This window comes from uncultured Desulfovibrio sp. (assembly GCF_944324505.1).
In the GTDB taxonomy this organism is placed as follows: Bacteria; Desulfobacterota; Desulfovibrionia; order Desulfovibrionales; family Desulfovibrionaceae; genus Desulfovibrio.
The window spans coordinates 281,915-338,238 of record NZ_CALUWO010000002.1 but is presented as its reverse complement, the minus strand read 5'-3'; the positions used below and the strand labels follow the sequence as shown (position 1 = coordinate 338,238).

Below are 56,324 nucleotides of genomic sequence, written 5' to 3'. Positions count from 1 at the left end.
TCGTGCAGGCCGGTCCGCTGCTGCCAGATGGCTTCCAGGGCCTTCCAGCCCGTGAGGGCTTCGATGCGGCGAATGCCCGCAGCCACGCCGCTTTCGCTCATGATGAGGAAGGGGCCGATGACCCCGGTGCGGGTCACATGGCTGCCGCCGCACAATTCGCAGGAAAGGGGCTGCGCCGTATCACCCATGCGCACCACGCGCACGGTATGGCCGTACTTTTCGCCAAACAGGGCCATGGCGCCCAGCTTTTCGGCATCTTCGCGCGCCATTTCGTCAATATGCACCGGCGCATCGGCCATGATGGACGCACTGACCTCCCGTTCCACGGCCGCCAGTTCCTCCGGCGTCAGGGCCGACAGATGGCAGAAGTCAAAGCGCAGGCGTTCGTCCGTCACCAGCGAGCCGGCCTGCTTCACATGCTTGCCAAGCACCTTGCGCAGGGCCGCATGCAGCAGATGGGTGGCGCTGTGGTTGCGGGTCACGGCTTCACGGCGGGTGGCATCCACGATCAGGCGGACGGCGTCTTCCGCGTGCAGGGCGCCGGCAGTCACTTCCACCTCGTGCACCATGAGGCTCGCCGCGGGTTTCAGCGTGGCAAGGACGCGGGCCTGTGCCCCGTTCTGTCCGTTCAGGCTGCCCGTATCGCCGACCTGTCCGCCGGATTCCCCGTAGAAGGGGGTCTGCGCCGTGGCCACATAGCCCCGTTCTCCCTGGTTCAGGCTGGGGGCCGGCTGCCCCTGGGCATCCAGCAGGGCCGTGATGCGTGAATCCGCCTCCAGCGTGGTGTCGCCCACATAGGTGCTGGTCAGGCCGGCATCCACCAGGTGAGCCAGCGGATTTTCGCCGTTGTCCTGTCCCAGCAGACCGGCCTTTTTCTGATGTTCGCGGGCACGGCGGCGTTGCAGGGCCAGCTGTTCTTCAAAGCCCTCGGCGTCCACCTGAAAGCCGCGCTTTTCGGAGACGTCGGTGACGATATCCAGCGGGAAGCCGTAGGTGTCCGAGAGCCTGAAGCAGAATTCTCCGGGAATGAGCGTTTCGCCGCGGGCAGCCAGCTGGGTCAGCTCGGCTTCCAGCAGCTCAAGCCCCTTGCCCAGGGTCAGGGAAAAGCGCTGTTCTTCTTCGTGGACCGCGCGGCTGATGAAGTCGGCCTGCTCGATCAGTTCGGGATAGTCGTCTCCCATGATGTCCGTGACCTTGCGGCAGACACGGTAGAGGAAGGGTTCGTGCACGCCCATGAGCGTGGCAAAACGCAGCGCGCGGCGGATGAGCCGGCGCAGCACATAGCCCCGGCCTTCGTTGGAGGGCAGAATGCCCGCCGCAATGAGGAAGGCCGCCGAGCGGGCATGGTCGGCAATGACGCGCAGAGCCGTGTCCACCTCGTTGGTATCCGGCGCGCTGTAGCTGTACTGCACATGGGCCTGGGCCGCCGCGTACTGGATGATGTCCTGGAAAAGATCGCAGTCAAAATTGGAGCGCTTGCCCTGACAGACGGCGGCAATGCGTTCCAGGCCCATGCCCGTATCGATATTGGGCCTGGCCAGCGGCAGGCGGCTGCCATCGGCCTGCTGGTCAAACTGGGTGAAGACCAGATTCCAGATTTCCAGGAAGCGGTCACAGTCGCATTGTCCCACGCCGCAGTGGGGGCCGCAGGCCATGTCCTCGCCCTGGTCAAAGTGGATTTCCGAACAGGGACCGCAGGGGCCGGTATCGCCCATGGTCCAGAAATTGTCCTTCTCGCCCAGGCGCACGATGCGTTCCAGGGGAATGCCGATTTCGTCGTGCCAGATGGCCGCGGCCTCGTCATCATCGCGGTAGATGGTGATCCAGAGCCGTTCTTTGGGCAGGCGCAGTTCCTCGGTCACGAATTCCCAGGCCATGTGGATGGCCTCGCGCTTGAAATAGTCGCCGAAGGAGAAATTGCCCAGCATTTCAAAGAAGGTATGGTGCCGGGCGGTACGGCCCACGTTTTCCAGGTCATTGTGCTTGCCGGAAACACGCAGGCACTTCTGGGCCGAGGTCATGCGGCGGCAGGGCGGCGTTTCCTCACCGGTAAAGTATTTCTTGAAGGGCACCATGCCCGCATTGGTGAAGAGCAGGGTGGGGTCTTTGGCGGGAATGATGGGGCCGGAGGGCACGATCATGTGCCCGTGACGGGCAAAGAAGGCAAGATATTTCTGTCGTATTTCTTTGGCGGTAAGCATGGAAAACCTCACGGGGGGAATGGGGCGGTGACAGGCGCGGCGCCACCCGGACAGCCGGTACTACAGGTCGTCCGGCACGGTATCGTCCATGCCGCCCGGCGTCATGTCGTCATTGTCCAGATCAGTGGAGGCAGGCATCAGCTCCTGCGGATGCATGCCCAGATATTCCACCACCCTGGCCTCGATGCGGTTGCGCAGTTCCGTGTCCTCGTCCAGCAGGGCGCGTACCTTTTCGCGGCCCTGCCCCAGCTTTTCGGAACCAAAGGCAAACCACGAGCCGCTCTGTTCGATGATCTTGGCCTCGACGCCCAGGTCGATCAGCTCTCCAGAGCGGGAAATGCCCTGCCCGTAGAGAATGTCGAAAACGGCGCTGCGGAAGGGCGGCGCCACCTTGTTCTTGACCACCTTGACGCGGGTGCGCGAGCCGAAGGACTCTTCCTTGTCCTTGAGGGTCTGGATGCGGCGAATGTCCATGCGCACCGAGGAATAGAACTTGAGGGCATTGCCGCCGGTGGTGGTTTCGGGGCTGCCGTAGCCCGTGACGCCGATCTTCATGCGGATCTGGTTGATGAAGACCACCGAGGTGCGGGACTTGTGGATGGTGCCGGTGAGCCGGCGCATGGCGTGGGACATGAGGCGGGCCTGTCCGCCCACCTGGGATTCGCCCATATTGCCTTCCAGTTCGGCCTGCGGGATGAGCGCCGCCACGGAGTCCACCACCACAAGGTCCACGGCCCCGGAGCGCACCAGCATGTCGGCAATGTCCAGGGCCTGTTCGCCGTAGTCCGGCTGCGAGATGAGCAGTTCGTCGGTATTGACGCCCAGGCGGCGGGCATAGTTCACATCCAGGGCGTGTTCGGCGTCCACAAAGGCGCAGGTGCCACCCAGCTTCTGACATTCGGCCACGATATGCAGGGTAAGGGTGGTTTTGCCCGACGATTCGGGGCCGAAAATTTCGGTAATGCGCCCGCGCGGAATGCCGCCCACGCCCAGCGCAAGGTCCAGACCGATGGAACCGGTGGGAATGACCGGAATCTGGACGTGCGCCTCGTCGGACAGCTTCATGACCGCGCCCTTGCCGTATTTGCGCTCGATGGTGCTGAGGGCGGTGCTGAGGGCTTCGGCGCGGGCTTCTTCAGGGGTGAGGGCCGGTTTTTTGGCCATGTTGTGCTCCACAGAAAAGGGGAAAATGTTTGGCTTGGCAGTTTAGCAAAGGTGGCGCGGCAAGGCAACACGGCCCCGCAGCGGCCACCGTGCCGTCCGCCCGGAACGCCTGCGGCGCACCACCCGTGGGCAGTGCGCCGCGGCCGGGCAGTTGCGGGGCCTAGTCTGCATTCTTGCAGACATCCACCCACTGGCCGCCGGTGATGCGTTCCAGTTCGTCCAGATGCAGTTCCACGGCGTTGTTGGGCGCTCCGGCTGCCGGATAGACGGGGTCAAAGGCCCGCAGGCTCTCGTCCAGATAGACGGGCACCCCGGCGGGCAGGGCAAAGGGGCAGACCCCGCCCTGCGGGTGCCCCACCAGGGCTTCCAGTTCGCTGCCGGGAATGAAGCTGGCCTTCTGGTGGAAGCGGTCCTTGAACTTGCGGTTGTCCAGCCGGGCCGTGCCCATGACCACCAGCACAAGGGGGCCTTCTTTGGTCATGATGGACAGGCTTTTGGCAATGCGGCCCGGCTCGCAGTGCAGGGCCTGGGCTGCCAGCTCCACCGTGGCGCTGGAGGTGGAAAACTCCCGGTAACGCTGCCCCAGACCAAAGCGGTCCAGATGGGCCTTTACCTCATTGACACGCATGACGCATTCTCCGCAGAACAGGCAAAAAAGGTGATCGGCGGCCCGCCGGATGCCGGACAGCCGGCGAAGACGGCAGACCGCGGCGGGCTAGTCCGTCAGGGCGGCGGCCAGGGCCGCAGGCAGGGGGCCGAAGGCCGCCTCGTAGCGCCGGCGGAAATCCTCCCGGCTGAAGGTGTGGGCCTGGGTGCCGACCTTTTCAATGGCATAGCAGGCCGTAACGGCGCCCAGCCGGGCGGCTTCGGGCATGTCCAGACCGGCGGCCAGGCCGTAGAGCAGGCCGGAGCGGTGACTGTCCCCCGCGCCGGTGGGGTCCTTTACGTCAGCGCAGGGCACGGCCGGCACGGTGATGTCCACGCCGGCAGCATTGCGGATGCGCTGCCCCTTGGCGCCCAGGGTGGTGACCAGCCAGCCCGTGAGGTGCAGCAGGTCTTCCTCGCTCTTGCCCGTGGTCTTGCAGACCATGCCGATTTCATAGTCATTGGTCACGCAGGCATAGGAACCGCTGATGGCGTCCAGCAGGTCCTGGGCCGAGAGCACGGGCAGCTGCTGGCCGGGGTCGTAGATGTAGCGCACGCCCCGTTCGCGGAAGAAGCGGGGCAGGCGGCGCATATCCTCGATATTGCCGGGCGAGACGATGGCCCAGTCTTCCGCCGGATTGAGGTTGGGGAAGGTATAGCTGGAGGGCAGGGTCATGGCGCCGGGATAGAAGCCCGTAATCTGATTGTTGTTCCGGTCCGTGGTGATGTAGCACAGGGCCGTGAAGACATCCGCATCGCGGCGGATGCCTTCCAGCGACAGGCCAAGGCGGGTCAGCTCCGCACCGTAGCCGGCAAAGTCCCGGCCGGCCGAGGCCACGATGATGGGCTTTTCGCCCAGCAGGGCCAGCGTATAGGCAATGTTGCCCGCGCAGCCGCCGCGCAGTTCGTTCATGCTGTCCACCATGAAACTCACGCTGAGCATGTGCAGCTTGTCCATGAGAACATGGTCCTGAAAATTGCCGTCAAAGGTCATGATGCGGTCAAAGGCCAGGGAACCGCAAACGTAGATGGCCATGCGTTATCCTCTTTTCGTGCTCGTCCGCCCGCAGGCGGGGCGGCTGTTGTGGTCGATCCAGTTCAGAAAGGGGGCATATCCGTCGTCCGGGGCCAGGGCCATGAGGCAGGGCACCTCGTAGGGATGCAGTGCCCGCAGGGCTTCCTGAAAATCGTGCAGGGCCGCCGGCGCCACCTGGGCCAGCAGCAGGATTTCGCCGTGCTCGCAGACGGTATCCTGCCAGCGGTAGACGGAAAGGGCACCGGGCAGCAGATTGATGCCGGCCGCCAGACGCCGCTCCACCAGCTGGCGGGCCAGCTGCCGGGCCGCGGCCATGCCGGGCGGCGTGGCATCGGGGGCAGGGGGCCAGACATAGTCATGGGGAAGGGTGACATAGACCAGCATGCGCGCTCCTGCGGGCGCCGGTGCGCCCTGGTCAGCATACAGGGAAGCGGCAGAAAGTAAAAGCCTTCCCGCAGCCGCGCGACGCGCCCGGCGCATTGCCCCCCGGCGCGCCCTGTGGCATAGCTGGGGAATGAGCAAGCAATCTTCCCTGCCCCGTGGCGCGCTGCGTCGCGCCGAGGCTGTTCTTGAGGCCCTGAAGGCACGTTATCCCCGGCCGGCCACCCATCTGGTGGCGGAAAATGCCTGGCAGCTGCTGGTAGCTACGGTGCTGGCCGCCCAGTGCACCGATGCCCGGGTCAATACGGTGACGCCGGAACTCTTCCGGCGCTGGCCCGATGCGGCCCGGCTGATGCAGGCCAGCCAGGAGGAACTGGAGGCCGTCATCCGGCCCACGGGCTTCTATCACAGCAAGGCCCGCAATCTGCTGGGGGCGGCCCGTCGCGTCTGCGAGGTGTACGGCGGTACGGTGCCTGCCCGCCTGGACGAGCTGATCACCCTGCCGGGCGTGGCCCGCAAGACGGCCAATGTGGTCCTTTTCGGCGCCTTCGGCATCAATGAGGGCCTGGCTGTGGACACACACGTGAAGCGCATCAGCTACCGGCTGGGGCTGACGGCCCATACGGACCCCGTGGACGTGGAGCAGGACCTCATGCAGCTTTTTCCGCGCGCGGAATGGGGCGACGTCAATCACCGCATGGTCTGGTTTGGCCGTGATGTCTGCCATGCCCGCAATCCGCGCTGTACCACATGCGAGATGGCCGGCTTCTGCCCCCGCTGCGAACCGCCGCGTCCCGGGCGGGCATAGCGTCCTGCCCCGGAAGCAGACACGGCCTGCGGCCGCTGCCGGAAAGGCGGCCTAGACGTGCAGCAGCACGGACAGGGGAATGCCGTCCAGTGCCTGGCGTCCGTTGAGGGCGTCCAGCTCCATGAGCATGCAGCAGCCGGCCACGCTGGCGCCGCTCTGGCGCACCAGATGCGCCATGGCCCTGGCCGTACCGCCCGTGGCCAGCACATCGTCCACAATGAGCACGCGATCGTCGGGGCGCAGGGCATCCTTGTGCAGGCAGAGGGTGCTGGTGCCGTATTCCAGAGCATAGCTGATGCTGAGGGTTGCGCAGGGCAGCTTGCCGGGCTTGCGTACCGGCGCCAGGCCGATGCCCAGGCGCTGCGCCAGCGGCGCGGCAAAGAGAAAGCCCCGCGCTTCGGCAGCCACGATCATGGTGGGCCGCAGGGGGCGAGCCGCAGCGACCATCCAGTCGGTCACGTGGGCAAAGCCCTCGGCCGAGGCCAGCAGGGGCGTGATGTCATAAAAGAGAATGCCGGGCTGCGGATAGTCGGGAACCCGGCGGATAAGGGCGTTGATGTCCATACGGGCCTCTGGGGCGGAAGGGTGGCAGGGCAGGATGGCCCCTGTGCAGGTTCAGAAATCCAGCTTGAAGCGCATGCCCATGCCCACGGCGGCATCCGGTTCACTGTCTCTGGCCATGTGGTCAATGCCGTCATGATTCTTGATGGAGAGTTCCGGCCCCACCTTGACGGAAAAATCATCGGACGAGGCCTGCCCGTAGGCGCGCAGGATATTGCGGGTGCCGCCCAGCGGAGCCTGTTCATCCGGTGAAAATTCATGGGGCAGGGTATCTCGCCAGTGGGCAGCCTCGCGATTCAGCTGTATGCCCAGACCCTCCCGGGACGGGTGCGTTTTTTCCTGGGCAGCTGGCGGGCTGGCAGGACGCGTTTGCCCCTTGCGGCCGGTGAGGCTGCCGCCGCGCATTCCCGACTGCCAGAGAGAGTCCTTTCTGTGCGGCGAGGTGCCGAACGCCCAGGGCTGGGCATGCAGGGCCTTGCCGTCAGAGCTGCCCGGGCGGGCGCTGCTGTCGGTGGCCCAGGCAGTGCTCACGATTGCTGACCACGGAAAAGCCGTCCTGCCGGACGGCATCGGGCCGGGGAAAAGGCCCCAGACAAGGGTAACGGTAAGGCAAAGGACAAATATGGGCATGCCGTAGTCTATCCCCGGACAGGCATGCTGTAAAGGAGAAAGCTGCTGGCGCACACGGTGCATGCCGGGAGAACAGGCAACACGGGCCGGCCCCCTGCGGGGCCGGCCCGTGTCATGACCGGAAGGGAAAGGGGCTGCCAGAGGCTACCGGGAGGCAGGACGGGGGGCCGGGGTGGCGTCCGTCGCGGGCGTGGCCGGACCGGCCGTGCGCTGGGCCTCCTTGAGGGCCTCGGTGTCAACCAGCACGGGACCGGGCGTGACGCCGGGGTCCTGCCAGCCGCCGCCCAGGGCCATGCAGACGCTGACCACGGCATTGAGGCGGTCACGCAGGGCATTGGCCAGGGACAGTTCGGCGGAGAAGAGCTGCCGTTCGGCATCCAGCACCGTCAGATAGTCGGAATAGCCGTTATCATATTGCAGGCGGGCAATTTCCACGGAGCGGCGCAGGCTCTTGACCTGTGTCATATAGCTGTTGACGATGGCATTGGCCTCATACTGGGCGGTAAAAGCCGTGCGCACATCCGAGAAGGCGCTGGCCACGGTCTTGCGGTAGGTGGCGATGGCGGCCTTCTTCTGGGCTTCGGCGTCCTTGAGATTGTACCAGTTGCGGCCAAAGTCCAGCAGCGGCACGCTGGCGGTGGCGCCGTAGTTCCATGTGCCCGAGGAATTGGTGAACAGATGGCCGAAGGAGGCACTGAGCGTGCCCAGGGCGCCGGTGATGGAGATGGAGGGGAAGAACTGGGCACGGGCCACACCAATATTGGCATTATAGGCCATGACCAGGAATTCCGAAGCCCGCACGTCAGGCCGGCGCATGAGCAGATCCGAGGGCAGGCCCTCGGGCAGCACCGGCGGGCTGGGCATGCTTTCTATGGCCTTGCCGCGGCGGATGCGGCCCTCGAGAATTTCACGCGGGGAGCGTCCCAGCAGAACGGCCAGGCTGGCCTCTGCGGAGTCCACGGCCACGATGGCGCTGTGCAGCTGGGAGCGGGCCGTTTCCACTTCGGCGCGGGCGCGCTGCCAGTCCAGTTCGGTGATGTCGCCCTGCTGGTAGCGGCTGGTGTAGATGGCAAAGGATTCCTCGCGGCTCTTGAGGGTGCGGTCAGCCGTGGCCAGCTGCATGTCCAGGGCCAGCAGCGCAAAGTAGCTCTGCGCGGTCTGGCTGGCCACGGAAAGGCGCAGGGCCTCGTGGCTGATGAGGGTATTCATGAGCACGTCAGTGAGCATGGTGCGCTGGTTGCGGTATTTGCCCCAGAAGTCCAGCTCCCATGCGGCGCTGAGCGCCCCCTGATAGGTGGTATAGGCCCGGTTGGCCAGGTTGCTGTAATTGGCCGTGCGCTCGGACATGCTCTGGGCGCCGGCACCGGCGCTGCCGTCCACCGCCGGGAAGAGGGCCGATGTGGCCACACCGGCCTGGGCGGCGGCGGAATCAATGCGGGCCAGGGATTCGCTGAGGTCCTGATTGTTCTTCAGGGCTTCGGCCACCAGATCGTTGAGCACCGGATCATTGAAGCGTTTCCACCAGTCGGTGTAGAGCGGGGTGGAATGGATGGTTACCTTGCGCCACTCGCTGGGCATGTCAAAGGTTTCCCGTTCGTACTTGGGCGCCAGGGAGCAGGCGCCCAGCGACAGGACAAGCAGCATGCCGAGAGCGGTCACGCAGAGGGTGCGGACGCGGGTCATATGTCTTCTTCCTCCTCGATGCGTCCCTTCCCTTCATTGGGGTCTCGCTTGCCCTGCAGGCGGAGAGAGACGGACATGATGAAGCGGAAGAAGAACGGAATGAACAGGGTGGCAAGGCAGGTGGCCGCCAGCATGCCGCCCACCACGGCCGTGCCGATGGCATGACGGCTGTTGGCACCGGCGCCGGAGCTGATGGCCAGCGGCACGCAGCCCAGAATGAAGGCCAGCGAAGTCATGACAATGGGACGGAAGCGCAGACGGGCGGCGTGCATGGCCGCCACGTCAAGGCTGCGCCCGCCGCGCCAGGCCTCGACGGCGAATTCCACAATGAGAATGGCGTTTTTGGCTGCCAGACCCACCAGTGTCACCAGAGCCACCTGGAAATACACGTCGTTGGAGAGGTCACGTACCCAGGTGGCCAGCAGGGCGCCGAAGACCCCGAAGGGCACGGCGGTGAGCACGGCCAGCGGCAGGGACCAGCTTTCGTACTGGGCGGCCAGAATAAGGAAGACCATGACCAGCGCCAGCACAAAGATGATGGTGGTGTCGGCACTGGCCAGCTTTTCCTGCAGGGCAGAACCCACCCAGCCCAGGGAGTAGTCGCTGTCCAGGGCATTGGCGGCCACCAGTTCCATGGCTTCCAGGGCCTGGCCGGACGAATAGCCCGGGGCCGGATCGCCCATGAGGTGGGCGGCCGGGAAGACGTTGTAGCGTTCCACGGTCTGGGGAGCGGTGCGCCGTTCCAGGGTCATGATGGCCGAGAGGGGCACCATTTCGCCCTTGTTGGTGCGCACGAAGATGTCGTGCAGGGATTCGGGCAGCAGGCGGTAGTCGCCCTCGGCCTGCATGCGCACCTGGAAGGTACGGCCCACGTAGTTGAAGTCATTGATGTACATGGCGCCGAAGGTGGCGTTCATGGCCGAGAAGACATCGGTGATGCTGATGCCCATGTCCTTGCAGCGGTCGCGGTCCAGATTGGCGTAGATCTGCGGCGCACCGGTGGAGAAGAGACTGCGCAGCGTGCCGATGGCCGGATACTTGCGCTGTCCGCTGGCATCCGTGGACAGGGCTTCGGCCACAAAGGCATTGGCCTTGGCTTCCAGGTCCTGCATGGTGCCGTCACCGCGCATCTGGAGGTAGCATTCAAAACCGCCCGTGGTGGACATGCCGCTGATGGGCGGCGGCGTGAAGCCCATGGTCACGGCCTCGGGCTGCATCATGGTCACGGCCATGACGCTGGCGCTGATGTAATCAGCGCTGCTGTCCGGGGTCTTGCGCTCGCTCCAGGGCTTGAGCGTGGCAAAGAAGGTGCCGTAGTTGCTCTTGGTGGACATGGAGGTGATGTCCAGTCCGTTGATGGACATGGTGCTGTCCACGGCGGGATTCTTGAGCAGATGCTGGCTGATGACGCGGGTGACATCCTCCGTGCGGGACTGCACGGCGCCGTCATCCAGAATGGCCATGCCAAGCACATAGCCCTGGTCTTCATTGGGCACCAGCCCGCCGGGCACCACCTTGAACAGCCAGACCATGGCCAGGATCATGCCGGCAAACAGCGCGGTGGAGAAAATGCCGTGGTCCTTGATGAAGCGCACGGTGCGCACATAGCGGTGCGTGGTCTTGGTGAAGAGATAGTTGAAGACCACAAAGGGCTTGGCCGGCTGATAGTCGTGGGCATGCGGCTTGAGCAGCAGGGAGCACAGGGCCGGGGTCAGGGTCAGGGCCACAATGCCGGAGAGCACCACCGAGACCGAAATGGTGATGGCGAACTGCTTGTACATCTGGCCGGCCAGACCGCCCATGAAGGACACGGGAATGAACACGGCGCAGAGCACCAGCACAATGGCGATGACCGGGGCCGTTACCTCGCTCATGGCCTTGGCCGTGGCTTCCTTGGGGGGCAGGTGTTCCGTGGACATGATGCGTTCCACGTTTTCCAGCACCACGATGGCGTCGTCCACCACGATGCCGATGGCCAGCACCATGCCGAAGAGCGTCAGGGTATTGATGGTGTAGCCCAGGGCATACATGCCCGCAAAGGTCCCGATGATGGACACCGGCACGGCAATGCAGGGGATGAGCGTGGCCCGCCAGCTCTGCAGGAAGACAAAGACCACGATGAACACGAGGATCATGGCCTCGATGAGGGTGTGGATAACTTCGTTGATGGATTCCATAACGAAGTCGTTGGTATCCACGATGACCTTGTAGGCGATGCCGTCGGGGAAGCTCTTTTCCAGTTCCTTGAGGCGGGCCGTCACGGCATCGCCGGTGGAAATGGCATTGGCGCCGGGCAGCAGGTACACGCCCATGCCGCGGGCCTTCATGCCGTTGTATTCGTTGCTGACGCTGTAGTCCTTGCCGCCCATTTCGATGCGGGCCACATCCTTGAGGCGCAGGGTGGCGCTGTCCTCACCGGTGCGGATGATGATCTCGCCGAATTCCTCCGGCGTGCTGAAGCGGCCCTGGGTATCGATCTGCCAGGAGATTTCCGCGTCCTTGGGCAGGGGGGCGGCACCCAGGCGGCCGGGAGAGAACTGGGAGTTCTGTTCCTGCACGGCCGCGGCCACGTCCCCGACGGTAAGGCCGTATTTGGCCAGCTTGTCCGGCTGGAGCCAGATGCGCATGGAGTAGTCCATCTGGCCGAACACGGACACGTCGCCCACGCCGGGCACGCGCTTGAGTTCGTCCGCCACATTCACCTGCATGTAGTTGTGAATGAAGACTTCGTCGTAGCGCCCGTCGGGCGAGTACATGGCGATGATCTGCAGCATGGCCGGTGAACGCTTGGTCACGGTCACACCTTGCAGGCGCACGGTTTCGGGCAGGGTGCTCTGGGTCAGGTTAACCTTGTTGTTCACGTTGACCAGGGCCATGTCAGGGTCGCTGCCCAGGGAGAAATAGATGTTGATGGAGCCGGACCCCGAGCCGGACGAGGCCGTGGACGTCATGTAGAGCATGTTTTCCACGCCGTTGATGTTCACTTCCAGCGGGGCCAGCACGGTGGCGGCAATGGTTTCCGCCGAGGCCCCGGGATAGTAGACCATGACGTTGACCGTGGGCGGCACCAGGTCAGGATACTGGGCAATGGGCAGGGCCTTCATGGCCAGCGCGCCCACCAGCGTGATGACAATGGAGATGACCGACGAAAGAATGGGTCGGCGCAGGAAGAGATTGGGTTTTGCGGAGGCTGCCATGGTGCATCACCTACTTGCTGGCCGTTTCCGCCGCAGGCGCCGAGCCGTCCTTGCCGGCAGGAGCGGCATTTACGTCCTTGGGCGTCACGGGCTGACCGGGACGGGCCTTGACCAGGCCTTCGCACACAATGACTTCCCCGCCCTTGAGGCCGGAGTCCACCAGGTACATGTCGCCCACGGTTTCGCTTACCACCACGGGCACGGGCTGGACGATATTGTTCTTGCCCACCACCATGACGAAGGACCCCTTCTGGGTGATGAGCAGGGACTTCTGGGGAATGAGGATGGCATTGACCAGGACATCGCCTTCCATGAAGATGCGCACATACTGGCCGGGCATGATGGCGCCATCGCTGTTGTTGAAGGTGGCGCGGGCCTTGATGACGCCCGTGGTGGGCTGTACGCGGGTATCGATGAAGTCAATGACCCCTTCCACGGGACTCATGCTGCCGTCCAGCAGGCGCAGACGGGCCTTGTAGACATTGTTTTCAGGAAAGCGCAGACGCCCCTCCACAGCCAGCTGCTGCCGGCGCATGCGTTCGGGAGCGGCAATGGAAAAGTCGATATACATGGGATCGGTCTGATCCACATAGGTCAGCAGGGAATTGTTGCTGACGAGGTTGCCGGGCGTGAAGTTTTCCTTGGAGCTGTACCCGGACACCGGGGCCACCACCTGGCAGTAGTCCAGATTGATCTTGGCCTGGCGCAGGGCGGCGCGGCTGCTGTCATAGGCGGCGCGGGCATTGTCGCGATCCTTCTGCGACACGGCGTTCTTGGCATACAGGGGGCGGATACGGTTCCATTCACGCGAGGCGCTGTCAAACTGGGCCTGGGCCTGCTGCACCAGGGCTTCGTACTGGTCCCGCTCGATCTGGAAGAGCAGCTGCCCCTGCTTGACGAAATCTCCTTCTTCATAGCAGCGCTTTTCGATGATGCCTTCCACTCTGGCGCGCACCTCCACGGAGCGGGAGCCGGAAGCCTGGGCCTGGTACTGTGCGGTCCACGGGTGATCCTTGACTTCCACCGTAAAGACGCTTACCAGCGGTCCCTGGCCGCCGTGCTGGGCCTGCTTGTCGTCACCGGAGCAGGCGGAAAGGCTGAAGATCGCGAGCATCGCGAATGTCGTTAAAAGGATATGTTTGGCGTTCATAAAAACTCCATGAGCGGCCGAAGCCGGGACGCGGGTTTGCCGCCGGGGCGGTCAAAGAGATAAAGAGTCGGAAAACACAGTTCCCACGGTCCTGTCAAGGAAGGGCAGCGAAAAATCTTTTCAAAACGGCAACAAAAAAAGTAAATAAAATCAATAGGTTGAAAATACGTATGATTTTTTTCAACCTATTGAAATTGCTGCACAAATTTTTTCGCGACTTTCTTGTGTCGCGATATTCCTTGGAAAGCGCCTCCTGCGGGGGCCGATGCCCCGTCAGGAGACAACTGTCAGTTCCGGGGGCGCAGCCGGGGCAGGGTGCCGGCCCGGGCGGCCAGCAGCTCCGCCACGATGGATACGGCAATCTGCTGGGGAGAATCCGCTCCCACGGGCAGGCCGATGGGGCAGTACACGGCGGTCAGGGCCGCCTCGCTCACGCCCTGCCGGCGCAGGGCCGCGTAGATGCTGTCGCGCTTGGTGCGGCTGCCGATCATGCCGATATAGGCCGCACCGCTGGGCAGCACCTGTTCCAGCACCTGCCGGTCAAAGCTGTGCCCGCGGGTGAGAATGGCCACATAGTGGCGACGGCCCACGCCGCAGGCACTGACCAGATGGGCAAAGGCCGGCAGCACATGGCAGTGACGGGCCATGGGAAAGCGCAGCGGCGTGGCAAATTCGGCCCGGTCATCGGCCACATCCACCACAAAGCCGCAGGCATGGGCCAGGGTGGCCACTTCCAGCGAAACATGCCCGCCTCCGCAGAGCAGCAGCACGGGGGGACTGTCCAGGGCTTCCACATAGCGGTGTCCGCCGGGCACGTCTTCCAGGGCGGGGTGTCCCTTGTGGCGGGCCAGGCTTTCCGTCAGACTCCCTGCCGCTGCCAGCAGGCCGGGGGTATCTGCCGCCACGGTATCCGGCAGCCGCTCCAGCCAGAGACTGCGCCGGGGCTGGCCTCCCTCGGGCAGGTCCACCTGCCAGATACCCGGTATGCACGCCTCCAGCGCGGCCTGCGCTGCGGCAAAGAGTGCCGCCTGGGCGGGCTGGAGCGCCTCGCAGAGCACTTCCATGCTGCCGCCGCAGATCATGTCCGCTTCGCTGCTGCCGTCCATGACGCAGCGGTGGCAGGCGGAACGGCCGTCGCGCAGGCTGCGGCGGGCCAGTTCCAGGGCCTGGGCTTCCAGCAGGCCGCCGCCCACGGTACCCAGCAGGCCGTCGGCAGTGAGCAGGGCGCGGGTGCCGGCGCCGCGCGGGGCAGACCCCTGGCGGCTGACCACGGTCATGAGAACGGCCGGTTCGCCGCGTTGCAGGATGCGGGCGATGTGCTGTTCCAGGTCCAGGGGGCTGGACAGGGGCGTGATGCGCGGCCCTGCGGGGGCCGCCGGGGCGGGGGTATCAGGCATGCTCATCCTCCTCCTTCACATAGCCGCAGCCCTTGACCGAACAGACGATGCGCGTGCCGTCGCGGGTCTTCTTTTCCACCAGATAGGGAGAGCCGCAGCGCGGGCAGGCCTGGGGAACGGGCCGGTCCCAGAGGGCAAAGTCGCACTTGGGGTACTGATCGCAGGAATAGAATATCTTGCCGCGCTTGCTGCTTTTTTCCACCAGGCGCCCTTCACCGCAGCGCGGGCAGACAACCCCTGTGGAGAAGGGCGCGGCATAGTCGCATTCGGGATAGCCCGTGCAGGCAATGAAGCGGCTGCCCGTGCGCGAGGTCTTGACCACCAGGTCCCTGCCGCAGCGGGGGCATTCGCCTACCTTTTCCAGCTGCGGTTTCTGCGGGGTCACCACCTCGATGCCGCCGGTGGCATTGCGCTGGAAATTGCTGGTATAGCGGCATTCGGGATAGCCCGTGCAGGCCAGGAACTGGCCGGCCTTGCCGAACTTGATGACCAGCGGCTTGCCGCACTGCGGGCAGGTCAGGTCCGTGGCAATGCCGCCCTTGACGGACTGCATATTGCGCGAGGCGGCGGCCAGGGTGGGGTTGAAGTCGTCGGCAAAGGCATGCAGCAGGTCCACCCACTGTTCCTTGCCTTCGGCCACCTTGTCCAGGCTTTCCTCCATATGGGCCGTGAAGCCCACGTCCATGAGCCTGCCGAAGTGCTCCACCAGCTGCTTGCAGACAATGCGGCCCAGGTCCGTGGGCACAAAGTGCCTGTCCTGAAGGCTCACATATTCGCGATCCTGAAGGGTGGAAATGATGCTGGCATAGGTGGAGGGGCGGCCGATGCCGCGTTCCTCCAGCTCGCGCACCAGGCTGGCTTCGCTGTAGCGGGCCGGCGGCTGGGTGAACTTCTGTTCCTTTTCCAGCTTGTCGAGGGTCAGGGTCTGGCCGGCGGCAAGGGGCGGCAGCTCGGCATCTCCCTCGTCCTTGCTGCGCGGCATGACCGCCAGGAATCCGGGAAAGAGCAGGCGTTCGCCCTTGGCCTTCCACTGGCTGGGGCCGCAGGAAATGCTTGCCGTGGTATCATGAAAGCGCGCTCCGGCCATCTGCGAGGCCACAAAGCGTGACCAGATGAGGCGGTAGAGATTGTACTGATCCGGCGGCAGGTGTCCCTTGAGACTGTCCGGGGTAATGTTCACATCCACGGGACGGATGGCTTCATGGGCATCCTGGGCGCCGCTCTTGGCCTTGTACACGCGGCTTTTGGCCGGCAGATAGTCCTGGCCGTAGGTGGCCGCAATGAAGTCATGGGCTGCCGTGCGCGCTTCATCCGCAATGCGGGTGGAGTCGGTACGCATGTAGGTGATGAGGGCCGTGATGCTGCCGTCTTCCAGCTCCACCCCTTCGTAGAGGCGCTGGGCGATGTTCATGGTGCGCCGGGCCGTATAGGAAAGCCGCTGGTTGGCTGCCTGTTGCAGGGTGGAGGTGATGAAGGGCGGCTGGGGGGCGCGTTCGCGTTCCTTCTGTTCCACGCTGTCCACCACCCAGGGCTGTCCCTTGATGGCGTCTTCCAGGGCCTGGGCGGCAGCGGCATCGGGCACCACCGCCTTCTTGCCGTTGATGCGGGCCAGCTCGGCCCGGAAGGTGGGCGGCACCGCGGCGGCAAGCCAGGCGCGGAACTGCCAGTATTCTTCGGGCACAAAGGCGTCGCGCTCGTCCTCGCGTTCCACAATGAGCCGCAGGGCCACAGACTGCACGCGCCCGGCGGAGATGCCGCGCTTGATGGTCTTCCAGAGCAGGGGGGAAATCTTGTAGCCCACCAGCCTGTCCAGTACGCGGCGGGCTTGCTGGGCATCGAACAGGTCCTTGTTCAGCTCGCGGGGGTGGGCCAGGGCCTCCCGCACGGCGCGGGCCGTGATTTCGTTGAACTGGATGCGCTTGATGTTCTTGGCCTTGTCCCGGATCAGGTCCGCCACATGCCAGGCAATGGCCTCGCCCTCGCGGTCCGGGTCGGGGGCCAGGTAGACGGTATCGGCCTTGCCGGCGGCGGTCCGCAGCTCGCTGACAATGTTCTTCTTGTTGTCAATGACCTGATATTGCGGGGCAAAGTCGTTGGCCTCGTCTACCCCCAGGCTGCTGGACGGCAGGTCGCGCACATGGCCCACGCTGGCCAGCACCATGTAGTTTGGTCCCAGAAATTTCTTGATGGTCTTCACCTTGGCAGGTGATTCCACAATGATCAGCTCTTTACCCATGCTTGTCCTTTTCCCCCTTGGGCGTGTCGGCAGGGAGAATACGGCAAATAGGCAGCGCGTCAAGTATGCCGCGGTGGGCATGGCGGCATGTCGTGCCGCGCCGGGACGGCCCGGGTGGACAGGCACAGCCCGCTGGGCTATAAAAATGGGTGACCGCAGCCTTTTCCCTCCCCCGGCAAAGGCCCTGTGCACGCCATTGTCCGCCCGTCCGTCTTGCGCATCGCGACAGGGAAAACGTATGACGCCACATTTTTTCTCTTCCCGTTCCTTCCGTCTTTTTGCCGTCTGTGTCCTGCTGCTGTGCGGCGTGCTGCTGGCCGCATGCGGGGCACGTCCCGATTCCGGCAGTGTCTCCCGCACCACCATCCACGAAGGGGATACCTTTCACGTGGAGTGCAGCGGCAGCGGCGTGAACCGCGAGGACCTCACCTATACCATCATGGCGTACCTGCAAAGCGACCACGGCCTTTCCATGGTGGATACGGTGCAGCCGGACACCCTGGTGGTGCGGGTGGATGTGCGCGAAATCTTTCCGCACGGTTCGTCCCGCATGGATGCGCGGGAAACCATGCACACCACGGTGCTGGGCGTCATGGCCGGGGCCATGGTGGGCAGTCTCATCGGCGGCGGCCGGGGCGCACTGGTGGGGGCGGGCACCGGTGCCGTAACGGGGCTGGGCGTGTCGGCCCTGGACAGCAAGACCAAGACCACCTGGGCCTTGCGGGCCGGGGTGGGCGTGGGCCGCGGCGCCGCGCCGGACAGTCTGGACGAGGTGGTGGTGAGCGCCGACGGCATCAGCACGCGGGACGAGGCCCTGCCCACCCTGCAGGACCGTCTGGCCCAGAAGATTTCCCAGTCCCTGGATATGGGCGGCCCGGCCCGGCGCCTTCCTGATGGCACAAGCGGGAGCTAGGCCCCGCAGGGGACGGTTGCACGCGCCCGGCGCTGCGCCGGGCAATGCCGCATTGCCGGCACAGGCGGCCGTTGCGGCCGCGCGTAATGGGCACTGCGGGGAAGGGCGCTCTTTCCGCGCAGGTTGCTTTGAGGATATGTCATGAAAAAAATATTGCTTTTTCTGCTGATGCCGCTGCTTTTTGCGCTCTTGCTGGGCGCCTGCGTGCATCAGTACGGCTCCGCCAGTTCCGGCCCGCTGGATGTCTACCGGCACGGTCACCTGGACGAGGAACAGGCCGATGTGGCCGATGTGGTCTATGTGCATGTGCAGGACAAGAACGGTCTTATGCCCGACCTGCGCAACGATGTGGCCAGCCGCCTGCAACTGCACCATATCGTGCTGACCGACAATCCCAGCCAGGCGGGCTACATTCTGCAAATTTCTCTCATGGCCTGCGGGCTGTCCTCCGCCGACGAGGTGAAGTCCGTGGTCAATGCGGGCTACGGCGCGCCTGCGCGCCTGAGCGGACAGGGCACCACCGCCGTGGTGGCCGATGCGCTGCTGGTGCTGCGGCGGGTTCCCCGCGCAGACAGCAAGCAGGCCCTGCGCACCATTTCCAACCGGCAGGCCCTGGCCAGCAGCCAGATACGCATCGGCCTGCTGGCGCACCGCAGGCTGGACAGCTCGCGGGCACTGCCGCCGGATATGGCGGACACGCTGGCGGCGGAAATCTGTACGCCCATCATGCACCATGCCACAGGCGCTGATCCCCATGCCGCCGCGGCAGGCACGCGGCAGAAGCCCTAGGGGCAGCGTACCGTTTCGGCCTGCTGCCAGCGGTCGTTTTCCGCATGTCGGCATCGACAAGACCGTGTTCGTGCGGGATGCGGCCTCCCCTGGCGCCCGCGTTTTCTGACGCTCTGTTCTGCGAAAAATGCCGTTTGTTGCGGAGGGGACCTGTCTGCGTTCTGCCCGCTGTCCAGACAGCGCGTGCGCCGTCGCTGCCGGTGGCGTCTGTCCGGTATCCGGCGACGCAGGCGGGCAGGCCGCAGCATGCCGCATGGCGCGGCGGCTCGCCGGCGCCCGGCGTAGTTGTCGGCGGAGGGGCGGCAGCTATCAGGCCATGTCCGGGGGAGTGTTTTCGGCAGCGTCAGGGCGGCGCATGAGCGCCATGTATTCCTGATTGCCCTTGGGGCCGCGGATGGCCGCAGGCAGGACGCCTTCGCAGTGCAGATGCAGGGTCTCGCGGCAGAAGGTCAGAATCTTGTCCACGGCGCGCTGGCGGGCGGCATCATCCCGCACCACGCCCCTGACGGTCTCGCCGGGACCCAGCTCAAACTGCGGCTTGATGAGAATGGCCATGCGCCCGCCGGGGCGCAGCCACTGGAGACAGGTGGGCAGAATGAGCGTCAGGGAAATGAAGGACACATCGCCCACCACCAGGTCCACGGCTTCGGGAAGCAGGCTGGCCGGGGCGGAGCGCAGGTTGACCCCTTCCATGCTGATGACGCGGGCATCGGCCCGCAGGCGCTCGTGGAGCTGGTTTTTGCCCACATCCACGGCATAGACGCGCGCTGCCCCGTGCTGGAGCAGGCAGTCCGTGAAGCCGCCGGTGCTGGCGCCGGCATCCAGGCAGACCAGGCCGCGCACATCCAGACCGAAATTGTCCAGAATGGTCAACAGCTTGTAGGCGCCGCGGCTGACGTAGCGCTCCTTTTCCAGCAGCACGAAGGTGGTGGTTTCGGGATAGGCATGGCCGGGCTTGTCCACCAGGAGAGGCGGCGCGCCGGGCGGCAGGCCCTCGGGCGAGAGGGCCACCTTGCCCGCCATGATGAGGCGGCGGGCCTGTTCGCGGCTTTCGGCAAGGCCCTGGGCATGGACAAGGGCATCGGCCCGCAGGCGGGCCACCTTGGGACGGGGCGGTCTGGCAGTGGATTGCGTAGCTGACATGGGCGGCAGTGTAGCGGCTTGCGCCATGGCCCGCAATGCGGCAGGGAAAATTTTTGCCGCCTGGCGTCCAAGGCTTGCCAAATGCCCGAAAGCGGGCTATAGATTTTGGCCCTGCTACGTTTGGGCGCGCCCGTCCGGCGCTGCCCGGCAACGATTTTGCAACGGCGCAAGCCGTTGGCCATACACGAGGTTGATCATGAAGAAAGACATCCATCCCAAGGTGTACAAGGCTACCATCACCTGCGCCTGCGGCAATACCGAAGAAGTGCTCTCCACCAAGGGCGAGCAGGTGCATGTGGAAGTGTGCTCCGCCTGCCATCCCTTCTTTACCGGCAAGCAGCGTTTCCTCGACACGGCCGGCCGTATCGACCGCTTCCGCAAGAAGTACGCCAAGTTCGAGCAGAAGTAGCGCCTGCCGCACCTGCGGCAAGCCCGTTGTGCCGTCCCCGGGGACGACAGATCTTACCTCTGGCAAGGCCGTCAGCATCCTGTTGTGCGGCCTTTCCAGAGGTCTATCCGTATAGGGGGTCTATGTTTCGCACTGTTCTTCGCGCCCTCATGCTGGCCATGCGTTCGTCCTGCCCTGCCGTGGGCGGACAGGCAGTCATGGAAGGCATTATGATGCGCCATGGCGACCGTTATGCGCTGGCCGTGCGCCGTCCTGACGGCAGCATCGGCGTGCAGCGTCATCCCTGGTTTTCGCTTACCCGGCATCCCCTGCTGAAAAAGCCCTTTGTGCGCGGTTTTCCCGTGCTGCTGGAAACCATGGTCAATGGCATCAAGGCGCTCAACCGCTCGGCCGAGGCCCAGACCGGGGAAGACGAAACCCCGCTGGAGGGCTGGCATCTTGTGCTGACGCTGGCGCTCTCGCTGGCGCTGGCGCTGGTGCTCTTTGTGGTGGTGCCCCACGGGCTTTCGCTGCTCATGCAGTGGCTGGGGCTGGGCGGCGGTGTGGAGGGACTGACCTTTCACCTGTGGGACGGCTTTTACAAGTGCTGCATTTTTGCAGGCTATATCTGGGCCATTTCCCTGCTGCCGGATATCCGGCGCGTCTATCAGTACCATGGGGCGGAGCACAAGACCATCCATGCCTTTGAGCACGGCGGCGTGGTCAGCGCGCAGACGGCCGGGCGCATGAGCCGCCTGCACCCGCGCTGCGGTACCACCTTTCTGCTGTTTGTGATCTGCATTTCCATCATTATGCACGCCGTGCTCGTGCCGGCCATGCTGGCCCTGTACACCCCGTCCGGCGGGCTGGCCAAGCAGGTGCTGACCGTGGTGTTCAAGCTTTTTCTGGTCATCCCCATCAGCGCGCTGGCCTACGAGCTTATCCGCTATGCCGCGCGTCTGTCCGACGGCCCGTGGGCCAGCGTCCTGCGCACGCCGGGCCTCATGCTCCAGCGTCTGACCACGGCGGAGCCTGACGGGCCGCAGCTGGAAGTGGCCGTGGTGGCCCTGCGCGAAGCCCTCGGGGACGAGCAGGCAGGGCGCGACATTCAGACGGCCCCCTACACCATCGACAACGCCTGAGGCGTTCCGTTTCCGTGGAGGATACATGTTCGCTAAACTGGAAGCCCTGGAAAAGAAATATGATGAGCTGGAGCAGCAGCTTGCGGACCCTGCCGTCTACAATGACCAGGAGCAGTACCGCAAGGTGGCCAAGGCCCATGCCGATCTGAAGGATGTGGTGACCCTGTTCCGCAAGCATCGCAAGCTGGAGCAGGACCTGGCGGACAACAAGCAGATGCTGCACGACAGCGACCCGGAAATCCGGGAAATGGCACAGGAGGAAATTGCGGCAGCCGAAAAGGAACTGCCCAAGCTGGAGCATGACCTCAAGGTGCTGCTGCTGCCCAAGGACCCGCTGGATGACAAGAACACCATTCTGGAAATCCGCGCCGGCACGGGCGGTGAGGAAGCCTCGCTCTTTGCGGCGGATCTGTTCCGCATGTACACCCGCTATGCCGAAATCAAGGGCTGGAAGGTGGAAATCATGAGCGAGTCTCCCTCGGATTCCGGCGGATACAAGGAAATTATCTGCCTTATTTCCGGGGACCGCGTGTACAGCCACCTCAAGTTCGAGGCCGGGGCGCACCGCGTGCAGCGTGTGCCGGCCACGGAAACGCAGGGCCGCATCCACACGTCGGCGGCCACGGTGGCCGTTATGCCCGAAGCCGAGGAAGTGGACGTGGAAATCCGCCCCGAAGACCTGCGCATCGACATTTACCGGGCCTCCGGGGCCGGTGGGCAGCACGTCAACAAGACCGAGTCCGCCGTGCGCATCACCCATATCCCCACGGGTACGGTGGTGACCTGCCAGGACGAACGCTCTCAGCACAAGAACAAGGCCCGCGCCATGAAGGTTCTGGCCTCGCGCATCCTGGCGGCCGAACGTGAGCGCCAGAACAGCGAGCTGTCGGCTGACCGCCGTGCGCAGGTGGGGTCCGGTGACCGCTCCGAGCGCATCCGCACCTACAATTTCCCGCAGGGACGTTGCACGGACCATCGCATCAATCTGACCCTGTATTCCCTGGACCGCATCATGGAAGGGGAACTGGATCCGCTTCTGGAAGCTCTGGCCACGGCTGCCCAGGCCGAGGCGCTCAAGGCCCACGCCGAGGAAGCGTAGCCATCCGCCCCCGCCCTGCGGGGGTTTTTTTCACCTTCAGCGCAAGGGGGGGGCCATGACCTTTTTGCTCATTGTTCTTTGCGGCACGGCCGGGGGGCTGCTGTTTCACTGGCTGCATGTTCCCGGCGGTCCCATGCTGGGCGCCGTGCTGGCCGTGCTGGCGGGCAAGCTGCTGGGCCAGCTCATGGCGGATACGCCGGCCCTGTTTCAGCTGGTGGCGCAGATTTCCATCGGCATCTTTGTGGGCAATATGCTGACCACCACAACCCTGCTGGAAATCCGGAGCATGGCGGGCCTCATGTTTGCCGCCACCGGCCTGCTGCTGGTGGCGGGCTGCGTGGGGGCCTGGGCCATTTCCTCCATGACGGGCATGGATGCGGCCAGCGCCGTGCTGGCCACCAGTCCCGGCGGCCTGCAGGCGGTCATGGGGCTGGCCACGGACCTGGGCCAAACGGCGCCCACCATCATGGCCTTTCATATTGTGCGCCTGTATACGGTGGTCATCCTGGCGCCCTTGCTGAGCTGGCTGCTGCACCATTTCCTGCAACATTAGGCGGATTTTCGCCTCCGGGAGTCTGGCAGGGGCTTACCGTTCTCCCGGCCGGGCGTGCTCCTGGGCGTGCGCTGCGGCAAGGCGGCTGCTGCCGTTATGGACAGGGATGCTTCCCCGACACCGTAAAAAGGGCGCTTCCCGTGGCGCCGGGCCGGCACGGTGCGGCGCTCCGTGAGGGCATGGAACAGGCGGCAGGCAGGGTCCTGCTCCCTGACAGGCGGGGCGCTTTTGTCTGCGTTTTCTGCCCGGGGAGGCTTGACGTAGGGCACATCTTGGGGGAGAAAAGGCAGCCGATCATCCCGTAGTGCCGGCGGAAAAACATCAGGGAGAGGGAGCCTGCCCATGCAACGGAAACACCGCGCGCATACCGGCAGCATGCCGGGGGGCTGGCGCCTGGCAGGGGCCGTCCTGTGCTGTGCCGTGCTGCTGACCGGCTGGACCATGGCCTGGGCCTCGGTGCCGGCCCGTCCGGCGGACAGCGGAACGGTGGCCCGTGCGCCGTCTGACCATGCGCTGGTGCTGGCGCCCTTCTTTATTCCCCCGCGCATGACCGGCGAAAGCCCGGAGCGCGGGGACCTTGTGGTCTGCCGCCTGGTGTTGCACATGGCGGACGGTCCCGGCCTGGACGAAGCGCGCCGGCGGCAGCCGGAGCTGCGGGACGCGCTGTTCTACTATCTGTGCCAGCGGGGGGTGCGTCTGCTGCGTGACGGCACCGGCCTGTCCGCCGTGCAGGAAGAACTGGCCGTGGTGGCCAACAGCCATCTGACGCGGGGGCGGGTGACCGCTGTGACGCTGGAGCGCCTGGCCCTGCCCTGAAGACGCTGCTGCCTTGTGTGTGCGTCGCGGCGCGGAAGGTCCCGCGCGGCCCTGCGGCGTTGTGCATGACGGAAATTTTGTCGCCCGTGGCGACAGGACACTGTGATATGATGGTGCCGGAGAGCTGCCGTGCTGTTGCCGCAGGAACAGCCGGAACAGCCGCCGGCAAGGTGCATCCCCTGCAACCCCAACCTACCCGGAGCTGTTTTCATGGAGCCGTTTGCCGCTGGCTGGCTGTCTCTGCTGCCGCCCATCATCGCCATCACCCTGGCGCTGCTGACCAAGGAAGTCATTTCTTCCCTTTTTCTCGGCATTCTTGCCGGGACTGTCATTCACACCATCGGCGCCGGCACCGGCTCGCTGCTGGTGAAACCCGTGGAGACCGCCTTTGAGGTCATGACCACCAAGGTGGACTTCAGCATCATCATCTTCTGCACCCTGCTGGGGGCGCTGGTCTACGTCATTGCCATGGCCGGCGGCACCCGGGCCTACGGCAAGTGGGCCACCAAGCACATCACCAGCCGCCGTTCGGCCATGCTGTCCACCAGCGGCCTGGGGATTTTCATCTTCATTGACGACTATTTCAACTGCCTTACCGTGGGCACGGTCATGCGCCCCGTGACGGATGCCTTCAAGATTTCCCGCGCCAAGCTGGCCTATATCATCGATGCCACGGCGGCTCCCATCTGCATCATTGCGCCCATTTCCAGCTGGGCGGCGGCCGTGGGCAGCAACCTCAAGTCCACCAATGCCTTTGAAAGCGACTTTGCCGCCTTTGTGGCCACCATTCCCTACAATTTCTATGCCCTGCTGTCCCTGGTCATGGTGATCATGGTCTGCATGGGACGTTTTGACTTCGGCCCCATGCTGCGGGCCGAGCAGCGCGCCCGCCGGGGGGACATCGGCGCGGAAGAACCGGCCACCACGGAGCGCAGCCAGCCGGAGGTCAGCGGCAAGGGGCACCTGCTGGACATGATTGTGCCCATCGGCAGCCTGATCGTCTTTGCCGTGCTGGCGCTGCTCTATAACGGCGGCTACTGGGGGGACAATCCGGCGTATCACACCATGGCGGCGGCCTTCGGCAACTGCACGGCCTCCAAGGCGCTGGTCATTGCCTCCTTTGCGGCCATGGTGGTGGCCTTTGTGCAGTTTGTGGCCCTGGGGCGCATGTCGCTCAGAACCTTCATGGACGGCGCCACCCAGGGCATGAAGACCATGATGCCGGCCAATATCATTCTGGTGCTGGCCTGGACCATTTCCGGGGTCTGCCGCGATCTTTTGCAGACGCCCCAGTATGTCAAGTCCCTGGTAGAAGCGGACGGCGGCCTGACCGGCGGTCTGCTGCCGGCCATCATCTTTGCGCTGGCCGGTTTCCTGAGCTTTTCCACGGGGACGGCCTGGGGAACCTTCGGCATCCTCATTCCCATTGTGGTGCCCGTGGCGCAGGCTGTTGACCCCAATCTGGTGCTGGTCTGCCTGTCTGCCACCCTGGCCGGCAGCGTGTTCGGCGATCACTGCTCGCCCATTTCCGATACCACCATCCTGTCCAGTGCCGGCGCGGCCTGTACCCACATCGAGCATGTATCCACACAGATGCCCTATGCCTGCATTGTTGCCGCCAGCAGCTTTGTGGGCTATGTGGTGGCCGGCTTTACCGGCGGCAGCCTGCTGCCCAGTCTGGGCGCCGGTCTGGCGGTCATGATCATTGTCATGCTTGTGCTGCGTGCCCGTGCGCCGCAGCTGGCCGACGAATAGACCACGCTTCCTTGTTGCAGAAACGGCCCCGTATCCGTCGGATGCGGGGCCGTTGCGTTGCGGAGGGGGGCGGGCAAGGGCGTTGTGCCGGCGCCTATTCGCTGTAGATCATGCGGCGGGTCATGCCGCCATCCACGGGCAGATTGACGCCATTGACAAAGTCATTGGCCGCATCGGCCAGAAAGAGACAGGCCCGCAGAATGTCGTCTGGGCGTCCCACCCGCCCCGAGGGATGCTGGGCATGGTCCTCTGCCGAAAGTTCGGCGGCATCGCCGGTGTGGATCCAGCCCGGGCTGATGGCATTGACCGTGATGCCGCGTCCGCGCAGGGAGACGCAGAGCGACTGCGTCAGGGCCACCAGGCCGCCCTTGGACGCGCCATAGGCCTCCCAGTGGGCCTCGTTCTGCTGCCAGCGCGTGGAGGCCATGTTGATGATGCGTCCGTAGCCCGCACCGGCATTGGCCGCCAGAAAGGCCTGACAGCAGAGCGCCGCGCCGCGCAGATTGGTGTGCAGGACAGCGTCCCATTCTGCCACGGTCAGGGCTTCCAGCGGTTTGCAGAAGTGGCTGACGGCGCCATTGTTGATAAGCACGTGCAGCGGGCCGAACAGGTCCACGGCCCTGGCAAAGGCGGCCTGGATAGCGTCGGGGCAGCACAGGTCCATGACCTGGCTGTGTATGTGCGGATGGGCAAATCGGCAGTCTTCCCTGTCGCAGGCCAGCACGTGAAAGCCCTGTGCGGCAAAGCCCTGGCAGAGATGGCGTCCGATACCGCCGGCGGCGCCGGTAATAAGAACGGCAGGCATGGGTCCTCCGGGGAAAAAGGGAATGCCGGGCCGGCACGGGAAGCCGGCCAGACAGCACATGAACCGGTACCATCATGAAGGATGTCCTGCCCGGCTGCAAGGAGCGTGAGGCATGTCACTGGAAAGTCTTTTTCTGTATACCGTGCTGTCCGCGCTGCTGGTCATCATGCCGGGGCCGGACTTTGCCCTCATGGCGCGCCTCACCCTGGGGCAGGGGCGGGCAGCGGGATCGGCCGCGGCCTGCGGCATCACCCTGGGCATCTGCCTGCATACGGCACTGGCCATGCTGGGCATTTCGGCGGCCATTGCCCATTCCCCCCTGCTGTTTTCCCTGCTCAAGTACGGGGGCGGGGCCTTTCTGGTCTGGATGGGCCTGCAATCCCTGCGCAGCGCAGCGGCGGCAGCGGCGGCCGTGCTGCGCTACAGCGGGACGGAAGACAGCCGGCAGGCGCAGGCGGCGGGACAGCCGGGCCGCCGCGACCTTCCGGCAGCAGGGACCGGCCTGCGGCGGGCCTTTGGTCAGGGTTTTCTGACCAATGCCCTCAATCCCAAGGCCGTCATCTATTTTCTGACCTTTCTGCCGCAGTTCATGGACCCCGACGCGCCCCTGCCGCCGCAGTTTCTGCTGCTGGGCGGCATCATGGCGCTTCTGGTGCTGGCCTGGTTTCAGGCGCTGGCCCATCTGCTGGACCGCATCCGCCCCCTGTTTCTGCGGCCTGCGGTACAGCTCTGGCTGTATCGGCTGACGGGGATATTCTTCATGGCCTTTGGCCTGCGCCTGGCCTGCATGGCGCTGTGAGCAGCGCGCAAGAAAAAAGGCCGTGTCCAGGGACACGGCCAGAAAAGGCAGGATATGGCGCGTCCGGCGAGATTCGAACTCACGGCCTTTGGCTCCGGAGGCCAACGCTCTATCCAACTGAGCTACGGACGCACTCGTTTCCCTGTAGCCTTTTGCCGGGGGACTGTCAAGCCGCAGGCGCGGAGGGCAGCGGCTGACAAGGCCGCGGCCTTTGGCTACACTGTGCCCATGGCACGGCAACGGAACATTCTTGTGGGAGTCAGCGGTGCCAGCGGCATGCCGCTGGCGCTGCATCTGCTGCGGCTGCTGGGAGCACGGGAGGACGTGTGCACCCATGGCATCATTACCCGCGCGGCCGAGGCGGTGCTGCGGGCGGAAGGGGGACTTTCCGTCGCGGAGCTGGCGGCGGCGGTGCAGGTGCTGCATGCGCCGGAAAACATGGCCGCGCCGCCGGCCAGCGGTTCCTGGCAGCATGCCGGCATGGTGATCGTTCCCTGTTCCATGAACACGCTGGGCGCGCTGGCTGCCGGACAGACCGCCAATCTGCTCCAGCGGGCGGCGGATGTCTGCCTCAAGGAGCGCCGGCCCCTGGTGCTGGTGACCCGCGAAAGCCCGCTTTCCCGCATTCATCTGCGCAATATGCTGACCCTGCACGAGGCCGGGGCCGTCATCATGCCCTTTTCGCCGGCCTTCTATCTTCATCCCCGAACGCTGGACGAGCTGCTGGACCAGTTCTGCGGCCGCATTCTTGACCAGTTGCATCTGGACCATGCCCTGGGCCGCTGGGGCGAAAGCGCCTGCCCCGCGGCGTCATCCCCATGAAAGGAGAGCGTATGAGCAGCATTACCTGGTACGGTCACTCGGCTTTTCGCATCAGTTCCCCGCAGGGGGGGCAGGAGCGCCATCTGTGCATTGACCCCTTTCTCACGCCGGCTTCCGGGGTGACGGCGGACAGCATGGGACCGCTGGACGTGGTGCTGGTCACCCATGACCACGATGACCATGTGGGCGAGGCCGTGGCCCTGTGCCGCAGGAGCGGCGCCATGCTGGGCGCCATTGTGGGTACGGCCGAAACGCTGGTGGCCCGCGGGCTGCCGCAGGAGCAGCTGCTCAACGGCATCGGCTTCAACATGGGCGGCACCGTGGAGCATGCCGGCTTTGCCATGACCATGGTGCCGGCCTTTCATTCCAGCCAGTCCGGCTGTCCGGCGGGCTATATCATCCGCACGCCCGACGGGCTGACCATCTATCATGCGGGGGACACCTGCGTGTTCAGCGGCATGGCCCTGTGGGGTCAGCTCTATGCCATTGACCTGGCCCTGCTGCCCGTGGGCGGCGTGTTCACCATGGATGCCCCGCAGGCGGCCCTGGCCTGCGCCTTGCTGGGCTGCAAACGGGTCATTCCCATGCACTGGGGCACTTTCCCGGTGCTGGCCCAGTCCACCGATGCCTTCAAGGCCGAGCTGGCCCGGCGCGCTCCGGGCTGTACCTGCCTGGATATGGTGCCCGGGCAGAGCTGCCAGCTGCGCTGACGGCAGGGCGGGGGCGGCTGACGCCATGCCCCCCGAACCGTTGCGCATGATTCCGGCAGCCCCCCTTGACGCCATGTCGCGGAGACGATAAGGGGGCCTTGCGTCATGGCGCGGGCAGCGGAAAGGCGCGGCCTTTTTCGTGGCAATGCTGCCGGCCAATACCCCTTTTGCGGAGGAAGGTAATGAAGAAGATTCTGGTGTTGCTGATGGTGGCGCTGCTGGGTCTGCCTGTGGGCGTGTCTGCTTGGAGTCCTGACGGTGACGTGACGGTGATTGTGGCCTACAAGGCCGGTTCCGGCACGGATACCGGCGCGCGTCTGCTGGCCGCTCAGGCGGAAAAATACGTGGGCAGGACCCTTGTCATCAATAATCTGCCCGGCGGCGACGGCAAGATCGGCTGGACGGAACTGGCCAACGCCAAGCCCGACGGCAGAACCCTGGGCTTCATCAACCTGCCCACCTTCACCACGCTGGCCGTGCAGCCCAATTCCACCTTTGCCGTGAGCGACGTGATTCCCGTGTGCAATCAGCTCAGCGAAAACGGCGTGGTGGTGGTGCGTGCCGACAGCCCCTGGAAGAGCCTGACGGACCTGGTGAAGGCCTGCAAGGAAAAGGGCAACCTGCGCTGCTCCACCAATGGCGTGGAAGCCTCCAACCATACGGCTGCCCAGCTGCTGGCCACGTCCGCCGGCTTCCGTTACAAGGCCATTCCCTACGGCGGCACGGCGGATCAGCTGCTGGCCCTGCGTCAGGGCGAAGTGCATTTTTCCTGCGCCAAGGTGGCTGACGTCATCGGTCTGTGCGGTGGCGACAAGCCCGAGCTGCGCGTGCTGGGCGTGTTCAATACGGCCCGGCTGCCGGAATTTCCCGAAGTGCCCACCCTGGGCGAGCTGGGCTACTATAAGGAATGGTACGGCACGGCCCGCGCCCTGGTGCTGCCCAAGGGCACGCCGCAGGAAATCGTGGATTTCTATGTGGAAGCCTTCCGCAAGACCATGCAGGACCCTGCCTGCATTGCCGCGCATGAAAAGGCCGGCATGACCCTGGATTTCAAGGACAACAAGCAGCTGGCCGACCTCATCGCCGCGCAGGAAATCTTCTGCCGCGATGTGGTGTCCAAGCTCTACAAGAAGTAGCGGAACAGCGTCCTTGGCGGCGGGAGAGCAGACCTCTTCCGCCGCTTTTCTGTCTTCCAGCCTCTGGAGCCGGCCTGTATGAAACGATCCGACATTGGCGTGACGGCCTTCATCTATGCCGTTACGCTCTTTTTCCTGTACATGACCCTGGACCTGCCGCCGGATGCGCAGACCTATCCGCTCTGTCTCATTGCGGGCCTTCTGGGTCTCAATACCCTGTATCTGCTGCGCTGCCTGCATCAGCTGCTGCGCAGCCGCAGCGGGGTGGTCAATGATCTTCCCGTCATTTTCGAGGGCTTTCGCTGGAAGCAGTTCAGCGCGCTCTGTCTGGGCTGCATCCTGTATATGGTGCTGCTCCAGATGCTGGGCTTCTACCTTGCCAGCACGCTCTATCTGATGGGCACTCTGGCCTTTCTGCGTGTGCCGCCGCTGCACATCGGCCTGACGGTGCTGGCCATGGGTGTGATGATCTACGTTGTCTTTACCCTCTTTCTCAAGGTGCCGCTGCCCGGCGGCCTGCTGTTCCGGTAAAGGGAGGCGTCATGTCGGAAACACTGGCTCTCATGGGCGCGGGCTTTCTGCACGCCATTGCGCCCATCAATCTCTTTGCCATGCTGGCGTCCACCATTGTGGGCATCACCATCGGCTGCCTGCCCGGCCTGTCGGCAGCCATGGGCGTGGCCCTGCTGCTGCCGGTCACCTTTGGCATGAATCCGGCAACGGGTCTCATCGTGCTGGGCGGCATCTATTGCGGCGCCATTTTCGGCGGCTCCATCAGCGCCATTCTCATTCATACGCCGGGCACGCCGGCCTCGGCGGCCACCGCCATCGAGGGCTATCAGCTCACCCTGCGCGGCAAGGCGGCCAAGGCCCTGTTCACGGCCTGCTTTGCCTCCTTCTGCGGCGGCCTGCTGAGCTGCATTTCCCTGTATTTCTTTTCGCCGCTGCTGGCGCAGCTGGCCATGCAGTTCAAGAGTCCGGAATATTTCTGGCTGTCGCTCTTCGGCCTGACCATCATTGCCGGCGTTTCCTCCCGATCCCTTCTCAAGGGGCTGATTTCCGGGGTGCTGGGCCTGCTGCTGTCCACCATCGGCATGGATCCCATGGAAGGGGTGCCGCGCTTCATGTTCGGACAGAGCACCCTGTACAATGGCGTGAACACCACCTGCGCCCTCATCGGTCTGTTTTCCATGTCGCAGGTGCTCATTCTGGCGGAAAAGCGCATTGTGCAGCGGCCGAAAGCCTCGGCCATGACGGACCGCTTCGGCCTGAGCCGCGAGGAATACAAGCGCATTTCGCCCACCATCATCCGTTCCTGGCTCATCGGCAATATTGTGGGCATTCTGCCCGGTGCCGGGGCCTCCATTGCCTGCTTCATCGGCTATAACGAGGCCCGCCGCTTCTCCCGGCACAAGGAGGACTTCGGCAAGGGGTCCATTGAAGGTGTGGCCGGTTCCGAGGCGGCCAACAATGCCGTGACCGGCGGTTCGCTCATTCCCACCCTGACGCTGGGCATCCCCGGCGAATCGGTAACGGCGGTGCTCATGGGCGGTCTCATCATCCACGGGCTGCAACCGGGGCCGGAGCTGTTCACCACCTATGCGGGCATGACCTATACCTTCTTTGCGGGCTTTGTGCTGGTGCAGTTTTTCATGCTGGCCGTGGGCATGCTGGGCTGCCGGGGCTTTGCCCATATCTCGCGCCTGTCGGACGCCATTCTCATTCCGTCCATCTTCCTGCTGTGCGTGGTCGGTTCCTACGCCATTCACAACAATTTCGTGGAAGTGGTCATCATGCTCATCTTCGGGGTCATCGGCTATCTGGCCCGCAAGTTTGACCTCAATGCCGCAGCCATTGTGCTGGGCCTCATCCTGGGACCCATCGGCGAACGCGGCCTGCGCCGTTCCCTGCTCATCAATGACGGCGATCCCTCCATCCTCTTTTCCACGCCGCTGTGCTGGGTGCTCATCGCGCTCTGTGTGGTGGGTGTGCTGTCGCCCCTGTTCATGGCCCGCATGGAGCGCCGTTTGCGGGACGGGGTGGGCAATCACTGATGCTGCCGGGCGGCGCGCTGCCCTGCATACATAAAACCGCACAGGCCCGTTCCCCAAGGGGAGCGGGCCTGTCTTTTGTTCGTGCGTGTCCGGGACTGGCGGCCGTGCCGCGGCGTCAGCAGCGCCCGTTGGAGCGGCCGGCAGCCGCAGACTCGTCAAAGACCGGAACGTGAAAGCTGAGGCGGGCACGCAGGCCGCCTTCCGGGCTGTCCAGCAGGCTGAGATCGGCATTGTTCTGCCGGGCCATGCTGCGGGCAATGGCCAGGCCCAGGCCGCTGCCGCCATCGTGGGCGCCCCGGGCCGGGTCCAGGCGGAAAAAGGGTTCAAAGACACGCTCCCGGAATTCACGGGGAATGCCGGGGCCGTCGTCATCCACATCCACAAGGATGGTCCTGCCGTCCTCGTGGCAGTGCAGGCGTATGACAATATGGCTGGCATAGCGCCGGGCATTTTCCAGCAGATTGTCCAGGCAGCGGTGCAGGGCGTGGGCACGGATGGGAACAATCCATTCACCGGACGCGGGCGGCTTGCCGATATCCAGGCGCAGGCTTCCGCTGCCGTCTTCCATGGCGGCCTGCCGGTCCTCCAGCAGGCTGAGCAGAAAGACGGCCAGGTCCGTGCGCAGCAGGCTTTCCGTGGGCAGCTGGGCCTGCCCCAGCTCGTGGCTGCTGCGCATGATGGCCGACAGGGTATTGATGTCGGCCTGGAGCTTGCGGCGCATGGTTTCGTCCTCCACCTGCTCCACCCGCAGGCGCAGGCGGGTCAGAGGGGTGCGCAGATCGTGGGCCACGGCGGAAAGCATGCGCTCGTGCTGTTCCAGGGCTGCCCGGATGCGCAGACTCATGCGGTTGAAGGCTCGTGCCGTATGGGCCACTTCCGGGGGGCCGCTTTCGGCAAGAGGGGCGGCGCGGCCATCACGGCCCAGGGTTTCGGTGGCCAGGGCCAGCTGATGCAGCGGCTTCACAAGGCGATGCACCACCAGCATGGCCAGCAGCATGATCACCAGGGCTTCCACGGCCAGCATGGTAAGCATGAGCGGCCATGACGGAGCCAGGCGGCTGATGCGCTGAATATCCAGCCAGGTTTTGTTATCCAGGCGGACAAAAAGCTGGCTGATGTAGATATCGGCCTGATCCGTTCCCGGCAGCATGAGCAGGCGGGCCAGGCCCGTGGGCCCGTCACGGCTGACGCGGGTGACGAAAACCCACGGCGGCACGGCGGTGGGGGCATTGGAATAGTCCTTGCCTTCCAGGGGGTTGTCGTTGTCGAGCCAGAAGGAAATGCTGGGCGGGAAGTGATCTGCTTCGGCGCTGCCGGGCAGATGGGCGGTTTCTTCCCCCTGGTAGCGGGAAACCATGTCCTTGCTCCAGGGCAGCAGCGTGGCGGCCCGCGGTTCGGGCGAAGGCGGGGCAGAGGCGTCATTGGGCGGCAGCGGGGCCACAAAGCCCTTGAGGCTGTCGCGGATGCGCTGGCGCAGGTAGAGGGTGGCCGCGTCGTAGACCTGGACCGGCGCCGTGCTGGTGTGCAGGATGCGGGCATTGACGGCCTCCAGGCGGCGCAGGCGGACCAGCAGTTCCGGCAGGGGGGAACCGCCTTCGCGCAGGGGGTCGAGCATGAGCAGGCAGAGGGTCAGGCTGGAGGCATGGTCAGACAGCACCATGCGGGCGGCCTGTTCGTCATCCAGGCGGTGGGCCAGCAGGGCCGTGACGCTGTGCAGCAGCAGAAAGGTCAGCCCCAGAAAAAGCCAGAGACGGGAGCGCAGGCCAAGGCGGGCAAAGCGCTTCATGACGTATGACGGCTGCCGCCTGCGGGCAGGACTTCGCTGCGGACATCGGCGGCCAGCACATAGCCTTCGCCGCGCACGGTCTTGATGAGGGTGCCGTAGCGGCCGCCATCGCGCAGGCGGTTGCGCAGGCGGCTGACCAGCACGTCGATGCTGCGGTCATAGGGCTGGGCATTGCGGCCCTGGGTCAGCGCCAGCAGCGTATCGCGGCTGAGCACCTGTTGCGGCCGTTCCAGAAAGATGCACAGCAGGCGAAATTCCGCGCCGCTGAGGGGCAGGATCACATTGTCCGGCGTCAGCAGATGCCGGGCCGTGGTGTCCAGGCGCCACGAGCCGAAATGCAGCAGGCGCCCCTGAGGGGGCGAGGGCGTGGCTTCGCTGCTGCGGCGCAGCACCGTGCGGATGCGGGCCAGCAGTTCGCGCGGTTCAAAGGGCTTGCCCAGGTAGTCGTCTGCCCCCAGTTCCAGCCCCACGATACGGTCCGTGCTGCCGTCCAGTGCGGAAAGAAAGATGGCCGGCACGGCGGACTGCTGCCGCAGGCGGCGCAGCACGGCAAAGCCGTCGTCACCGGGCAGCATGATGTCCAGCACCACCAGATCGGCAGGGGCATTGCGCCAGAGCGCAAAAAATTCCTCCGCATTGCTGGCACTGGACACCGTAAGGCCGTTGCGGGTCAGGTAATCCACCAGCAGTTCGCGGATGTCGGCATCGTCATCAAGAAGATAGATGGTTTTTGTGGTATCCATAGGCAGAGGCACGGGACTGCGGCGGCATGCGCCAGGGGATGATGACCCTATGGTAGCCCATCTTGCCGGGACGGGCAAGGCAGCAGGCCCTGCCGGGGGCCGAAGAGGCTGTCGGCCAGCTTGCGGTGGGCGGCGGGCATGGCCAGGGTCTGGAGCTGCTGGGGCGTGACCCAGCGGAAGGCGCTGGCCGCCGTGAGCACGGGCGGTTGCGGCGGCTCGGCGCTGCTGGCCTGCGGGCTGTCGGGCGCCAGTTGCAGCCCGAAGCAGTGCAGGGTCACGCGATAGGTGGTATAGCCGTGCCGGATGATGCCATGGCTCCGGTCAACGCGCACGGCCAGGCCCGTTTCCTCGGCATATTCGCGCACCACGGCCTGGGCGGGCGTTTCGCCGGCTTCCAGGCGGCCGCCGGGAAATTCCCACAGGCCGCCCCAGGCGCCCTGATCGCAGCGCTTCTGCACAAAGATGCGCCCCCGATGCTCCAGCACGCCGGTGACCACCTCAATGGGCACGATGGCGCTTTTTTTGCCGCTGACCGGGCGCTCGTGCACAATGCCCAGATGGCGGGCCGTGCAGAACGCTGCCAGCGGGCAGACCTCGCAGCGGGCCTTGCGGCCGCAGACAAGCGCCCCCAGTTCCATCATGGCCTGATTGTGATCACGTGCCCGGGAAGGCGGCAGCAGCCGGGCAGCCAGCTGGGCAATGCGGGTGGCGGCCGGCTTTTCCTTCACCGGGCTGTCCTCATCAAAGACGCGGGCAATGACGCGCTCCACATTGGCATCAATGCAGGGTACCGGCGTTTCAAAGGCAATGCTGGCAATGGCTGCCGCCGTATACGGTCCCACACCGGGCAGGGCGCGGATATCTTCCAGCCGGGAGGGAAAGACCCCGCCGTGCCGCTGGCATATGTGCCGGGCGGCAGCCAGCACATGGCGTGCCCGCGAATAATAGCCCAGCCCTTCCCAGGCATGCAGCACGTCTTCTTCGGACGCTGCGGCCAGGGCCGCAATATGGGGAAAGCGGGCCATCCAGCGCCGGAAATAGGCCACGCCGCGTTCCATCTGCGTCTGTTGCAGCATGATTTCGGAAATCCAGACCTCGTAGGGGGCATAGGTCTCCCGCCACGGCAGGGGGCGCCGGTGCTTGGCAAACCAGCTGAGCAGGGCCTCCTGCAGGGCGGGCAGGTTTTCCAGGGGCGGAAGATGGCCTGGGGGGGGCGTGCCCCCCGTCACAAGAACGGCCTGGCGGGGAGACGGGGAGGCCGCAGGGGTGGTCTGACGTTTCATGGCATGAATCTACACGCCGGCGGGCACATTGTCATCTGTGGAGCTTTGGCGTATGCTTCCCCCGCATGCTGCGGCGGGCCTGTCGCCGCCTGTGTAAATCGCCATCCCCAAGGAGTTCCCATGTCCGAGAATCCCACGGTGCTGCTGGAGACAACCTCCGGCGACATCCTGATTGAACTGTTCGCCGACAAGGCCCCGGAAACCGTTGCCAACTTTCTCAAGTATGTGGACGACGGCTTTTATGCCAATACCATCTTCCACCGTGTCATCCCCGGCTTCATGATTCAGGGCGGCGGCCTTGGTGCCCGTCTGGATGCCAAGCCCACCCGCGAACCTGTGAAGAACGAGGCCGACAACGGCCTGAAGAATGATCGCGGCACCATTGCCATGGCCCGTACCATGGACCCGCACAGCGCCACGGCCCAGTTCTTCATCAATCTGGTGGACAATGAATTTCTGAACTACAGCAGCCCCACCACCCAGGGCTGGGGGTACTGTGTCTTTGGCCGGGTTACCGACGGCATGGACGTGGTGGACAAGATTGCCAAGATCAAGACCAAGGCCGTGGGTCCCCACGAGGCCGTGCCCACCGACATGGTGCTCATCACGGGCGCCAGCCGCTTTGAATAGACTGTGCATGCGGGCAGCGCTGCCGCTGTGCGCATGAAGGACGGCGGCCTGTTCCGGGCAGGATGCCGCGGGACGGCTGCCGTCTGCTATGCTGGGCTGCCAAGCCCCCGGAGTACGACATGAAGAAATGGTTTGCCGGCGTCTGCCTGTGCCTGTGGTCCCTGCTGCCGCTGCTGGCACACACGGCCCGCGCCGAAGATGAGATGATTGACCCCAGCGACTACATTTGCGCGGAATTTGTGGCCCTGGCCTCCACGCAGGCAGAGCCGCCCCTGTTCCAGGGTTTGCAGATTGACGGCTTTGTCAGTTCCAATATGGGCAAGGCCACGGTGGATCCGCGCCTGATCATGACCCTCATGACCACAACCTATGCCATGTGCCAGAAGGACCCCACGGCCGTGGTGGCCGATCTCTGGCAGGACCTGCGCAAGGAAATGCCGGACCCGCAGGACGAAAAGTGGCGGGCCGATGCCACCACCTGCCGTCAGTACAACGAGAATCCCACGGATGGCGACGGCTTTGTGGTCTGGCTGGACGGTTATAACCGGCATTATAACGTGACCAACAAGTCCGTGCTTTCCAGTCCCAAGCGTGGCGACGCCTTTGTGGAATACTGCAAGACCCATCCCGACACGCTCATGATCGATGCCCTGCAGGAAGTGCTGGGCAACAAGTAGCGGTTACACCGCCTTTGATTCATATGTGCAGAAGCGCCCCGCCGGCATGCCGGCAGGGCGCTTTTTTTGCGGGCAAAGGGGGCCGTGCGGCCCCAGGCATCTAGACGGGCTTGTACATGGCGCCGCTGTCCGCAGAGCTGACCATGCTGGCATAGCGGCGCAGCACGGGATAGGGGCATTCCTTCTGCGGCGCCTTCAGTTCGGCGCGGCGGCGGGCCAGTTCGGCCTCATCCACCAGCAGATCCAGCTTGCGGTTGGGGATGTCCACCAGGATGCGGTCGCCGTCGCGCACCAGGGCAATGGGGCCGCCGTCGGCGGCTTCCGGCGAAATGTGCCCGATGGCGGCGCCGTTGGTGCCGCCGGAGAAGCGGCCGTCGGTGAACAGGGCCACGTCCTTGCCCAGCCCCATGCCGGTGATGGCGGCCGTGGGCGAGAGCATTTCGCGCATGCCGGGGCCGCCCTTGGGACCTTCGTAGCGCACCACCACGCCGTCGCCGGCCTTGATCTTGCCGTCCAGAATGGCGTGCATGGCATCTTCCTCGGATTCAAAGACGCGGGCGGTCACCTCGCGGCACATCATTTCCGGCGCCACGGCGGACTGCTTGACCACGGCGCCGTCAGGCGCCAGCGTGCCGCGCAGAATGGCAATGCCGCCCTCGCAGGAATAGGCCTTTTCCACGGGATGAATGACGTCGGGGTTGAGGATGCGGGCACCGCGCAGGTTTTCGCCCACGGTCTTGCCGGTGGCGGTGAGGCAGTCCTTGTGAATGAGGTTCAGCTTGTCCAGCTCGGCCATGACCGCCGGGATGCCGCCGGCATTGTCCAGGTCCACCATGTAATGATGGCCGGCGGGCGAGAGCTTGCAGAGATTGGGCGACTTGCGGCTCACGGCATCAAAGACGGACAGGTCGATGTCCAGCCCGGCCTCGTGGAAAATGGCCGGCAGATGCAGGGTGGTATTGGTGGAGCAGCCCAGGGCCATGTCCACGGCAATGGCATTTTCCACCGCGCCGCGGGTCACGATGTCGCGGGGGCGGATATTGCGCTGCAACAGGTCCATGACGCGCATGCCGGCGTGTTTGGCCAGGCGGACGCGGCCGGCATGCACGGCGGGAATGGTGCCGTTGCCGGGCAGGGCCACGCCGATGGTTTCGGCCAGGCAGTTCATGGAATTGGCCGTGAACATGCCCGCGCAGGAGCCGCAGCCGGGACAGGCGCGTTCTTCCCAGCGGGTCAGTTCCTCTTCGCTCATCTGCCCGTTGCGCACGCGGCCCACCCCTTCGAACAGGGTGATGAGGTCGCCCTTGCGGTCATAGCTCAGGTCGCCCGGCAGCATGGGGCCGCCGGAAACCAGAACGGACGGAATGTTCAGGCGCATCATGGCCATGAGCATGCCAGGCACGCATTTGTCACAATTGGGAATGAAGACCAGCGCATCAAAGGCATGGGCGCGGGCCATGATTTCGATGGAATCGGCGATGAACTCACGCGAGGGCAGGGAAAAGCGCATGCCCTCGTGGTTCATGGCGATGCCGTCGCAGACAGCAATGGCCGGAAATTCCAGCGGCGTCCCGCCGGCCATGCGAACGCCGGCCTTGACGGCCTCGGCCAGCTTGCCCAGGTGAAGATGCCCGGGAACCACCTCGCTGGCGGCATTGACCACGCCCACCAGCGGACGATCCATTTCTTCGCGGGTCAGACCCAGCGCATACAGAAGGGAACGGTGCGGGGCCTTTTCCAGCCCGGCTTTCATTTTTTTGCTGCGGCTATCATCCATGACGCATTTCCTTATGCTGAAGAACAACGTCCCGCGTCTGGGCGGGCAAAAATTTTTGTACGGCAAAAAGCGCGCCTTGGGAAGGGGCGCCCCCTGTCTCCTTGCCCGGACATACGCTGCCGGAGCCGGTGCGGGCAGGGGCGAAAGTCCTTGAAAAGACGGGCGGAAGTCGGCTAGTCTGCGGCCATGCAAGCCTCCACCCCCACCCTGGCACGCCGCTATTTCTTCAAGCTGCTGGCCAATGTGGCTTCCGTGCCCGTCTATCTGGTCATGGAGGCCATCCTGCCCCGTGCGCTCGGTCCGCAGATGTACGGTAACTACAGCTTTGCCACCAATCTCTTTCAGCAGCTTTCCGGCTTTCTGGACATGGGCACGTCCACCTGTTTTTACAATGCCCTGTCCCGCCGGCAGGAGGAAACCGGCCTCATTGCCTTTTATCTGCGCGTGAGCCTGCTGGTGGCGGTCATCGGGCTGCTGGTGGCTGCCTGCATGCAGCTGCCGCAGGTGGGGGCGCTGCTCATGCCCGATGTGCCGGGCTGGCTGGCGCCGCTGGCCGCGCTCTGGGCCTTTCTCACCTGGTGGGGGCGGGTGCTGCGCTCCATGAACGATGCCGTGGGGGCCACCGTGCCGTCGGAACTGTGCCGCACGGTCATCGCCCTGCTGGCCGTGGTGGTGCTGGCCGGTCTGTTCTGGCTGGATGTGCTCAATATCTGTAGCCTTTTTTTCCAGCAGTATGCCATGCTGCTGGCCACGGCCCTGGGCTACTGGGTGGTGAGCAAGCGGGCCTGGGAAGAGCGCTTTGGCAACGGCGGGCGCTTTTCCCTGCATCTGGAGGCGGCCCAGACCCGTGCCTACAGCCGGGAGTTCTTTTCCTACAGCCATCCGCTCTTTGTGCAGGCCCTGCTGACCTTTTTCATGCTCAGTGTGGAGCGCTGGCTGTTGCAGTGGTTCGACGGCAGCGCGGAGCAGGGCTATTTTGCCCTGGCCCAGAAGGTGAGCATTGCCTGTTTTCTCTTTGTCTCGGCCATGACGCCCCTTATCATGCGCGAATTTTCCATCGCCTGGGGCAAGCGCGATCTGGAAGGCATGGGGCGCATCATGCGGCGCTTTGCCCCGTTGCTCTACGTGGTGGCTGCCTATTTCTCCTGCTTCACCGCCGTGGAGGCCCATGTGCTGGTGCGGATTTTTGGCGGCGAGCAGTTTCTGGCTGCCGTGCTGCCCGTGCAGATCATGGCCCTGTATCCCCTGCATCAGGCCTATCTACAACTGGCAAGCTCCGTCTTTCATGCGGCCGGGCGCACACGCACCACCCGCAATGTGACCATGCTGGATGCTGTCTATGGCTTTGCCACGGTCTGGTTCCTGCTGGCGCCTGCCCAGTACGGGGGGCTGCATCTGGGGGCCGTGGGCCTGGCCTGCAAGACCGTGGCCGTGCAGTTTGTGACGGTGAATATCCAGCTCTGGCTGGCGTCGCGCCTCATTCCCTTTTCGTTCTGGCGCAATCTCCTGCATCAGTTCTGGAGCCTGGCCATCCTGCTGGGGCTGGCGCTGGGCTGCCGGGAACTGACCCTGCATCTTGGCCTGGGCGGACTGGATTCCCTGCCCCGTTTTCTGGTGGCCGGGATACTCTACAGCGTGGCCGTGGCGGGCGTCATTGCCCTGCTGCCGGCCTTTGCGGGTCTGTCTCGTCAGGACCTGCGCGGCGTTCTGCAGCGGCTTCCGCTGCGGCGGCGTGGCCACTGAGGCAGCCGTCCGCGGTGCAGGGCTGACGGATCTCTGCTCCGCGGGATGTGGCGCTGCCGACGGGGCGGCATTGTCCGGCGGAAATTGCCGGACGGTCTGAGAGACAAAACGGCATTCCTCCATGCGGGGGAATGCCGTTTTGTCACGGGTAGTCGGGTCGCCGTCAGGCCGGCTGTTCTCCGGACGCCGCGGCGGGGTCCAGGGGATTGCGGGGCTTTTCCGTGGCGGCCTTCTTTTCGGCGGGCGGGGCTTCCACCACGGTTCCGTCGGGCAGCACCATGGACAGCGCCCGCACCGGGCAGGCTTCCATGCAGGCGGTGATGCGCTTGCCGTTTTCCTCGCGCCAGGCCTTGCACATGTCGCAGCGCACGGCCACTTCGCGGCGGGAGCGCTGGGCCATGGTTTCGGCGCCGTCGCTTACATCGGGCATGCCGATGGTATCCAGAGAGATGGTGCCGTACGGGCAGACGGCAATGCAGAGCTTGCAGGCCACGCAGAGCTGCACCCGCATGCTGATGCGGCCATCGGCATCCTGTTGCAGGGCGCCGGAGGGGCAGATGGCGCAGCAGGGGGCCGGATCGCACTGATGGCAGCGCACCGTGGTGCGGAAGCCTTCGGCCTTGACCACCTGCACGCGGGAGACAAGCACGTCGCGGTGCTTCATGGCCTCCTTGAAGCTCATGCCGTGATGGGCCGCGATGCAGGCCACCTCGCAGCGGCGGCAGGCGCGGCACTTGTCCGGGACGACCTGAATGTGTTCAATCATGATGTTCCTCCGCCTCCACCTGAAGGTCGGTCAGGGTCAGACCATGCCCGCCGCTGAACCGCAGGGCCTCTCCGCCGCAGAAGGGGCAGGCAAAATGCCGCCGGAACAGGGCAAAGGCCGCGCCGCAGTCCGTGCAGCGGCAGGGCAGGGGGGCTGTTTCCAGCACCAGTTCCGCGCCGTGGGCCAGGGTGCCTTCGGCGCAGATTTCAAAACAGGCCCGCAGGGTTTCGGCCTCCACGCAGGAGAGCAGGCCCAGCTGGCAGGTAAGGCGCGTGATGCGCCCGGCGCGCGGCCCGTCTTGCCGGGCATTGTAGTCGGCCACGGCCCGCGTGGCGGTGCCCAGCAGCCCCTGGGCCAGACTGGCCTCGTGCATGGGCTAGCGCTCGGTGCACGACACGCAGGGGTCGATGCTGTTGGTGATCAGGGCCACATCCGCCACCTTGCAGTCCTTCATCATGACGCCCAGGGCCTCCCAGTTCATGTAGGAGGGCACGCGCCACTTGAGGCGGGCGGGCTTGTCCGTGTCATTGGTGCGGATGTAGTAGAAAACCTCGCCGCGCGGGGCCTCGCTGCGGGCGCAGGCCTCGGCCGGATAGATGCGGTTCATGGGCACGGCCACCGGGCCGTCGGGGGTATGGTCGCAGCACTGCCGGATGAGCCGGATGGACTGGAAGATTTCGTCCAGCCTCACCAGGGCGCGACTGTTCACGCAGCAGCCGTCGCGGACAACCATGTCAAAGTCCAGCTCGCCATAGGCGGCATAGGGCGCATCCTTGCGCACGTCATGGGCAATGCCCGAGGCGCGGGCCACCGGCCCCACCACGCCCAGGCGGATGGCGTCTTCCCTGGGCAGCAGCCCCAGCCCCCGGGTGCGCGCCAGTACAAGGGGGTCTGTGGCATAGATGTCGCGTATTTCCTCCACGGCCGGTTCCACCTTGTCCAGCATGGACTGGATAAAGTCGAAATGCGCCGGCTCCACATCGCATTTCACGCCGCCGATGCAGTTGGAGGCCAGATTCATGCGGTTGCCGTAGACCGTTTCCTTCACGTCCTGCATGAGTTCGCGCACTTCCATGACGTGCATGAACAGGGATTTGAAGCCGATGATGTGGGCCTGAATGGCAATATTGAAGAGATGGGAGGCCACGCGCTTGATCTCTTCGGCCATGACGCGCAGATAGCGCGCCCGGGGCGGAATGATCATGCCCAGCACGTTTTCCACGGCCATGCTGTAGGTAAAGGAATGGCTGTTGGAGCAGAGGGAGCAGACGCGCTCGGTGAGCGTGGTGTTCTTGATGAGATTGCGCTGACTGGCCAGCGCTTCCATGCCCCGGTGCACATGGCCGGAGGTCAGCTCCACCTTGCGGATGGTTTCGCCATCCACGGTGAGGTGGAAATAGACCGGCTCTTCAAGGGCCACATGTACCGGACCAAGCGGCATGCTGAACGTACTGGGCGTGCTCATGCGCGTCCTCCCTTATCCTTGAGGATACATTCCCAGAGGTCCGTGGTGCAGGCGCCGTTCATGACGATGGACAGGGGCACGGCCTCGTTGAGGATGCCCGCATCCAGCTCGTCATCCAGAAAGAGGCGGCGCGGATTGGGATGTCCCGTCACCCGCACGGCATAGAGTTCCATCATTTCGCGCTCGTGCCAGTCCGCATTGGCGAAGATGGGCGTGATGGAGGGCACGTCGGGATGCTGGCTGCCCAGGGTGACCGTCACGTTGTAGACCACACCGTCCAGGGCAAAATGGTAGCAGATTTCCTGAATCTGGTCGCTCAGCTGACGGCGGTTGTAGGCCGTGATCATGCACAGGCGCGCCCCTGCGGCCTTCAGGCGGCGGGCTGCTTCCTCAAGGCAGTGGGGACTGGTCAGCCGGAACCAGTGAAAGGCATTGCCAAAGGCATCATTGCTGTGGTGCACGCCGCCGGGTGCATCGCAAAAATCGCTCAGGGCTTCTATGAGGGTGGCATTTCCCCTGAAAATTTCCTGCATGGTATGTCCTTTTGCCCGTCTCAGTCGAGCTTTTTCAGCGGGGCCGCGGAGGCGGCCAGCCTGTCGTCAGGTGCATTGCCCCTGTCCGTGTGCTGCGGCAGCCGGCAGGCATTGCGCTTGGCGTCTTCCAGCTGGCGGCACTTGGGGCAGAGGCGGCGGATGGTATCGGCATCGATTTCCCTGTTGTGCGCGTACAGGCGTTGGGCAATCTTCAGGGGCAGCGGCCGGATGAGCGTGCCGCAATGCGCGCACGGCTCGTAGGTGATGGTCTGCTGTTCGATGCGGGAGAATTTTTCGGCCTCCACATGGGCCGAGTGCCAGTTGTTGTCCAGGGAGATGGCCCCGGTGGGGCAGTAGTGCCGGCAGGAGGCGCACAGGCAGCAGGAGTTATGCCAGATGGTAATGGTATAGCCCGTGCCGTCCGGCTTGTGCCCGATGTGGATGGCGCCGGCCATGCAGGAATAGCGGCACATGCCGCAGCCCATGCAGAGTTCCGGATCCACATGTACCCTGCCCCGCAGGCGCTGGGGCGTAACCGTTTCTCCCAGCGGAAAGGGGTCCGTGCTGGGGCCGTCCAGCAGGTTGCGAAAAAGAATCTTCAGGAATCCCGCCATGATCAGTCCTCCGAACCGTTGCGCGGGCGGCGGTCGCCCAGAAGGCCGCACACATGGTGGCAGATGCCGCACAGGCGGCAGCTGCCTTCCCCCGGCATGCGGCTGTTGCGGGAGGCCAGCAAGCGGCCCAGGCGTTGCAGGAAGCGCTGCCCCCGGCCGTACAGGGCTGCCGGCAGCGTGCGCGCCGTGGCGGGAGCATGCTGTATGCGTGTCATGCTATGCCTCCAGCCCCAGTTTCTTGAGCCACAGTTGCTTGGCCAGAATGACCCCTTCCAGAATGGCCTGCGGGCGGGGCGGGCAGCCGGGCACGTTCACATCCACCGGAATGAAGCGCGAAATGGGGCCGTCAATGGAATAGCCGTCGCGGAACACGCCGCCGGAAATGGGGCAGATGCCCACGGCCACCGTGACCTTGGGTTCGGGAATTTCATTCCATACCGTGATCACGCGGTCGCGCACGCGCGTGGCCAGCGGGCCGGTGATGAGCACAATGTCCGCATGGCGGGGGCTGCCGCAGTACCGGCAGCCGAAGCGCTCCACGTCATAGCGCGGGATGCAGGCCGTGGTGGCCAGTTCCACGTCACAGCCGTTGCAGGACCCCGCATTGATGCGGAACAGCCATGGCGACCGCACGGACAGTTTCTTGAGCAGGGTATCGACGCTCACGGGTCGCCTCCTTACAGTGCCCAGACCAGCACCAGGCTGCACAGGGCCAGTGCCGTGGGAACAGTCACATAGAAACGGAAGGCCTGATCAATGCGCAGGCGCCCTGTGGCGGACTTCACAAGCGTCAGGGACAGGAGCATGAGGCCCAGGCACTTGAGCACGAACCAGAGCAGATTGACCACGGCATAGGGAGAAATGGTGCCGGGAAAGAACAGGGCCACGCCCAGCCCCAGCACCACAAAGGTCTTGAGCGCACTGCCCATCTGATACAGGGCCAGCAGCGGACCGCCATATTCCAGCAGCGGGCCTTCGATGATCTCGGTTTCGGCTTCGGGGATGTCAAAGGGCACCACGCCCATGGTTCCGGGCAGAAAGATGAGATAGGCCACCAGCGCCGGTATCATGGCCGGGTGAAAGCCCAGGGACCCCTGCGCAAGCTGCCAGTCGATGATGCGCAGCAGGGAAAATTCGGCCGCCGTGCCGGTCTGCGATCCCACCATCATGGCCACGGCCAGAAGGATCATGAGCAGCGGCATTTCGTAGGCCAGCATGAGCAGCATCTCGCGCGAGAAGCCCACGGCCCCGAAGGGCGAGCTGGAGGCCGAGCCGCCCAGCATCATGGCAATGGCCGGAATGGGCAGCAGATAGAAGAGCACCAGCAGGTCGCCCATATTGTACAGGCCGCCGAAGACGCCGGGAACGGGAATGAAGGCCGCGCATACGGCCATGCCCGCAAAGCCTGCCACCGGCGCCAGCAGAAAGGCGCTCTTGCAGGCCGTTCTGGGGAGAAGCGTTTCCTTGGTGCACAGCTTGGCAATGTCCAGCCAGGGCTGCACGAGGGGCGGCCCCACGCGGCGTTGCAGGCGCGCTTCCACACGCCGGTCAACCGCCTTGAAGAACAGGCCCAGCGTCAGCGCAAACAGGCCGCCGGGAAAGAGAACCATATGCAGGATGGCGTACAGCGTTTCGCTCATGCCTCATGCTCCTTGCTGCGGCGTTCGCCCCGGGCGGGGTCGGGAGCGCCGGGTAGATGCTCCAGCAGGCGGACCAGCCCGCCGTAGATGCCTTCGGGCCGCACGCGGCTGGTAGCCTCGTCGGGCGGCAGGCCGCAGGTATGGATGTCAATTTCGCGTACCCGCACGAAGCGCTTCACAAAGAGCAGGCCGCCGCCAAAGGCCAGGGCCATGAGCACAAACATGCCTGTGGCATTGTAGGCCGCCGGCCCGTCCACCAGGCCGGCCATGCTCACGGGCAGGGGGGCCTGGCCGTATTCCACCAGCACCGCATTGAGCGGCGTCAGCGCCAGACCGGGGAAAACCCCGGTGATCACGCAGCCCAGGCCCAGCAGCCCCATGGGCACGCGCATGACGGGCGGTACCTCCTCGATGCGGTCCAGCAGGGGCGAAGGCTGCCCCAGGAAGGCCGCATGCAGGAACTTGGCCACATAGGCCAGGGTAATGACGCTGCCCAGCAGCGAAAGCAGGGCCAGCAGCGGCTGGCCGGCCTGCATGAGCGCATGGTAGATAAGCCACTTGGAGCTGAAGCCGCTGGTGGGCGGTACGCCCACCACCGACAGGCCGGCAATGGCGAACATGGCCAGGGTAAAGGGCATCTTGCGGCCCAGCCCGCCCAGGTCTTCCAGGGTTTCGCGATGGCTGGCAAACATGATGGCCCCGCAGACAAGAAAGAGCAGGTCCTTGAAGAAGACGTGGTTGACCACGTGCAGCATGCCGCCCGCGTAGCCCAGGGAACCGCCGGCAGCCACGGCCAGCACCATGTAGCCGATCTGGCTTACGGTGGAATAGATGAAGATGAGCTTGACCTGATTGGCCACCAGCGCCTGAAGGGCCGCATAGACAATGGTGATGCCGCCTATCCACATGATCACGACCTGCACCGCATGCACGTGCAGGGCATTCATGAGGCCGCTGCCCAGGGCCGCACCGCCCAGCAGCAGAAAGAGCTTGACGAGACCAAAGACGGAACTTTTCAGCAGCACTGACGAGATGAAGCCCGAAACCGGCGTAGGGGCCACGGCCGGGTGCATCTGCCAGTCAATGCGGAAGGGCAGCTGCGCGGCCTTCATGAGGAAGCCCGTGCCCAGCAGGCAGAAGCCCAGCAGGAAGGGCGTGCCCACAGCATGCCATTGCAGGGAGGACAGGGCCGATACCAGCGCGCCGGGCCGCACGGTCATGGCCAGATTGCCGCCCAGGAAGCAGACCCCCACAAAGATGAAGCCCGCCCCGCACACATTGAAGCAGAAGTACTTGAAGGCTTCGCGCAGGGACAGGGCATCGCCTTCGTGGGCCAGGGCCAGATAGAGCGTCCAGGCGCTCATGATTTCCCAGAACAGGAAGAAGCTGAACAGGGTCTGGGCAGCGGCCATGCCCACCAGCCCGCCGCACATGGCCGTAAAGGCACAGTAGAAGCGCCACTGGCTGTGGCTGTGGCTCATGTAGCCCAGGGCGTAGACCACGTTGATGGCGCCCATGACAGGCACCAGCAGGGCAAAGCCGAAGGAAAGCGTGTCCAGTTCGCGCCCCAGCAGGCCCACCAGCACGGCCGTACCCAGCAGCACCAGCAGGGCGCAGAGACCGGCCTGCCGGGCACTGCGGTAGAAGAGCGCGGGCAGAATGGCACCGAAGACCGGCAGGGCCACAAAGGGGGGCCAGATGCTGGTGTCGGCAAAGATGAGCAGCAGAGGCGAGGGAATCTGCCCGCCCTGCGTGGGATCGACCTGGAAGCAGGCAGAAACGGCAGGGGTGAGCACCATGTCCCAGAGCCAGGGCGCCAGCCCGGGCACCAGACAGAGCAGGGCCAGCACCAGCAGGGGCAGGCGCATGGTCAGCGGGGCCTCTTCCACCGGCGGCAGGTGCGCCGGGCGCTCCTCGAAAACCAGGGTCTTCAGAATGCGGATGTAGTAGACGGCTCCCACCAGCGATCCCGCCAGAATGAGGGCGCCCAGCCAGAGATGCCCAGCGTCCACCACGGCCCGGATCATGAGATACTTGCTCAGAAAGCCGCCAAAGGGCGGCAGGCCCATGATGGCGATCAGGCCGGCGCACAGGCAGGAGACGGTCCAGGGCATTTGCCGGCCCAGGCCGCGCATGTCTGCCAGGCGGCGCGAGCCGCTGCGCAGGATGAGGGCGCCGGCGCCCAGAAAGAGCAGGTCCTTCATGATGGCGTGCATGCTCACATGGGCCAGCACCGCATAGGTGGCCAGGACGGTGCCCATGCCCAGGGTCAGGGCGATTTCCCCCAGCTGCCCCAGGGTGGAAAAGGCCAGCATGCGCTTGATGTCCTCCTGCCGCAGGGCCATGAGTTCGCCGTAGATCAGGGTAAAGGCCCCCATGAAGACAAGCGCCGTGCCCAGCCAGGTGAGGCCGTACAGGCCGCGCAGGGCCGGCATGAGCGGGGTGCCGTTGACCGAGGCGCAGGTCAGGAGCAGCAGGCCGAAGATGCCGGTCTTGGTGATGATGCCCGACAGCGGTCCGGACACCGGAGACGGTGCGGCCGGATGGGCATCGGGCAGCCAGGAGTGCAGGGGCACCAGGCCGGCCTTTACCGCAAAGCCCGCCAGGCAGAGCAGCAGCCCGGCCTTGACGCTGAAGGAGGGCAGATGGGCCATGGCCAGCGGCCACTGGGCAAAGGCGGTATGCCCGCCGGAAAGGGCCATGATGCCGGGCATGAGCAGCAGTGCCCCGCCCGCGCACATGACATAATACTTGAAGCCGGCATCGCGGGCCGCCCGGTGTCCTTCGTGCACGACCAGAAAATAGGAGGCAAAGGTCATGAGTTCCCAGTAGCCGTACAGGGCCGCCAGGTCCGGCGTGGCCACAATGCCCGCCAGCGAGGCAAAGGTCAGGGGCAGAAAGAACCAGTAGCGGGCAGGCTCCGTATCATGGGCCATGTAGCCGATGGAATACAGGCTGACCAGCAGGGCCACCAGGCCGATGAGGCAGAGAAACAGGCTGGACAGACCGTTGACCGGCACGGCAAACACGCTGCCCAGGGCCAGGGCGCATGCGGCCACCACCAGCCACGGGGCAGGGCGCCAGCGCAGCAGGCTGCCGGCGCCTCCCAGCAGGGCACCGGCATAGAGCAGCCAGAAGGCAGGATGCGGCGGCACATGGGCAGGAGCCGGGCAGTGCAGCACGGCGGCCACAAGCGCGGTCAGGGGATCACGCCCCAGGCCCAGCACGGCCACCAGTACACAGCAGATCAGGGCTGCTGCGCCCGCGGGCCGGGCCGGCAGGGGGCGGGCATGGCTGCGGGGAGCTTCCAGCAGGGTCACCTGCACGGCATGCACATGCAGGGCCAGGGTTACCAGCGTACAGGCAGCCATGAGCAGGCACAGGGCCAGCTCCGTCTGGCCGGGCAGGCCGGCGCCCAGGATGGCACGGGTAATGAACAGACGGCCCTCCGGCACCAGAAAGGGCGAGCCGCCCACCGCGGCCAGCAGTCCCAGCGCCAGCAGCAGGCCGGCGCAGCGCCGCTGTTTTCCGGCACCCCGCAGGGCATCCAGCTGCGCCTGCGTGTCCTGCGTCAGGCTGTGCAGCGCCGTGAGGGCCAGACCGCGTGCGGCCAGCTGGAAAAGCAGATACAGCACAACCCCCAGGCCCGTCACAGGACCGGGACAGCCCAGCGCCAGGCAGATGATGCCGGCATCCTGCACGGCTCCCCAGCAGATGAGCCGCCGGAGGTTCCTGCGCTGGCAGACGGCCTGCCAGGTACCGATCAAGAGAAAAAACAGCCCCGGTACAAACAGCAGGGGAAAGCCGGCCAGTGCCGTCGGTATGGTCATAAGCGCCCCGGACGTTGGCTGCCCGGCGGGTACCGTCGTGACAGGACGGCCAGGAAGGACGCCTGTTTCACGGGGAACGGCCGGCAGCGGAAGAAAGTATGTGAAAAAAAGGCCACGTTCTTCAGGACGTAGCCCAAAACCGCTGCCGATGCAAGCAACACCCCGTTGTTACAGACGGAAGCGCCTGTTCATGCCGCAGGACGGCACGGGATGCGTGCGGGAATCATTCCATGCGCAGGGCGCGGGTCATGAGGCTGGCAGCGGCATCGGCGGGGGCGCACTGTTCGTAGAGCACGCTGTAGACGGCGGCGGTGATGGGTGCCTCCACTCCCAGCCGCCGGGACAGCATGTGCACGGCGGCCGTGGTCTTTACCCCTTCGGCCACCATGCCCAGGCTGGCGGTGATGTCATCCAGGCATTCGCCCCGGCCCAGGCGCAGCCCCACCTGCCGGTTGCGGGAGAGGTCTCCCGTGCAGGTAAGGGTCAGGTCTCCCAGGCCGGAAAGTCCCATGAAGGTCCGCTCCTGCGCGCCGCAGGCCACGCCCAGGCGGGACATTTCGGCCAGGCCGCGCGTGATGAGGGCTGCCCGGCTGTTGTTGCCCAGGCCCAGGCCGTCGCAGATACCGGCCGCAATGGCCATGATGTTCTTGAGGGCGCCGCCCAGCTCCACGCCCACCACGTCGGTGCTGGAATAGCAGCGGAACAGCGGGCCGGAGATGGCCTCGCGCAGCTGGCGGCCCAGGCTTTCGTCGCGACTGGCCAGCACCACGGCCGTGGGCTGGCCGCGCAGGACCTCGGCGGCAAAGGAGGGGCCGGAAAGCATGGCATAGCGCGCCCTGCCGGCGGGCAGCACCTCGGCCACCATGCGGCTGGGCGTGGCCATGGATTCGATTTCAAGCCCCTTGGCCGCATTGACGAGCACCGGGGAAGGATGCAGACAGGACTGATGCTCCCGCAGCCAGCCGCGCAGCTGCTGGCAGGGAATGGCCAGCACCACGCAGGGGGCGGACAGGGATTCGGAACGGGTGCTGGCCTTCAGGCCGGGGTGCAGGGGCAGGCCGGGCAGATAGCGGGGATTTTCGTGATACTGGTTGATGGATTCCGCCACATGGGCATCGCGCAGCCAGAGGGTCACGTCGTGACCGCGCGCGGCCAGCAGGTGGGCCAGGGCCGTGCCCCAGCTGCCGCCCCCGGCCACGCAGAAGCGTTGCATTTCAGACATAGCATTGATTCCAGCGGTTTGAGCGTCCGGAGTCGGGAAGGACGGCCCGGCGCGGGTGTATCCTGACGCATTTCGCGGGGATGGGCAAGGTCTCCGTCATGGCGCGCAGCAGGTCGTCATTGCCCCTTTTTCACGTATTTGTTACCGTTTTTTCACAGAATAGTTGCCGTATGCCGGGATAGTGGGGCGTTCCGCGGGAGATGCCCGGGCAGGGCTGCCAGGTCCTGCGGCATATGCCGGAAAAACGGAGGAGAGTCACCATGAACAGTAACGAGCCACGGTCCCCGTCCCCGGAGGCCCCGGCGGACGGGAACATGGCGGAAGCATCCGCAGAGGGCAGAAACGGACAGACCGGGGCGCCTGCCCCGCAGACAGCGCCGCGGGATGATCGGGAAACCGGCCCGGAAAACAGCCCGCGCGCCGGGAGTGCGGCAGAGGCGCCGGCCACGGCATGGCGCGAAGACGCACCATCTTCATCCCTTGAGGAGGCCCCGCTGGAGGCGGCGGATACGGAGCAGACAAGCATGAACGAGACCATGCCCCCGTTGCAGCATGACGAAAGCATCGCGGAATGTACCATGGAACAGGTGCAGGACCTGTCCTGTCCCGGTCTGTACATCAACCGCGAGATCAGCTGGCTGGAATTCAATTCCCGCGTGCTCGGCGAAGCGCTGGACACCAAGCAGCCCCTGCTGGAGCAGCTCAAGTTTCTGTGCATTTTCCGGAGCAATCTGGACGAATTCTTCATGATCCGCGTGGCCAATGTGCAGCGGCAGTACGAAAGCCGGGTGCCGCCCACCGGCCCCGACCGCACGCCGCCCTCGCGCCAGCTGGCGGAAATACGGCGCCGGACCCTGGCCCAGCTGGCCCAGGCCCAGGAACACTGGAACAAGTACCTGCTGCCCCATCTTCAGGACCGCGGCGTGCGCCTTGTGCGTTATTGCGATCTGACGCGCAAGCAGCAGAAGTTTCTGGACCAGTACTTTGCCGACGAGGTCTTTCCCGCGCTCACGCCGCAGGCCATCGACCCCAGTCATCCCCTTTCCATCATCTCGGGACTTACCCTCAACTTCCTGGTGCAGCTGGAGGACAGGCAGGGGAGCATACGCTATGCCCGCCTCAAGATTCCCAACAATTTCCAGCGCCTGGTCTTTTCGCCGCGCAACAAGGAAGCCAAGGGCTACGCATCGCTGGGCTTCTGCTCCAATACGCGGGACAATGACATCATCCTGCTGGAAACCCTGGTGCAGCAGCACCTGCCCATGCTGTTCCCGGGCATGCATATTCTCAATTCCTCCCTGTTCCGCATCACGCGCAATGCCGATGTGGAGATAGAGGAAGACGAGGCGCACGATCTGCTGGAGGCCGTGCGCGATCTGGTGGATCAGCGCCGTTTCGGGGATGTGGTGCGCCTGGAGGTGGCCCACTCCATGCCCGCGGACATGCGGCGCTTTCTCATGGACATTCTGGACATCAAGCCCTATCAGGTCTACCGGGTCAAGGGACCCATGGCCTTTTCCTCGCTCATGTCCCTGTACGGGCTGGACCGGCCGGGCCTCAAGGATGAGCCGGTCTATCCTTCCATGCCGCCGGCCTTTCTGGATGAAAACCGGGATGCGGTGTTCAATGCCATCCGCTCGCAGGACATGCTGCTCTTTCATCCGTATCAGAGCTTTGTGGCCGTGCAGGACTTTGTGCGGCGCGCCAGCGAGGACCCCGGCGTCATTGCCATCAAGCAGACCCTGTACCGCGTGGGCCGGGATTCGCCCATCGTGCATTCCCTCATCGAGGCGCGGCGGCGGGGCAAGCAGGTCACGGCGGTGGTGGAGCTCAAGGCCCGCTTTGACGAAGCCAGCAATATCGGCTGGGCGGAGGAGATGGAAAAGGCCGGCGTCCATGTGGTCTACGGCATTCCGGGCATGAAGATTCATGCCAAGCTCTGCCTGGTGGTGCGCCGCGAGGCACAGGGTGTGCGCCGCTATGTGCACATCGGTTCGGGCAACTACAATCCGTCCACGGCCAAGATTTACAGCGACATGGGCCTGCTGACCGCGCACAAGGGTATCTGTTCGGAAGTGAGCGAGCTGTTCAATGTCATGACCGGCTACGCCGTCAAGGATGACTACCGCTATCTTCTGGTGGCGCCGCAGGGCATCCGCCGCGGGCTGGTGGCCGGCATCCGCCGCGAGGTGGAGCGCCACAAGGTCCATGGCGACGGCCTCATTGCGCTCAAGTGCAATCAGCTTGTGGACAAGGTCTGCATCCAGGAGCTGTACAAGGCGTCGCAGGCCGGGGTGCGCGTGCGCATCCAGGTGCGCGGCGTGTGCTGCCTGCGCCCCGGCGTACCCGGCGTGAGCGACAATATCGAGGTATCGTCCATTGTGGGGCGTTTTCTGGAGCACGTGCGGCTCTACTATTTCCACAATGGCGGCGATGCCGTGCTGTATATGGGCAGCGCCGATATCATGCCCCGCAATCTGGACCGGCGCATCGAGGTGCTGACCCCCATTCTTGACCCCGTGCTGCGTGCGGCCGTGGTCAAGGATGTGCTGTGGCCGCATCTGGACGATCCGCGGGCCTACGAATTGCAGGATGACGGAAGCTACGTGCGGCGGCCGGGGCAGCGCGGCACGGAAGTCCAGTACCGCATGCTGGAAAAGTACGGCTGTCTCGGCCAGTAGGCAGCGGGAGAACGAGGAACGGCAATGACAAAAGCAACACAGCAACAGCGGGAAGCCCCGGCGCAGCCGCAGACGGCGCTGCCTGCGGGCATGGACGCCTCGCTGGAACATGGTCGGCGGGTGGCCCGCTTTGCCCAGGAACTGTTCCAGGCCACCGGCAGCCTGCACGGTCTGGACGACATGTGGGGCGAGGTGCTGACCTGGGCCGCCCGTCTGCATGACGTGGGCTGGATCGGCGGGCAGCGGCGGCATCACCGCCGCAGCGCGGCCATGATACGGGAAGATGCCGTGCCCGGCTACCACGTGCCCGACGCCATCCGCGAGGAAGTGGCCCTGGTGGCCCGCTATCATCGCCGGCGTGCGCCCTCGCGCCGCCAGAAGCGCTTTCGCGCGCTGGATCCCGGCGCACAGCGCGCCGTATGCTGTCTGGCCGCCCTGCTGCGTCTGGCGGACGCGCTGGACTACAGCCACAGCGGCGCCGTGCAGCAGCTGGAAGCCCGCGTGGAGAACACGGCCCTTGTGCTGTCCGTGGTTTCGCCACTGGGCTGCTATGAAGAACTGGAGCGGGTCAGAAAAAAGGCCGCGCTTTTCCGTCGTGTTTTTGGCATGGAGGTAACATGGCAATGCAGGGAGCTATCCCGGGCCTGACCCGGATAACGGGTATCATTGATCTGGGCAGCAATTCCGCGCACCTCATGGTGGTGCGCACCGCGCCCAATGGCGTGCATTCGGTGCTCAACCGGGTCAAGCACATGCTGCGTCTGGGGGAAAATGCCTTCCAGTCCCGCCAGTTGCAGGAAGAAGCCATGCAGCGCGCCTTTCATGTGCTGCGTTCCTTTGGTGCCATGTGTGCTTCCTACGGCGCACAGGAAATCATCACCGTGGCCACTTCGGCCGTGCGCGATGCCAAGAATGCCCAGGACTTCATCCGCCGGGCCTATGACAATACCGGCCTGGCCGTGACCATCATTTCCGGGCAGGAAGAGGCCCGCCTCATCTATCTGGGAGTGTCCAGCGGCCTGCCGCACAGCCTGTCCCAGCGTCTGTTCATGGATATTGGCGGGGGCAGCACCGAACTGGTGGTGGGCAATTCCGTGGAATACAGCTCCCTGGATTCGCTCAAGCTGGGCTGCGTGCGCCTTGACAATCAGTTCTTGCAGGGCCGGGAAGCGCCGGTGTCCGAAGCGGAATATGAGGCCATGCGCCACTATGTGCGCATGGAGGCCTCGCACAGCCTGAAGCGCGTGCAGTCCTTTGAGATCATGGAAGCCGTGGGCAGTTCCGGCACCATCGAAACCCTGCATGCCCTGGGGCACCGGCTGGAAACCGGCTCTGCGCCCGGCCCGGACCAGCATACCCTGAAGCTGGAAACCCTGCGCCGTACCGCACAGCATATCTGTGCGCTGCCCCTGTCCCGGCGCAAGGAGCTGCCGGGGGTCAGCCCGCGCCGTGCGGAAGTGCTGGTGACCGGGGCGGCCATTCTTCAGGCGCTGCTGGAAGAGCTGCACATGTCCGAAATGCTCGTGAGCCACCGGAATATTCTGGACGGCATCCTTGTGGACCAGCAGCGCCGCTGGGGCCAGGGGGCGGAACCCGGTCTGGGCGGCATCCGCGAGCAGAGCGTCATGCGTCTGGCCCGGCGCTGCGCCTTCGAGGAGCGCCATGCCCGGCATATGCGCAATCTGACCCTGCAACTGCACGATTCCGCCGTGGAATGCGGCTGCCTGAAGGAGGATGCCCAGGCCCGTGAACTGCTGAGCTATGCCGCGCTGCTGCACGACATCGGCATTTTCATTGCCTATTCGCGTCATGCCGCCCACAGCCACTACCTGATCCGCAATACGGAACTGCTGGGCTTTACCCAGGACGAAATCGAATTCATGGCCCGGCTGGCCCTGCTGCACAGCAAGGGGCCGTCCCGCAAGTTGCAGGAAGGCGGTGAAGCCCTGGGCGAAAATCTGCGGACGCGCCTGCGCCCCTTTGCCCTCTTTCTGTCGCTGGCAGAAAGCCTGGACCGCACGCACTGCCAGAACGTCTATACGGCCATCTTTTCGCGCCACGATAACGGCAAGGGGCTTGCCCTGCACATCATGGGCCGCGGAGCCTGCCCTGTGGAGCGCGATGCCATCAAGGATGCGGACAAGCTCGTCCGGAAGGGGCTGGACAAGGAGGTCAGCATCCGTTTCGACAGCCATGGCGACTAGCGCCGGGGCACAGCCCGGCACAACGGACAGAAAAAAAGGCGGACCGCCATGGCGGTCCGCCTTTTTGGGCATATTGCCCGTTGCGCAGGCCCTATTGGGGATCAAAGCCGATGTCGGCAATGGCCTTGCGCAGGGCGTCCATATCCACAGGGGCGCTTTCCTCAAAGCGCAGTTCCTTGGCCGTCAGGTCCACGCAGGGAGCGCTCACGCCCGGAATGGCGGCAGCGGCCTTTTCCACGGCGGCCTTGCAGTTGGGGCAGTGCATGCCCTCGATTTTCAGTATTTTCATGGCGACTCCTTTGTGCAGAACGATACGTATTGATTTTCAATTTCATTGGAGGCACACTTTTTTGTAGCGCTCTCCCGGGGGAGCGTCAAGGCTGCCCCCCGGGAACTTCTGTCGCAGGAGGCAAACATGGCAGCGGAAGAAACATTGTGTTCCCTGCGCTATGACATTACAGGCATGCACTGTGCGGCCTGCTCGTCACGCATCGAACGGGTGGTAGGCCGTATGGACGGTGTGGCAAAGGTTTCCGTGAATCTGGCCACGGCCAAGGCTCAGGTCTGGGTACCGCGCGGGCGGGAAAAGGCCCTTTCGCCCGAAATCATGGCCAAGGTGGCCACGCTGGGCTTTGGCGCCACGCCCTCGCAGGCGGAGGACCCGGCCCGGCAGATGGCCGAAAGCCGCAGGCAGGCGGCCGCAGACCGGCGGGCACG

Annotated in this window: 51 protein-coding genes and 1 tRNA gene (2 of these 52 running past the window's edge); 22 read left to right on the top strand and 30 right to left on the bottom strand. The window is 64.8% G+C overall.

Features of this window, described 5'->3' with window-relative positions; all coding sequences use genetic code 11:
• The 5 genes from alaS to cutA all read right to left on the bottom strand — a co-directional run.
• Positions 1–2,201, bottom strand: partial view of an alanine--tRNA ligase gene (gene alaS, locus Q0J57_RS04160; protein ID WP_297217378.1) — the 5' portion only. The gene continues 463 nt to the left of window position 1, outside the view; only the first 2,201 of its 2,664 coding nucleotides appear in the window; it begins with the start codon at positions 2,199–2,201; its stop codon lies beyond the left edge, outside the window.
• 60 nt (positions 2,202–2,261) lie between these two features.
• Positions 2,262–3,365 carry a recombinase RecA gene (gene recA, locus Q0J57_RS04155; protein ID WP_297217375.1) on the bottom strand — a complete coding sequence of 368 codons (1,104 nt, stop codon included), beginning with the start codon at positions 3,363–3,365 and terminating at the stop codon, positions 2,262–2,264.
• Between the two features lie 160 nt (positions 3,366–3,525).
• On the bottom strand, positions 3,526–3,993 hold the full coding sequence (locus tag Q0J57_RS04150; protein ID WP_297217373.1) for a YbaK/EbsC family protein: 468 nt from the start codon (positions 3,991–3,993) through the stop codon (positions 3,526–3,528).
• A gap of 87 nt (positions 3,994–4,080) precedes the next feature.
• A complete protein-coding gene (locus Q0J57_RS04145) occupies positions 4,081–5,046 on the bottom strand; it encodes a carbohydrate kinase family protein (protein WP_297217372.1) in 966 nt (321 codons plus the stop codon).
• A gap of 3 nt (positions 5,047–5,049) precedes the next feature.
• A complete protein-coding gene (cutA, locus tag Q0J57_RS04140) occupies positions 5,050–5,430 on the bottom strand; it encodes a divalent-cation tolerance protein CutA (RefSeq protein ID WP_297217370.1) in 381 nt (126 codons plus the stop codon).
• Positions 5,431–5,560: 130 nt separating this feature from the next.
• Here cutA and nth point away from each other — a divergent pair, with 130 nt between their 5' ends.
• On the top strand, positions 5,561–6,235 hold the full coding sequence (gene nth / locus Q0J57_RS04135; protein WP_297217368.1) for an endonuclease III: 675 nt from the start codon (positions 5,561–5,563) through the stop codon (positions 6,233–6,235).
• Positions 6,236–6,286: 51 nt separating this feature from the next.
• On the opposite strand, the gene Q0J57_RS04130 is transcribed toward nth, so the two are convergent.
• The 7 genes from Q0J57_RS04130 to topA form a co-directional block, all read right to left on the bottom strand.
• Positions 6,287–6,799: an adenine phosphoribosyltransferase gene (locus tag Q0J57_RS04130; RefSeq protein ID WP_297217366.1), complete on the bottom strand. Its 513-nt coding sequence runs from the start codon at positions 6,797–6,799 to the stop codon at positions 6,287–6,289.
• A 51-nt stretch (positions 6,800–6,850) separates the two neighbouring features.
• Complete coding sequence (locus tag Q0J57_RS04125) at positions 6,851–7,327, bottom strand: hypothetical protein (RefSeq protein ID WP_297217364.1); 477 nt, start codon at positions 7,325–7,327, stop codon at positions 6,851–6,853.
• A 243-nt stretch (positions 7,328–7,570) separates the two neighbouring features.
• Positions 7,571–9,109 carry a TolC family protein gene (locus tag Q0J57_RS04120; protein WP_297217362.1) on the bottom strand — a complete coding sequence of 513 codons (1,539 nt, stop codon included), beginning with the start codon at positions 9,107–9,109 and terminating at the stop codon, positions 7,571–7,573.
• Positions 9,106–12,306 (bottom strand): multidrug efflux RND transporter permease subunit, encoded by a 3,201-nt coding sequence (locus tag Q0J57_RS04115; protein ID WP_297217360.1) that lies wholly within the window; start codon positions 12,304–12,306, stop codon positions 9,106–9,108. The genes Q0J57_RS04120 and Q0J57_RS04115 overlap by 4 nt, the downstream gene beginning before the upstream one ends.
• A gap of 10 nt (positions 12,307–12,316) precedes the next feature.
• Positions 12,317–13,420 (bottom strand): efflux RND transporter periplasmic adaptor subunit, encoded by a 1,104-nt coding sequence (locus Q0J57_RS04110; protein ID WP_297217358.1) that lies wholly within the window; start codon positions 13,418–13,420, stop codon positions 12,317–12,319.
• 323 nt (positions 13,421–13,743) lie between these two features.
• A complete protein-coding gene (locus Q0J57_RS04105) occupies positions 13,744–14,853 on the bottom strand; it encodes an XdhC/CoxI family protein (protein ID WP_297217356.1) in 1,110 nt (369 codons plus the stop codon).
• Positions 14,846–17,089: a type I DNA topoisomerase gene (topA, locus tag Q0J57_RS04100; protein WP_297217354.1), complete on the bottom strand. Its 2,244-nt coding sequence runs from the start codon at positions 17,087–17,089 to the stop codon at positions 14,846–14,848. Before topA ends, Q0J57_RS04105 begins: the two co-directional genes overlap by 8 nt.
• A gap of 238 nt (positions 17,090–17,327) precedes the next feature.
• On the opposite strand from topA, the gene Q0J57_RS04095 reads away from it, so the two are divergent.
• Positions 17,328–18,002 carry a hypothetical protein gene (locus tag Q0J57_RS04095; RefSeq protein ID WP_297217352.1) on the top strand — a complete coding sequence of 225 codons (675 nt, stop codon included), beginning with the start codon at positions 17,328–17,330 and terminating at the stop codon, positions 18,000–18,002.
• Positions 18,003–18,143: 141 nt separating this feature from the next.
• A complete protein-coding gene (traT, locus tag Q0J57_RS04090; protein WP_297217350.1) occupies positions 18,144–18,791 on the top strand; it encodes a complement resistance protein TraT in 648 nt (215 codons plus the stop codon).
• A gap of 309 nt (positions 18,792–19,100) precedes the next feature.
• Here the strand turns inward: traT and Q0J57_RS04085 are convergent, their stop codons facing one another.
• Positions 19,101–19,934: a TlyA family RNA methyltransferase gene (locus Q0J57_RS04085; RefSeq protein ID WP_297217348.1), complete on the bottom strand. Its 834-nt coding sequence runs from the start codon at positions 19,932–19,934 to the stop codon at positions 19,101–19,103.
• Between the two features lie 196 nt (positions 19,935–20,130).
• Between Q0J57_RS04085 and rpmE the strand changes: the two genes are divergently transcribed.
• The 6 genes from rpmE (at position 20,131) to Q0J57_RS04055 (ending at position 25,687) form a co-directional block, all read left to right on the top strand.
• Positions 20,131–20,343 (top strand): 50S ribosomal protein L31, encoded by a 213-nt coding sequence (gene rpmE / locus Q0J57_RS04080; protein WP_297217346.1) that lies wholly within the window; start codon positions 20,131–20,133, stop codon positions 20,341–20,343.
• A 197-nt stretch (positions 20,344–20,540) separates the two neighbouring features.
• Positions 20,541–21,464 carry a DUF1385 domain-containing protein gene (locus Q0J57_RS04075; RefSeq protein WP_297217434.1) on the top strand — a complete coding sequence of 308 codons (924 nt, stop codon included), beginning with the start codon at positions 20,541–20,543 and terminating at the stop codon, positions 21,462–21,464.
• Between the two features lie 25 nt (positions 21,465–21,489).
• Positions 21,490–22,563: a peptide chain release factor 1 gene (prfA, locus tag Q0J57_RS04070; RefSeq protein ID WP_297217344.1), complete on the top strand. Its 1,074-nt coding sequence runs from the start codon at positions 21,490–21,492 to the stop codon at positions 22,561–22,563.
• Between the two features lie 55 nt (positions 22,564–22,618).
• A complete protein-coding gene (locus Q0J57_RS04065; protein ID WP_297217342.1) occupies positions 22,619–23,116 on the top strand; it encodes an AbrB family transcriptional regulator in 498 nt (165 codons plus the stop codon).
• A gap of 342 nt (positions 23,117–23,458) precedes the next feature.
• Positions 23,459–23,932, top strand: a complete 474-nt coding sequence (locus Q0J57_RS04060) for a hypothetical protein (RefSeq protein WP_297217340.1) — start codon at positions 23,459–23,461, stop codon at positions 23,930–23,932.
• Between the two features lie 210 nt (positions 23,933–24,142).
• Positions 24,143–25,687 (top strand): Na+/H+ antiporter NhaC family protein, encoded by a 1,545-nt coding sequence (locus tag Q0J57_RS04055; RefSeq protein ID WP_297217338.1) that lies wholly within the window; start codon positions 24,143–24,145, stop codon positions 25,685–25,687.
• 94 nt (positions 25,688–25,781) lie between these two features.
• Here Q0J57_RS04055 and Q0J57_RS04050 read toward each other — a convergent pair whose 3' ends face one another.
• Entirely contained in the window at positions 25,782–26,492 is a 711-nt protein-coding gene (locus Q0J57_RS04050) for an SDR family oxidoreductase (protein ID WP_297217336.1), read from the bottom strand.
• Between the two features lie 112 nt (positions 26,493–26,604).
• Here Q0J57_RS04050 and Q0J57_RS04045 point away from each other — a divergent pair, with 112 nt between their 5' ends.
• Positions 26,605–27,291, top strand: coding sequence for a LysE family translocator (locus Q0J57_RS04045; protein WP_297217334.1), 687 nt, complete (start codon positions 26,605–26,607; stop codon positions 27,289–27,291).
• A gap of 55 nt (positions 27,292–27,346) precedes the next feature.
• Here Q0J57_RS04045 and Q0J57_RS04040 read toward each other — a convergent pair.
• Positions 27,347–27,423: transfer RNA gene (locus tag Q0J57_RS04040), tRNA-Arg, on the bottom strand.
• 96 nt (positions 27,424–27,519) lie between these two features.
• On the opposite strand from Q0J57_RS04040, the gene Q0J57_RS04035 reads away from it, so the two are divergent.
• The 5 genes from Q0J57_RS04035 (at position 27,520) to Q0J57_RS04015 (ending at position 32,013) form a co-directional block, all read left to right on the top strand.
• Entirely contained in the window at positions 27,520–28,113 is a 594-nt protein-coding gene (locus tag Q0J57_RS04035) for a UbiX family flavin prenyltransferase (protein WP_297217332.1), read from the top strand.
• A gap of 11 nt (positions 28,114–28,124) precedes the next feature.
• Positions 28,125–28,823 (top strand): metal-dependent hydrolase, encoded by a 699-nt coding sequence (locus tag Q0J57_RS04030; RefSeq protein ID WP_297217329.1) that lies wholly within the window; start codon positions 28,125–28,127, stop codon positions 28,821–28,823.
• A gap of 182 nt (positions 28,824–29,005) precedes the next feature.
• On the top strand, positions 29,006–29,959 hold the full coding sequence (locus tag Q0J57_RS04025; RefSeq protein WP_297217326.1) for a tripartite tricarboxylate transporter substrate binding protein: 954 nt from the start codon (positions 29,006–29,008) through the stop codon (positions 29,957–29,959).
• A gap of 78 nt (positions 29,960–30,037) precedes the next feature.
• Positions 30,038–30,490 (top strand): tripartite tricarboxylate transporter TctB family protein, encoded by a 453-nt coding sequence (locus Q0J57_RS04020; protein WP_297217324.1) that lies wholly within the window; start codon positions 30,038–30,040, stop codon positions 30,488–30,490.
• A gap of 11 nt (positions 30,491–30,501) precedes the next feature.
• On the top strand, positions 30,502–32,013 hold the full coding sequence (locus Q0J57_RS04015; protein WP_297217323.1) for a tripartite tricarboxylate transporter permease: 1,512 nt from the start codon (positions 30,502–30,504) through the stop codon (positions 32,011–32,013).
• Between the two features lie 115 nt (positions 32,014–32,128).
• Here Q0J57_RS04015 and Q0J57_RS04010 read toward each other — a convergent pair whose 3' ends face one another.
• Genes Q0J57_RS04010 through mutY form a run of 3 tightly spaced genes read right to left on the bottom strand, consistent with a single transcriptional unit; the run spans position 32,129 to position 35,825 of the window.
• A complete protein-coding gene (locus Q0J57_RS04010) occupies positions 32,129–33,799 on the bottom strand; it encodes an ATP-binding protein (RefSeq protein ID WP_297217322.1) in 1,671 nt (556 codons plus the stop codon).
• Complete coding sequence (locus Q0J57_RS04005; protein ID WP_297217321.1) at positions 33,796–34,542, bottom strand: response regulator transcription factor; 747 nt, start codon at positions 34,540–34,542, stop codon at positions 33,796–33,798. The genes Q0J57_RS04010 and Q0J57_RS04005 overlap by 4 nt, the downstream gene beginning before the upstream one ends.
• A gap of 47 nt (positions 34,543–34,589) precedes the next feature.
• Positions 34,590–35,825 carry an A/G-specific adenine glycosylase gene (mutY, locus tag Q0J57_RS04000; protein ID WP_297217319.1) on the bottom strand — a complete coding sequence of 412 codons (1,236 nt, stop codon included), beginning with the start codon at positions 35,823–35,825 and terminating at the stop codon, positions 34,590–34,592.
• Positions 35,826–35,945: 120 nt separating this feature from the next.
• On the opposite strand from mutY, the gene Q0J57_RS03995 reads away from it, so the two are divergent.
• Together Q0J57_RS03995 and Q0J57_RS03990 are read left to right on the top strand one after the other, a co-directional pair.
• Complete coding sequence (locus Q0J57_RS03995; RefSeq protein WP_297217317.1) at positions 35,946–36,455, top strand: peptidylprolyl isomerase; 510 nt, start codon at positions 35,946–35,948, stop codon at positions 36,453–36,455.
• Between the two features lie 119 nt (positions 36,456–36,574).
• Positions 36,575–37,132 (top strand): hypothetical protein, encoded by a 558-nt coding sequence (locus Q0J57_RS03990; protein WP_297217314.1) that lies wholly within the window; start codon positions 36,575–36,577, stop codon positions 37,130–37,132.
• A gap of 100 nt (positions 37,133–37,232) precedes the next feature.
• Here Q0J57_RS03990 and ilvD read toward each other — a convergent pair whose 3' ends face one another.
• A complete protein-coding gene (gene ilvD, locus Q0J57_RS03985) occupies positions 37,233–38,909 on the bottom strand; it encodes a dihydroxy-acid dehydratase (protein WP_297217312.1) in 1,677 nt (558 codons plus the stop codon).
• 186 nt (positions 38,910–39,095) lie between these two features.
• Here ilvD and Q0J57_RS03980 point away from each other — a divergent pair, with 186 nt between their 5' ends.
• Positions 39,096–40,652, top strand: coding sequence for an oligosaccharide flippase family protein (locus tag Q0J57_RS03980; protein WP_297217311.1), 1,557 nt, complete (start codon positions 39,096–39,098; stop codon positions 40,650–40,652).
• 163 nt (positions 40,653–40,815) lie between these two features.
• Here the strand turns inward: Q0J57_RS03980 and Q0J57_RS03975 are convergent, their stop codons facing one another.
• The 10 genes from Q0J57_RS03975 to Q0J57_RS03930 all read right to left on the bottom strand — a co-directional run bounded on the left by Q0J57_RS03975 (position 40,816) and on the right by Q0J57_RS03930 (position 50,722).
• Positions 40,816–41,418, bottom strand: coding sequence for a 4Fe-4S dicluster domain-containing protein (locus tag Q0J57_RS03975; RefSeq protein ID WP_297217309.1), 603 nt, complete (start codon positions 41,416–41,418; stop codon positions 40,816–40,818).
• Positions 41,411–41,791, bottom strand: a complete 381-nt coding sequence (locus tag Q0J57_RS03970) for a hydrogenase maturation nickel metallochaperone HypA (RefSeq protein WP_297217307.1) — start codon at positions 41,789–41,791, stop codon at positions 41,411–41,413. The genes Q0J57_RS03975 and Q0J57_RS03970 overlap by 8 nt, the downstream gene beginning before the upstream one ends.
• Before the next feature lie 3 nt (positions 41,792–41,794).
• Positions 41,795–42,883, bottom strand: coding sequence for a nickel-dependent hydrogenase large subunit (locus Q0J57_RS03965; RefSeq protein ID WP_297217304.1), 1,089 nt, complete (start codon positions 42,881–42,883; stop codon positions 41,795–41,797).
• The gene (locus tag Q0J57_RS03960; protein WP_297217302.1) at positions 42,880–43,416 is read right to left on the bottom strand and encodes an NADH-quinone oxidoreductase subunit C; all 537 of its coding nucleotides are present in this window, start codon (positions 43,414–43,416) and stop codon (positions 42,880–42,882) included. Before Q0J57_RS03960 ends, Q0J57_RS03965 begins: the two co-directional genes overlap by 4 nt.
• A gap of 20 nt (positions 43,417–43,436) precedes the next feature.
• Complete coding sequence (locus Q0J57_RS03955) at positions 43,437–44,030, bottom strand: 4Fe-4S binding protein (protein ID WP_297217300.1); 594 nt, start codon at positions 44,028–44,030, stop codon at positions 43,437–43,439.
• A 2-nt stretch (positions 44,031–44,032) separates the two neighbouring features.
• Positions 44,033–44,245 carry a hypothetical protein gene (locus Q0J57_RS03950; RefSeq protein WP_297217298.1) on the bottom strand — a complete coding sequence of 71 codons (213 nt, stop codon included), beginning with the start codon at positions 44,243–44,245 and terminating at the stop codon, positions 44,033–44,035.
• 1 nt (position 44,246) lies between these two features.
• Positions 44,247–44,696, bottom strand: a complete 450-nt coding sequence (nuoB, locus tag Q0J57_RS03945; RefSeq protein ID WP_297217296.1) for an NADH-quinone oxidoreductase subunit NuoB — start codon at positions 44,694–44,696, stop codon at positions 44,247–44,249.
• 11 nt (positions 44,697–44,707) lie between these two features.
• Positions 44,708–45,670, bottom strand: coding sequence for a complex I subunit 1 family protein (locus Q0J57_RS03940; RefSeq protein WP_297217294.1), 963 nt, complete (start codon positions 45,668–45,670; stop codon positions 44,708–44,710).
• Positions 45,667–49,500 (bottom strand): proton-conducting transporter membrane subunit, encoded by a 3,834-nt coding sequence (locus Q0J57_RS03935; RefSeq protein ID WP_297217292.1) that lies wholly within the window; start codon positions 49,498–49,500, stop codon positions 45,667–45,669. Before Q0J57_RS03935 ends, Q0J57_RS03940 begins: the two co-directional genes overlap by 4 nt.
• 223 nt (positions 49,501–49,723) lie before the next feature.
• On the bottom strand, positions 49,724–50,722 hold the full coding sequence (locus Q0J57_RS03930; RefSeq protein ID WP_297217290.1) for an NAD(P)H-dependent glycerol-3-phosphate dehydrogenase: 999 nt from the start codon (positions 50,720–50,722) through the stop codon (positions 49,724–49,726).
• Between the two features lie 314 nt (positions 50,723–51,036).
• Here Q0J57_RS03930 and ppk1 point away from each other — a divergent pair, with 314 nt between their 5' ends.
• Genes ppk1 through Q0J57_RS03915 form a run of 3 tightly spaced genes read left to right on the top strand, consistent with a single transcriptional unit; the run spans position 51,037 to position 55,607 of the window.
• Positions 51,037–53,403, top strand: a complete 2,367-nt coding sequence (ppk1, locus tag Q0J57_RS03925; RefSeq protein WP_297217288.1) for a polyphosphate kinase 1 — start codon at positions 51,037–51,039, stop codon at positions 53,401–53,403.
• 24 nt (positions 53,404–53,427) lie between these two features.
• On the top strand, positions 53,428–54,051 hold the full coding sequence (locus tag Q0J57_RS03920) for an HD domain-containing protein (RefSeq protein ID WP_297217286.1): 624 nt from the start codon (positions 53,428–53,430) through the stop codon (positions 54,049–54,051).
• Positions 54,021–55,607 carry a Ppx/GppA phosphatase family protein gene (locus Q0J57_RS03915; protein ID WP_297217285.1) on the top strand — a complete coding sequence of 529 codons (1,587 nt, stop codon included), beginning with the start codon at positions 54,021–54,023 and terminating at the stop codon, positions 55,605–55,607. The genes Q0J57_RS03920 and Q0J57_RS03915 overlap by 31 nt, the downstream gene beginning before the upstream one ends.
• Before the next feature lie 91 nt (positions 55,608–55,698).
• On the opposite strand, the gene Q0J57_RS03910 is transcribed toward Q0J57_RS03915, so the two are convergent.
• Positions 55,699–55,896: a heavy metal-associated domain-containing protein gene (locus Q0J57_RS03910; RefSeq protein WP_297217283.1), complete on the bottom strand. Its 198-nt coding sequence runs from the start codon at positions 55,894–55,896 to the stop codon at positions 55,699–55,701.
• Between the two features lie 126 nt (positions 55,897–56,022).
• Here Q0J57_RS03910 and Q0J57_RS03905 point away from each other — a divergent pair, with 126 nt between their 5' ends.
• Positions 56,023–56,324, top strand: the 5' end (the start) of a protein-coding gene (locus Q0J57_RS03905) for a heavy metal translocating P-type ATPase (RefSeq protein WP_297217281.1). 2,071 nt of this gene lie beyond the right edge of the window; only the first 302 of its 2,373 coding nucleotides appear in the window; its start codon is at positions 56,023–56,025; its stop codon lies beyond the right edge, outside the window.

Coding starts and splice junctions, on each gene's coding strand:
- Q0J57_RS04065 (WP_297217342.1), top strand. CDS start 22,619: ATGACCTTTTTGCTCATTGTTCTTTGCGGCACGGCCGGGGGGCTGCTG.
- Q0J57_RS03970 (WP_297217307.1), bottom strand. CDS start 41,791: ATGCACGAGGCCAGTCTGGCCCAGGGGCTGCTGGGCACCGCCACGCGG.
- Q0J57_RS03935 (WP_297217292.1), bottom strand. CDS start 49,500: ATGACCATACCGACGGCACTGGCCGGCTTTCCCCTGCTGTTTGTACCG.
- Q0J57_RS04010 (WP_297217322.1), bottom strand. CDS start 33,799: ATGAAGCGCTTTGCCCGCCTTGGCCTGCGCTCCCGTCTCTGGCTTTTT.
- Q0J57_RS03980 (WP_297217311.1), top strand. CDS start 39,096: ATGCAAGCCTCCACCCCCACCCTGGCACGCCGCTATTTCTTCAAGCTG.
- rpmE (WP_297217346.1), top strand. CDS start 20,131: ATGAAGAAAGACATCCATCCCAAGGTGTACAAGGCTACCATCACCTGC.
- Q0J57_RS03915 (WP_297217285.1), top strand. CDS start 54,021: ATGGCAATGCAGGGAGCTATCCCGGGCCTGACCCGGATAACGGGTATC.
- Q0J57_RS04025 (WP_297217326.1), top strand. CDS start 29,006: ATGAAGAAGATTCTGGTGTTGCTGATGGTGGCGCTGCTGGGTCTGCCT.
- Q0J57_RS03965 (WP_297217304.1), bottom strand. CDS start 42,883: ATGAGCACGCCCAGTACGTTCAGCATGCCGCTTGGTCCGGTACATGTG.
- Q0J57_RS04105 (WP_297217356.1), bottom strand. CDS start 14,853: ATGCCTGATACCCCCGCCCCGGCGGCCCCCGCAGGGCCGCGCATCACG.
- Q0J57_RS03920 (WP_297217286.1), top strand. CDS start 53,428: ATGACAAAAGCAACACAGCAACAGCGGGAAGCCCCGGCGCAGCCGCAG.
- Q0J57_RS03940 (WP_297217294.1), bottom strand. CDS start 45,670: ATGAGCGAAACGCTGTACGCCATCCTGCATATGGTTCTCTTTCCCGGC.
- prfA (WP_297217344.1), top strand. CDS start 21,490: ATGTTCGCTAAACTGGAAGCCCTGGAAAAGAAATATGATGAGCTGGAG.
- Q0J57_RS03955 (WP_297217300.1), bottom strand. CDS start 44,030: ATGGCGGGATTCCTGAAGATTCTTTTTCGCAACCTGCTGGACGGCCCC.
- Q0J57_RS04035 (WP_297217332.1), top strand. CDS start 27,520: ATGGCACGGCAACGGAACATTCTTGTGGGAGTCAGCGGTGCCAGCGGC.
- recA (WP_297217375.1), bottom strand. CDS start 3,365: ATGGCCAAAAAACCGGCCCTCACCCCTGAAGAAGCCCGCGCCGAAGCC.
- Q0J57_RS04120 (WP_297217362.1), bottom strand. CDS start 9,109: ATGACCCGCGTCCGCACCCTCTGCGTGACCGCTCTCGGCATGCTGCTT.
- Q0J57_RS04050 (WP_297217336.1), bottom strand. CDS start 26,492: ATGCCTGCCGTTCTTATTACCGGCGCCGCCGGCGGTATCGGACGCCAT.
- ilvD (WP_297217312.1), bottom strand. CDS start 38,909: ATGGATGATAGCCGCAGCAAAAAAATGAAAGCCGGGCTGGAAAAGGCC.
- Q0J57_RS03990 (WP_297217314.1), top strand. CDS start 36,575: ATGAAGAAATGGTTTGCCGGCGTCTGCCTGTGCCTGTGGTCCCTGCTG.
- Q0J57_RS03975 (WP_297217309.1), bottom strand. CDS start 41,418: ATGATTGAACACATTCAGGTCGTCCCGGACAAGTGCCGCGCCTGCCGC.
- Q0J57_RS03910 (WP_297217283.1), bottom strand. CDS start 55,896: ATGAAAATACTGAAAATCGAGGGCATGCACTGCCCCAACTGCAAGGCC.
- Q0J57_RS04150 (WP_297217373.1), bottom strand. CDS start 3,993: ATGCGTGTCAATGAGGTAAAGGCCCATCTGGACCGCTTTGGTCTGGGG.
- Q0J57_RS04110 (WP_297217358.1), bottom strand. CDS start 13,420: ATGCTCGCGATCTTCAGCCTTTCCGCCTGCTCCGGTGACGACAAGCAG.
- nth (WP_297217368.1), top strand. CDS start 5,561: ATGAGCAAGCAATCTTCCCTGCCCCGTGGCGCGCTGCGTCGCGCCGAG.
- topA (WP_297217354.1), bottom strand. CDS start 17,089: ATGGGTAAAGAGCTGATCATTGTGGAATCACCTGCCAAGGTGAAGACC.
- Q0J57_RS04060 (WP_297217340.1), top strand. CDS start 23,459: ATGCAACGGAAACACCGCGCGCATACCGGCAGCATGCCGGGGGGCTGG.
- Q0J57_RS04045 (WP_297217334.1), top strand. CDS start 26,605: ATGTCACTGGAAAGTCTTTTTCTGTATACCGTGCTGTCCGCGCTGCTG.
- Q0J57_RS04075 (WP_297217434.1), top strand. CDS start 20,541: ATGGAAGGCATTATGATGCGCCATGGCGACCGTTATGCGCTGGCCGTG.
- cutA (WP_297217370.1), bottom strand. CDS start 5,430: ATGCTGGTCTATGTCACCCTTCCCCATGACTATGTCTGGCCCCCTGCC.
- Q0J57_RS04015 (WP_297217323.1), top strand. CDS start 30,502: ATGTCGGAAACACTGGCTCTCATGGGCGCGGGCTTTCTGCACGCCATT.
- Q0J57_RS04095 (WP_297217352.1), top strand. CDS start 17,328: ATGACGCCACATTTTTTCTCTTCCCGTTCCTTCCGTCTTTTTGCCGTC.
- Q0J57_RS04030 (WP_297217329.1), top strand. CDS start 28,125: ATGAGCAGCATTACCTGGTACGGTCACTCGGCTTTTCGCATCAGTTCC.
- Q0J57_RS03930 (WP_297217290.1), bottom strand. CDS start 50,722: ATGTCTGAAATGCAACGCTTCTGCGTGGCCGGGGGCGGCAGCTGGGGC.
- ppk1 (WP_297217288.1), top strand. CDS start 51,037: ATGGCGGAAGCATCCGCAGAGGGCAGAAACGGACAGACCGGGGCGCCT.
- Q0J57_RS03950 (WP_297217298.1), bottom strand. CDS start 44,245: ATGACACGCATACAGCATGCTCCCGCCACGGCGCGCACGCTGCCGGCA.
- Q0J57_RS04020 (WP_297217324.1), top strand. CDS start 30,038: ATGAAACGATCCGACATTGGCGTGACGGCCTTCATCTATGCCGTTACG.
- Q0J57_RS04085 (WP_297217348.1), bottom strand. CDS start 19,934: ATGTCAGCTACGCAATCCACTGCCAGACCGCCCCGTCCCAAGGTGGCC.
- Q0J57_RS04145 (WP_297217372.1), bottom strand. CDS start 5,046: ATGGCCATCTACGTTTGCGGTTCCCTGGCCTTTGACCGCATCATGACC.
- traT (WP_297217350.1), top strand. CDS start 18,144: ATGAAAAAAATATTGCTTTTTCTGCTGATGCCGCTGCTTTTTGCGCTC.
- Q0J57_RS03995 (WP_297217317.1), top strand. CDS start 35,946: ATGTCCGAGAATCCCACGGTGCTGCTGGAGACAACCTCCGGCGACATC.
- Q0J57_RS04115 (WP_297217360.1), bottom strand. CDS start 12,306: ATGGCAGCCTCCGCAAAACCCAATCTCTTCCTGCGCCGACCCATTCTT.
- Q0J57_RS03960 (WP_297217302.1), bottom strand. CDS start 43,416: ATGCAGGAAATTTTCAGGGGAAATGCCACCCTCATAGAAGCCCTGAGC.
- mutY (WP_297217319.1), bottom strand. CDS start 35,825: ATGAAACGTCAGACCACCCCTGCGGCCTCCCCGTCTCCCCGCCAGGCC.
- Q0J57_RS04005 (WP_297217321.1), bottom strand. CDS start 34,542: ATGGATACCACAAAAACCATCTATCTTCTTGATGACGATGCCGACATC.
- Q0J57_RS04130 (WP_297217366.1), bottom strand. CDS start 6,799: ATGGACATCAACGCCCTTATCCGCCGGGTTCCCGACTATCCGCAGCCC.
- Q0J57_RS04055 (WP_297217338.1), top strand. CDS start 24,143: ATGGAGCCGTTTGCCGCTGGCTGGCTGTCTCTGCTGCCGCCCATCATC.